Source organism: Phenylobacterium sp., from assembly GCF_036563385.1.
Lineage (GTDB): Bacteria > Pseudomonadota > Alphaproteobacteria > Caulobacterales > Caulobacteraceae > Phenylobacterium.
In genome coordinates, this window is the sequence record NZ_DATCML010000001.1 from 114,638 (window position 1) to 165,559 (window position 50,922).

Below are 50,922 nucleotides of genomic sequence, written 5' to 3' on the forward strand. Positions count from 1 at the left end.
GACCGCGAGGAGTGGTTCATGACGCCCCAGACCGTGAACGCGCTCTTCGCGCCGTCGCAGAACTCGATCATCTTTCCCGCGGCCATCCTCGAGCCGACCTTCTTCGATCCGGCGGCCGACCCGGCGGTGAACTATGGGGCCATTGGCGGGGTGATCGGCCACGAGGTGAGCCACGGCTTCGACGACCTGGGCGCCCAGTTCGACGAGCAGGGCAACCTGAAGAACTGGTGGACGGCGCAGGACATGGCCCAGTTCAAGGCGCGCACGAAGAAGCTCGCCCAGCAGTACAGCGCCTACCAGGTGTTTCCGGACCTCAACCTCAACGGCGAGCAGGTGCTGGGCGAGAACATCGCCGACGTGGCCGGCCTGGCCGCGGCTTACGACGCCTGGAAGCTTTCGCTCGGCGGGCGTGAGCCGCCGGTGCTGGACGGCTTCACCGGCGACCAGCGGTTCTACCTCGGCTGGGCGCAGAACTACCGGTCCAAGTTCCGCGAGGCGGCCCTGCGTCGCGCGGTGGTCACCGGCGTCCACTCGCCGGGCAAGTGGCGGGCCTACACCGTCCGCAACCAGGACCCCTGGTACGGGGCCTTCCAGGTGCAGCCGGGGCAGAAGCTGTACCTCGCGCCGGCGGAGCGGGTGCGCATCTGGTAGCCGTCGTCCGCATCGACGATCCCGACGACCCGCGCATTGAGCCCTACCGCTCGGTGCGCGAGCGGGACCTGGTCGGCCGCGAAGGGCTGTTCGTGGCCGAGGGGCGGGTGGTGCTGGAAAAGGCGGTGGCCGCCGGACGTCACCCGCTGGTTTCGGTGCTGGTGGCCGACAGCCGGCGGGGCGCGCTGGGCGAGGCGCTGGCCGGCCTGCCGCCGGACGTGCCGGTCTACGTCGCCGCCCAGCGGGTGATGGACGCCATCGTGGGCTTCCCGATCCATCGCGGGATCCTGGCGCTCGGGCGCCGCTCCGAGCCGACCGCCGCCGAGCTGCTGGCCGGCCTGCCGGGCCAGGCGCTGGTCGTGGCGCTGTCCGCCATCGCCAACCATGACAACATGGGCGGCCTGTTCCGCAACGCCGCCGCCTTCGGCGCCGACGCGGTCATCCTGGACGCGGCCTGTTGTGATCCGCTCTACCGCAAGGCCATCCGCGTCTCGGTTGGCGCGGCCCTGACCACGCCGTTCGCGCGCCTCTCCCCGGGCGAGGACCTGGTCGAGACCCTGACCGCCGCCGGGCTCGAGGTGATCGCGCTGTCCCCGCGGGGCGAGCTGGAGATCGCCGAGCTCTCGCCGGGACCCCGAACCGCGGCGCTCTTCGGCGCCGAGGGACCGGGCCTCGCCCCGGAGGTGCTCAGCCGCGCCCGCACCGTCCGCATCGCCATGGCCGGCGGCTTCGACAGCCTGAACGTGGCGACCACGAGCGGCATCGTCTTGCATCGGCTGGCTGCGACAGCCCGCCGCACCCCGCCCACCGAAAGCCCGCCTTAACCCCGTCGGCGCAAGCTCGCCGGCGAGTTGGGGTGATGAACACGATGAACCGAGGAGCCTTCGCGGCCGACCCATCCGGGCCGGTCTTCGACCGCGCGCTGCGCCTCGCCCGGGCCCTCTTAGGTGACGTCGACGCCCAGATCGCCGTGCTCGGCCCCGACGGTCGCTGGCGCGCCCACGACCCTGGCTGCCCCATCCCCCCCGACCTCTCGGCCAGCCGCAAGGTGGTCGAAGCCGGCCAGGTGCTGTGGATCGGCGACGGGTGCGCGGCCTGCGAGCTGTGCGCCACCGCCGCCGGCTGCGCGCCCCATACCCGGTTCTACGCCGGCGCGCCGGTTCGCCTGGCCGACGGGACCATCCCCGCCGTCCTGTCCGTCGCCGGCCTCGCCTCCCGCGAGTACGACGCCGAGGCCGCCGGCCGCCTGCAGGACCTCGCCGACTTCGTCGCCGACGAGTGGAGCCGCGCGCAGGCCCGCGCCGATCACGAAGCCTCCGCCCGCGAGCGCGACGTCGCCCGTACCGCGTTGGCCGGGATCGTGAACACCGCGCCGATCCCCCTCGTCATCGTCGACCGGGAATTCCGGGTGCTGGGCGCGAGTCCCCGCTGGAAGGAGATCCGCGCCGGCGGCGCCGACGTTCGGGGCCGCAACCTGCTGGACATCGCCCCGGAAGTGTTCGGTCGCTTCCGCCCCGCCCTCGACCGCTGCCTCACAGGCGAGACCGTCTCGGTCGACCGCCTCGCCGTGCCCTCAGCTGGCAGCGAGGTGGAGTGGGTCCAGGCCGTCGTCGCGCCCTGGCGCGACGCCGACGGCGAGGTGGGCGGCCTGATCATCACGTCCCACGACATTACCGCCGTGGTTCGCGCGCTCGAGCAGGCGGAGCGGTCGGAGGAACGGCTTCGGCTCGCCCTCGAAATCGCCGACATCCATGTCTTCGAGATGGACTATGTGCGCCAGGAGCTGATCAAGGCCGGCGCCGAGGACACCTTCTTCGAGCAGCCGAAGACCTACGTCGACATGCTCCACCCCTGGGACACCATCGACCCCCGGGACCGGCCGCGCGTCCAGGAGGCCTGGACCCGGTTTGTCGAGGGCGGCGAGCTTTACCAGCCGGAGTACCGCGTCGCCCGTAGCGACGGCCGTGAGGTCTGGGCCGCCGGTACGGTGCGGCTGATCCACGACGAGGAGGGCAGGCCCGTCCGGCTCGTGGGCGCGATCCAGAACATAACCGCCCGGAAGTCGCAGGAATGCGCGCTGGTGCGGGCGAAGGAGGAGGCCGAGGCCGCCAATCGGGCGAAGAGCGCCTTCCTGGCCACCATGTCCCACGAAATCCGCACGCCGCTGAACGGTGTGCTGGGGATGGCCCAGGCGATGGCCTCCGGCGAGCTGTCGCCGCCGCAGCGCGAGCGCCTGGAGGTCATCCACCAGTCGGGCGAGGCCCTGCTTGCGATCCTCAATGACGTGCTCGATCTCTCGAAGATCGAGGCCGGCAAGCTGGAGCTGGAGCAGACCGAGTTCGATCTCGCGGACCTGGCGCGTGGCGCCCACGCCACCTTCGGCGCGGTGGCCGAGGCCAAGGACCTGCTGTTCGAGCTGAAGATCCAGCCCGCAGCGCGAGGGGCCTACCTCGGCGACTCCGTGCGGGTGCGCCAGATCCTCTACAACCTGGTCTCCAACGCCCTGAAGTTCACCGACCGAGGCGGTGTCCGGGTGTCCGTCGGGCGAAGCGCCGGGATGCTGAAGATGACGGTGACGGATACCGGCATCGGCATCGCCGCCGACAAGCTCGCGAGCCTGTTCAACAAGTTCGAACAGGCCGACGCGTCGACCACGCGCCGCTACGGCGGCACGGGTCTGGGGCTGGCCATCTGCCGGGACCTGACCGAGCTGATGGGCGGGACGATCGCGGTGAAAAGCCGGCCGGGGCGGGGGACCACCTTCAGCGTCGCGCTGCCGCTGCCCAAAGTGATCGCTTCCGCGGCGCCGGCGCGAGCGCCGGTCGAGGCCCAGCCGATCGCGCTGGATGATCGGCCGCTGAGAATTCTGGCGGCGGAGGACAACGCCACCAACCAGCTCGTCCTGAAGACCCTGCTGGGGCAGCTCGGCCTGGAGCCTGTCATCGTCGCTAACGGCAGGGAGGCGGTGGAAGCCTGGGGGCGCGAGGCCTGGGATCTGATACTGATGGACGTCCAGATGCCTGAGATGGATGGACCCAGCGCCACAGCGGTCATCCGCACCCAGGAGGCGCTGGAGGGCCGACCCCGGACGCCGATCGTGGCGCTGACCGCCAACACGATGAGCCACCATGTGGCTGAGTACTTGGCCGCGGGCATGGACGGTTTCATCGCCAAGCCGATTGAGGCCGCCAAGCTGATCGCCGCCCTGTCGGAGGCGCTGAACGGCGGCGACGGCCAGGCGGCGGCGGACGCCGCCTAGGCGGCGAGAAGACGCCCTCCCGCCGGGGTGTGTGCGCCGGCAGGAGGGCTCGCGCCGCCGAGCGGGTCAGGCGGCCTGGCGGTCGGCCTTCGCCGGGACGTTGCGAGCGACGAAGCCGGCAAATGACTCGCCCACGGTGCGGAGGAAGTCGGTCGTCGCCTCGCTGACCAGGGCGCCGGATTCGTCGAACAAAGACAACGAGTTGGCGATGTAGACCTCCGGCTGGCCGAGCACCGGCATGTTGAAGAAGCTGAGCATCTGACGCAGGTGGTGGTTCGCGCCGAAGCCGCCGAGGCCGCCGGCGGAGGTGGAGACGATCAGGGCCGGCTTGTCGGTCCACACCGCCTTGCCCCAGGGGCGCGAGCCCACGTCGACGGCGTTCTTCAGGAAGCCGGGGACCGAGCGGTTGTATTCGGGCGTGACGAACAGCACGGCGTCGGCGCCGGCCACCTCGCCGCGGAAGCGGGTCCAGGCCTCGGGCGGCGCGTCGGTCTCCAGGTCGGGGTCGTAGTGCGGCAGGTCGCCGATCTCGACGAAGCGGAAGGCGAGCTGGGCGGGGGCCAGGTCAGCGATCGCCTGGGCGATCTTGCGGCTGGCGGAGTCCTTGCGGAGCGAGCCCACCAGGACCGCGACGGTATGGGATTGCGACATGATCTGGGTTCCAGTTCGGTCAGGGGTTGCCTGGGTAAGGGGTCCGGCGCGGGAGGGTTGCGCCGGTGTGACGGGAAGATGGGTCACGCCTTCAGCGTTGATAATCCGGCTCGGATGCATAAGTTTGCTGCCGGAGAGGAAACAATCGCATGGACCGGTTCGACGAGATCGAGGCGTTCGCCGCGGTGGCTGACGCGCGCAGCTTCACCCAGGGCGCGCGGCGGCTGGGGGTCTCCAGCGCCCAGGCGTCGAAGCTGGTCGCCCGGCTGGAGAACCGGCTGGGCGCGCGGCTGCTGAACCGCACCACGCGCGACGTGTCGCTGACCGACACCGGCCGGGCTTACCTGGAGCGGGCGCGGCGGCTGATCGAGGACTACCAGGCCCTGGAGGGCTCGGTGCGGGACCAGGACGGCTGCCCGCGGGGCACGCTGAAGATCTCGGCGCCGGTGTCGTTCGGCGCAAGCCAGCTGACCCCGGCGCTGCTGGATTTCGCGCGGGCGCACCCGGAGGTGGCGCTGGACGTGTCGTCCACCGACCGGATGGTCAACCTGGTGGAGGAGGGCTTCGACGTGGCCGTCCGTATCGGGGCGCTGAGCGACAGCTCGCTGGTGGCCCGCAAGCTGGCGGCGGTGCGGATGGTGACCTGCGCCTCGCCCGAGTACCTGGCGCGGGCCGGCACGCCGCAGGCGCTCGAAGACCTGGCCGAGCACGAGGCGATCATCGACACCAACGCCCGCGACCCGATGGTCTGGCGCTTCGGCCCCCACAGCGAGCGGCGCGACGTGCGGGTCAACGGGCGGCTGAGCTTCTCAGGGGCGGACGCCTGCGTGGCCGCCGCCCGGCAGGGCTTCGGCATCACCCGAACGCCGGCCTTTGCGGCGGCCGAGGACCTGCGGGCCGGGCGGCTGCAGCCGGTGCTGTGCGCGTTCGAGCCCGAGCTGATCCACGTGCACGCGGTCTACCCGCACGGCCGGCACCTGGCGCCCAAGGTGCGATTCTTCGTCGATTTCCTCGCCAAGCGCTACGCCGGCGAGCCGGAGTGGCACCAGGGCTGGGGCTCGAAGCACCCGGTGAAGGCGGTTCTCGCGGAGGCCTAGCCGAACGCGCTCAGGGCGCCGCCGGACCGAGGTAGTCCGGCCCGTACACGGCTTCGCGGATGTCGTGGTGCAGGCGGCCTTCGAAGGGCGTCTTCTGCACGAAGAAGACCGCGGTCAGCCGGTTCGCCGGATCCACCCAGAAGAGGGTGGAGGCCGCCCCGTCCCAGAAGAATTCGCCAGTCGCGCCGCGGTTCTCGGCGGAGTCCTTAGGCGGGCCGGTGCGCACGGCGAAGTTCAGGCCGAAGCCGACGTTCCCCTTCGACGGCAGCCAGATGCGCTCGGTCACCGCCGGGTCGAGGTGATCGCTGGCCATCAGGCGGACGGTGGAGGGCTTCAGGATCCGCGCGCCGTCCAGCTGGCCGCCGTTCAGCAGCATGCGGGCGAAGCGCATGTAGTCGTCGACAGAGGAGACCAGGCCGGCGCCTCCCATGGTGAGCCGCCGCGGCCGGAAGTTCATGGCCAGGGTCTGCTCGTCGGGCTGGCGGGCGAGCTTGCCGTCCGCGCCGACCACATAGGTGGCGGCGAAGCGGGCGAGGCGGTCCTGCGGCTGGGTCCAGCCGGTGTCGGTCATGCGCAGCGGCGCAAGGATGTGCTCGCGCACGTACGCCTCGAACGGCTGGCCGGTGAGGGTCTCGACCAGCAGGGCCTGAACGTCGACTGAGACCGAGTAGCTCCACTCCGCCCCCGGGTCGAAGTGCAGGGGCACGCGGGCCAGGCGGCGGCCCATCTCGGGGAGGTCGTTGGAAAGGGCCAGGGGATCCAGCCGCCTGAACTCCGCGTCCGGGGCGTCTGCGCGCATCCCGTAGGAGAGACCGGCGGTGTGGCGCATCAGGTCCCTGATGGTCATCGGCCGGGACGGCGGCCGGGTGAGCGGACGTCCCGCGGTGTCGGTTCCGACCTGAACCCGCGCCTCGCCGAAGTCGGGCAGGTACTGCGCCACCGGATCGTCGAGGCGGAAACGGCCCTGTTCCCAGAGCTGCATCAGGGCGACGCCGGTCACCGGCTTGGTCATCGACCAGATCTGGACGAGCGTGTCGCGGCGCATGGACCGGCGGGCCTCGCGGTCGGCGAAGCCGGCGGCGCCGAAGTAGCGCTCGCGACCGTCCTGCCAGACCAGGGCCGATACGCCCGCGGCGCGGCCGGCGGAGACCATCTGCTGAAGGGCGGCGTCCATCCGCCCCTTGTCGATCCGCACCGGCTGGGCGGCGGCGGCCCCCGCAGCCATCCAGAGGGCGGCGACCAGCGCCGACAGCAGCCTCAGCATCGCGACCTCCGATAGCGCTCACACCGGCGGCAGTGTCGACGCACGCCGTCGCCTTGGCCAGCCCGGCGGCGTGATGCGGCGTGGGAGATCATTGTTCAGTTGGCCGATCGGCGCCATGCTGCCGGAAAACCAGAACAACACCCAGGGAAGGACGCGCTCATGGCCGCCGACGGGAACATCACCAAGGACATCGTCTACGACGCGGTGGCGCCGGACGACTTCGAGAGCATGCTGGAGCTGGACCGCTACAACGCGCGCTCCACCGCCTTCGACAAGATCATCTCGGCGACCCACGACCATTTCTGGGATCCGCTGGACAAGAAGTACATCGACTTCGACCAGCCCTGGGACATGGAGAACGAGGCGCTCCTCCCCGACGACCAGATCATGAGCCTTGGCGTGCCCTATGTGCGCGAGCACCTCGAGGCCACGGGGCAGAAGGCCAAGTTCATCAACGAGATGACGCTGTGGCAGTTCTCCTCGATCCTGCACGGGGAGCAGGGGGCGCTGAACCTCTCGGCCAGCCTCTGCCACGTGCTGAAGGACCAGGGCGCGCAGGAGTATGCGGCCAACCAGACCCGTGAGGAGGCCCGCCACGTCACCGCCTTCGCCAAGTACATCAAGGCCCGCTGGGGCCGCCCGCGGCCGTGCGGCACGGTCCTGCAGCAGCTGCTGGTGGACATCATCTCGGCGCCGGAGGTCTACAAGAAGATCATCGGCATGCAGATGCTGGTGGAGGGCCTGGCGATGGGCGCCTTCGCCACCGGCTTCAAGTACAACCGCGACCCGCTGGCCCGGCAGCTGTTCCAGCTGGTGATGACCGACGAGGCCTTCCACCACAAGTTCGGGAAGATCTGGGCGGACCGGACGATCCCGAAGCTGTCCGAGGAGGAACGCAACACGGTCGAGGACTGGGCGGCGCACTGCTTCCAGGGGCTGCTCTTCAACATGGGCAACCCGGTGCAGCAGGCGCAGGTCTACCGCGACTTCGGCATGGACCCCGAGCGGGTGCTGGCCGGGGTGCGCGAGATCATCCAGAACGACGACGCCCGCCGCGAGCGGCTGAAGAGCCAGACCAACATCTTCCGGGTGCTCATCAAGACCCTGCTGAACGCGGGCCTGATCACCGACCGCACCAAGGCCTTCTACGGCACCTACGTCGACATGGACGAGCTGAAGACCGAGGGCGACAAGATGGTCGGCGACGACATCGCCGAGGAGGGGATCAAGTACCTCCAGGAGATCAACTTCAAGGACCGCGCGGCCGCGCCGGTGACGATCGCCGCGGAGTAGGGGTAGGCCATTCTCCTTCTCCCCTGGCGGGAGAAGGCGCTCGCCCGAAGGGTGACGGATGAGGGGTCGCGCGGGAGATCGTGCGGCCCTTCTTCTTTGCCCCATATCCGCTCATCCCGGCGAAAGCCGGGATCTAAGCGGGGTGGGGACAGCGCGTGACTCAGCTTGGGCCCCGGCTTTCGCCGGGGTGAGCGAAGGGTGGGGAGTTCGGGGTTTCCTCCTCTCCCGCGCCGGAGGCGGGGTGAGGGGCGGCTGGGATCTGTCCGCCTGTTCCGTGGCCTGCCCGCGGGCCCTTGTTTCCACCGCTCATCCCGGCGGAGGCCGGGATCCAAGCGGCCTTTGGGCGAGATCTGACTCAGCTTGGGCCCCGGCTTTCGCCGGGGTGAGCGGAGGGGAGGGGCTTTCTTCCTCTCCCGCGCCGGAGGCGGGGGAGAGGGCAGGGTGAGGGGCGGCTGGGACCTGTCCGTCTTTCCCGCGGGCCGCCCGAGGGCCCTCGGGGTCGCATCCGGCGCAGAACCGCTTCACGAGCCGGCCCTCACCCTACCCTCTCCCGCGGGGCGGGAGAGGGGGCGCGTTCCCACTGCGCGCCGCGACGAACGCCCGGACCCAAGCGGCGTTGGGACAACATCTGACTCAGCTTGGGCCCCGCCTTTCGCCGGGGTGAGCGGAGTGTGGTGGGCAGGGAGGTTCTTCTCCTCTCCCGCGCCGGAGGCGGGGGAGAGGGCAGGGTGAGGGGCGGCTGGGACCTCTCCGTCTCTCCCGCGGGCGGCCCGAGGGCCCTCGGGGTGGCGTCCGGCGCAGAACCGCTTCACGAGCCGGCCCCTCACCCTACCCTCTCCCGCGGGGCGGGAGAGGGGGCGCGTTCCCACCGCGTGTCCCGGCGGACTCAGCTTGGGCCCCGGCTTTCGCCGGGGTGAGCGGAAGGGGGGCTAGGCGGCGTCGCGGGCGGCGGCGAGTTGGTCGCGCAGGAGGTTGAGGGCGGTTTCCAGGGCCTGGAGGCGGACCTGGGCGCGGCCGACGTCGCCGTAGCGCATCTCGCGGTGGACGGTGGGGCCGCCCTTGCGGGCGCAGGCGAAGTGGACGAGGCCCGCAGGCTGGCCCGGCCCGCCTTCGGCGAAGCCGGTGATCGAGACGGCCACATGGGCGTGGCTGTGGGCGATAGCCCCCTCCGCCATGGCGCGCGCCGAGCGCTCCGAGACCGCCCCGTCGTTGTCGAGCACCTCCATGGGGACGCCCAGCATCTCGTGCTTGGCTTCGTTGGTGTAGGTGACGAAACCACGCTCAAAGGCGTGGGACTGGCCGGGGATGTCGGTGAGCAGCGAGGCCAGCAGGCCGCCGGTGCAGGACTCGGCGGCCGCCAGCATCAGGTCATGCTCGCACGCCGTGGCGAGCACGCGCTTGGCGAGTTCGTCCACATGCGTGGGGACGGCAGGATCGAGGGCTTCGGCCATTCGCGCCTAGTGCATGGCGCGGCTTCCGCCGCCCATCCGACCCATCAGCTCTTCCTTGCGGGCGAGGATGCGCTCGCCGACGGCCTTGGTGTCCATTTCGGACTTCTGGCACTCGGGGAAGTATTCCTTCTCTTCCTCCTCGACGTGGTGCTCGACCATCTCCTGCAGCACCTTGACCTTGGCGTCGTAATAGTCGTCGGAGGGCTGCATGCCTTCCAGCTGGGCGATCAGGTCCTTGGCCGACTGGTGCTCGACCTCGGCCTCGTTGACCGTGTCCTGCTCCTTCACGAACTCGCGGGATTCCGGATAGAAGATCTCTTCCTCGACCTGTGTGTGGACCTTCAGCTCAAGGGCGATCTGCTGGAAGATCTCCTGCTTGCGGGCGTCGTCTTCCTTGGCCTGCTCGTACTGCTTGAACAGGCGCTCGACCTCGCGGTGGTCGCGCTTCAGCACGGCGACGGCGTCGTTGCCGCGGGCGACGGGCGTCGAGGACTTCTTCGCCGCCGACTTGGTCTTCGACGACGAGGACGCGGACTTCTTGGCGGTCGAACTCTTGTTGGTCGTACCGGTGGTGGCCATGGATCCCTCCTTGGGCGCTCGGTCGCCGAGCTTCCGCCTGCCTGAACCCCTCGGAAAAGGCGCGGTTCCTCTTGCAATTGATGGGGGGAGCGGTTCGTAAGGACGAATGAGCCGGGGGCCGACAGTGACGGTGGCAGGCGCGGGGGCGCTAGGGCTGAGCGCGGCGCTCGCCCTGGCGGACGCGGGTTGCGTGGTCACGGTGTTCGACCCTGCGCCCCCGCTGGCCAACGCATCCGGCGTGGCGGCCGGCATGCTGGCGCCCGTGTTCGAAGCCGTGCTGGACGAGGTCGCCCGGCCGGACTTGGACCTGCTGATGGCGGCGCGGGACCTCTGGCCCGGCCTGGAGGCGCGCGCGGGCGTGCGGCTCGACCGCGCCGGCGCGGTCGCGGTGGGCGCGCCGCGGTGGCTGGGCGAGGTGCAGGCGCAGATCGTTCGCCTCGGGCTGCACGCCACCGAGCTGCCGCGGGCGACCCTGGACGAGGTGGCGGCCGGGCTCTCGCCGGTGTTCGACCGGGCGCTTTGGACCCGCGAGGATTGGCGGCTGGAGGCGGAGACGGCGCTGGCCGCGCTGCGGGCCGCCTGCGCCGCCGCGGGCGTGGCGTTCCGGGACGAGCCGGCCCGCGGCGCCATGGGGGCCGAACGGCTTGTGGTGGCCACCGGCGCCGCCCAGGACCTGACGGAGTTGGCGCCCGAGCTGGCGGCGCTGACGCCGATCAAGGGCCACATCGCCAGGCTTGCCGGCGCCCCGCCGCCCGCCATGACGGTGCGCGGGGAGGGGGTCTATGTGACCGCCGGGGCCGCGGGCGTGGTGGTGGGCGCCACCATGGAAGCCGGGGTCGCCGATCCTGCGCCGGATCCAGCGCAGGCCGAACCGCTGCTGGCGCGCGGCGTGAAGCTGTTTCCCGACCTGAAGGGCCGACCTCATCAACTGGGCGCCGGGGTCCGGGCGGCGACGCCCGACGGCCTGCCGCTGGTGGGCTTCAGCCGAGCGCCGGGCGTGGTCCTGGCCGTCGGCGCCCGGCGAAACGGCTGGCTGCTCGCGCCGCTGGTGGGCCGGATCGTGGCGGCTTGCGTGACTGAGCGGGAGCCCGGCCCCTATGCCGCCCGCCTCGCGCCGGGGCGGTTCGCAGGGGAGGCGTCATGAACGGCTTCTGGTTCACCGACGAGCAGGCGGCGATCCGCGAGAGCGTGCTGCGGCTTTGCGCACGTTTCGACGCCGAGTACTGGCGACGGACGGACGAGACGGGCGAGTTCCCGGAAGCCTTCGTGGCGGCCATGGCCGAGGCCGGCTGGCTCGGGGCGGCGATGCCGCAGGCGCTGGGCGGCTCGGGCCTGGGGCTGACCGAGGCGGCGATCGCCATGCAGGCCGTCGCCGAGAGCGGGGCGGGCTTTTCCGGCGCCAGCGCCCTGCACCTGAACATCTTCGGCCCCATGCCGCTGGCCAAGTTCGGCAACGACGAGCAGAAGCGGAAGCTGATCCCGCGGCTGATCTCGGGCGAGGACAAGCTGTGCATCGGGATCACCGAGCCGGACGCGGGGCTCGACACCACCAGCCTGACCACCCGGGCCGAGCGGACCAACGACGGCTGGGTGATTTCCGGCCGCAAGGTGTGGACGACCTCGGCCCAGCGGGCGAACAAGATCCTGATCGTGGCGCGCACCACGCCGCGCGGCCAGGTGGCCAAGTCCACCCAGGGCATCAGCCTGTTCTACGCCGACTTCGACCGCACGAAGATCCAGGCCACCCCGATCCCGAAGATGGGCCGCAAGGCGGTGGAGTCGAACTCCGTGTTCATCGACGGCCTGCACGTGCCGGCCGACGCCCTGGTGGGCGAGGAGGGGCGGGGCTTCTACTACCTGCTGGAGGGGCTGAACCCGGAGCGGGTGCTGTTCGCCGCCGAGTCGGTGGGCCTGGGGCGCGCGGCCCTGCAACGGGCGGCGCAGTACGCCAAGGAGCGGGTGGTGTTCGGCCGCCCGATCGGCCAGAACCAAGGGGTGGCGCACCCGCTGGCCAAGGCCTGGGCCGAACTCGAGGCGGCCAACCTGATGGCCTTCAAGGCGGCCGCCCTCTACGACGCCGGCCGCGAGTGCGGGGCCGAGGCCAACGCCGCCAAATATCTCGGGGGCGAGGCGGGCTTCCACGCGTGCGAGGCGGCCGTCCTCGCCCACGGGGGCATGGGCTATGCCAAGGAATTCGACGTAGAGCGCTACTTCCGCGAATCCATGATCGCCCGCCTCGCCCCGATCAGCCGGGAGATGGTGTTCAACTTCCTCTCCGAGCGGGTGCTGGGGCTGCCGCGCAGCTACTGAGCTAGTCCGGCAGGCGGAAGGCGATCGGGATCGACACCTGGGCGCCATCCACCGGCTGGCCGTCCACCGTCAGCGGGCTCATCCGGAAGAAGCGGGCGAGCTTGAGCGCCGCCTCCCCGAAGCCGACGTTGGCGGGCGTTTCGGAGGTCACACGGCAGGCGGTGACGCCGCCGTTCGCCTGGACGGTGCAGCTCATCACGGCCCGTCCCTCCACCTCCATCCGGGCGGCGCGCTCGGGATAGTAGCGGGCGAGCTCGCCGGCGCCGGGCTTGCGGAGCCAGTTGGGATGAGTGACGTCGGCCATGCGCGGCGGGTCGGGCTGGGCCGGGGGCGTCACCACCTGCGGCGGGCCCGGGTCGGCGGTCGGCTGCGGCGGATCGATGATCAGCGGCGGCGTCGGCGTGGGACCGGTGGTCGGCGCCGACTGGTGGACCCGGATCGGAGGCCTGGGCTGCGGCGGGGTCTGCGGCGGGGGCGGCGGCGGCTTGGGCGGGGTCCAGATGTCGATCGTCACCGGCGGCGGGTCCTCGATGATGCCCGGCGCCGGGGCAACGAATTTCATGTATGCAACATATCCGCCCACCACGACGTGCACGCCCACCGAAACGGCGATGGCGGCGGTGAGGTGCTTCGGGCGGCCCGTCCCTCGAGAGTCGAAGGTGAGCGGGACGTACTGACGGGCGATCACGGCGTCTCCTCCTTTATCTTGCAACAATGAAACATTGTTGCAAACGAGAGAGAACTCCTGATCCGGAGCGGCGTCAACGCCGAGCTTGCGGCTGACGTTGTAAGAAAAGCCCGCTCGCCAGGACTAACCTCACGAAGCTGAGGTGGGCCGGGGCATGAGGCTGGATCGAGCAAGGCAGGATGCGAGCTACCGGGCTGCGGCGGCCGAGTTCGGTGCGGCTATCTCCCGGCTCGCCCGCGGGTACGAAGCCGACCCTGAGCTGAGGGCGGATCTGGTGCAGGAGATCCATCTGGCGCTGTGGCGCAGCCTCGCGGCGTTCGACGGGCGGTGCGCCTTGGCAACCTGGGTCTATCGGGTCGCGCACAACACGGCGGCCTCGCACGTGGCGCGGCGGACGAAGGCGGAGCGCCTGGCCTCGCTCGAGGCGCTGGAGCAGCTGCAGGACGACGACGATCCCGAGGCCGTGGTGGACAGTCGGCGCCGCCTGGAGCGGCTGACGGCGCTGGTCGGCGCGCTGGCCCCGGCCGACCGGCAGGTGGTGCTGCTCTACCTCGAGGACATGGACGCCGCCGCGATCGGCGAGATCACCGGCCTCTCCGCCGGCGCGGTGGCCGTGAAGATCCACCGGCTGAAGCGGCTGCTGAGCCGGCGCTTCCAAGAAGGAGACCTCCATGGGCGATGAGGCGGAGGCGCTGAAGGCGCTTTGGCGCGCGCAAGAGAAGGAGACTGACCCGGTGACCCTGGACGCCATCCATGCCCGCGAGACCCTCTTCGTCCGACGAGCCCGGCGGGGGCAGGCCGCCGGGCTGTTCGTGGCGGCGGTGAACGCCGCCAGCTTCACGGCGATCGCCTGGCTGAGCGCCGACCCGTTGTTGCGCGGCGGCGCTCTGGTCGTCGTGGCGGGCTGTGTCTGGACGGCTTGGCGCCTGGGCCTGATGGCCAGGCGCCGGGCTCCCGCCGACGCCGGGGCCATTGCCCTCGTCGACCATCAACGGGCGGAACTCATCCGGCGGCGGCAGAGCTTCGCGGCCCTGATGCTCACCGCCGGGCCCATGCTGGCCGGCCTGGCCGTCATGCTGCTGGCGCTGGCGCGGCGTGGGGGCGCTGCGAATGCGACCGCCCTTGGCGGCGCCCTGCTCCTATGGCTCGCAGGCGCGTGGCTGGCCGCCCGCCGCCACGGGGCGCGGGTGCAGCGGCAGATCGACGCCCTGGATCGCGAAGCCGCCCGCTAGGCGGGGTGGCCCAGCATGGTTAGCGGCGCGTTAACCATGCTGGGCCACGACTGGACCATGGCGATCGAGGGAATCCGTGGGGTTGTCGAAGGCGCGATCCAGCGCGCGGCGCGCGCGACGGGCGTGGACTTCTCGTTCCTGGTGCGCACGGCCAACCGCGAGAGCGGCTTCAATCCGCACGCCAAGGCCTCCAGCTCCTCGGCCGCGGGGCTGTTCCAGTTCGTGGAGCAGACCTGGCTGCAGACGCTGAAGAGCCACGGCTCGAAGCACGGCTACGCGCGCTACGCCGACCTGATCAGCCGCAGCGCGGACGGCAAGTACCACGTCACCGGGGCCGAGGCGCGGCGGGCGGTGATGGACCTGCGGCTCGACCCGCACGCCGCCTCGCTGATGGCCGGCGAACTGGCCTCGGACCATGCGGCCTATCTGAAGGGGCGGGTGGGGCGGGACCCGACCGCCGGGGAGCTCTATGCGGCGCACTTCCTGGGGCCGCAGGGCTCGGCCAAGCTGATCCAAGCCATGGAGCGGCGGCCGGAGGTCAGCGCCGCCAGCCTGTTCCCGGACGCGGCGCGGGCCAACAAGGCGATCTTCTACCGCGACGGGCGGGCCGCCTCGGTGGCCGAGGTCTACGCCAATCTGACCCGCACGGGGGGCGCAGGGCCCGGCGCGCCGGCCCGCGAGGCGGTGGCGGCCCCGGAGGAGGTCGGCTTCGTGCAGTACGCCTCCGCGCGGCGCGACGACCGCATCCGCCAGCAGGAGGCGCTGGTGGCGCTGATCCTGCGGGGGTCGCAGCCGGCGGACCAGCTGGGCGTCGGCTCGCGGCTGACCGGCTCGATCTTCACCACGGAGATGCTGAAGCTGCTGTCGGACGCGCGCGAGGAGAGCTGAGCGGCGGGGCTGATTTCCTCTCCCGCTCACGCCCTTCCTCTTCCTCGTCATCCTGGGCCTTGTGCCTAGGATCCATGGGGCCGGTGCGTGGGCGCTGGACAGGGCGCTTCGACCTCGCGGCCCGTCTCCTTTCGCCGTCGAGCAGCCGAGGAATGGATCCTAGGCACAAGGCCTAGGATGACGATCGAGGTTGAGCGGGAGAGGAAGGGCTGCTCAGGCGGCGGCGCCGGCGGCGAGCAGGGCCTCGATCTCGGCCTCGGCGTAGCCGATCTCGGCCAGGACCTCGCGGGTGTGCTGGCCGAGCGCCGGGCTGGGCGGGCGGACGCCCACGTCCACGCCCGGAAAGACGGCGGGGGCGGCCGGCTGGGGGTAGGTCCCGCCTTCGCCGTCCTCCACCTGCAGGATGGCGCCGGCCGCGGCGACCTGGGGATCGGCGACCACTTCGGCGGGGGTCTGGACACGCGCCCAGACGAGGTCGGCCGCGTCGAGCCTGCGGGCGATCTCGTCCATCGGCAGGGCCGCGAAGGCCTGGTCGAACTCGGCGGTGATCGCCGCGGCGTTCTCCCGGCGCAAGCGGCCGGTGTTGGCGCGAGGGTCGTCGATCAGGTCCGGCCGGCCGGCGGCCTGGCAGAAGGCCTCCCAGCCGCCGGAGCCGCCGCGGGGATTGTGCACGAACCAGTGGCCGTCGGCGCTACGGAAGACGTTGGCCAGCGGGTTCATGGGCTGGCTGCGGGGCTTCAGGGAGGCGAGGCGGCCGTACTTCATCTGGATGGCGAGGTCGGAGGACAGGGCGTAGACGCCGGTGGCCAGCAGCGAGGTCTGCACGAGCCGGCCCTTGCCCGTGCGCTCGCGCTCGTAGAGGGCCGCCAGGATGGCCGAGACGGTGGCCAGGGAGGTGGTGTGGTCGCCGACCCCGGTGCGCAGCATGAAGGGCTCGGCGCCCTTGGGCGGGATCATGTTGGCGACGCCGGCGCGCGCCCAGAAGGCGGTGACGTCGAAGCCGGGCTTGTGGGCGTCGGGCCCCTCGAGCCCGTAGCCGGTGATCACCGCGTAGACGAGGCGGGGGTTGAGCGCCAGCAGGGCCTTGTCGTCGAGGCCGGCGCGGCGCAGCGAGGCGGGTCGCACGTTGGTCAGGAAGACGTCGGCGCTGGCGGCCAGGCGGGCGAGCGCCTCGCGCCCCTCCGGCTTGGCGATGTCGAGGACGACGCCGCGCTTGCCGCGGTTGTCGAGGTCGAACACCGGGTTGCCGGACAGCTGGCTCTTGGTGTCGGCCAGGGTGTGGCGCATGGCGTCGCCGCCGGGACGCTCCACCTTGACCACGTCGGCGCCCCAGTCGCAGAGGATGCCGGCCGCGCCGGGGCCTGCGATGTAGGCGGAGAAATCGACGACCTTCAGGCCTTGCAGCAGCACGGCGTCCCCCAAGCGTCTTGTTGGTTTGCGGCCACTCTAGAACAGCTGGCGGTTTACGCCACGGCGGGGCGGTTCGCGACGCTCGGCCGCGGGGGCGGGGTTCATCAACAGATTCGGCCGGCAAGATCTCGTTAAGCATGGCCATGGCAGGCTCGACTCGTGGGACTCCGATGGTCTCACAGGGCGGGGAATTCCGGGGGCCATGGCGACGACGCGTGCCGCGTTGACGGAGGAGGACATCCGCACGCTGGTCCGTGGGGCGACGCCCGACGAACGGGCGGCGGCGGCGCACAAGCTGTGCCGCAACATCGAACGCCTGCCGCTGACCGATGACGACCGCGCCCTGGCCGCCGAGATCCTGCGGATCATGGCCTCGGACGCCGCCGAGCTGGTGCGCCGGGCGCTGGCCGCCACCCTGAAGGACTCGCCGCTGGTGCCGCGCGACGTGGCGCTCAGGCTGGCCCGCGACGTCGAGACGGTCGCCCTGCCGCTGCTGAACTTCTCGCCGGCCTTCACCGACGACGACCTGGCCGAGATCGTGCGGCTGGGCGGGCCGGTGCGCCAGCTGGCCATCGCCAAGCGGCCGAAGCTGTCGCGAAAGGTCACCGACGCGCTGGCCGAGCACGGCGGGGAGCGGGCGGTGGCGGCTGCCTGCGGCAACGACAAGGCCGACTTCGCCGAGACCTCCCTGCAGCGGGTGATCGAGCGGTTCGAGCATTCCGAGAAGGTGCTGGCGGCGGTGGCCTTCCGGCAGGTGCTGCCGCTGTCGGTGACCGAGCGGCTGATCGACCTGGTGAGCGAGCAGGTGCGCGACCACCTGGTCAGCCACCACGCCCTGTCGCCGCAGACCGCGCTGGAGATCGCCCTGGGCTCGGCCGAGCGGGCGACGGTGGACCTGGTGGACCAGGCCGGGCGAGCCGCCGACGTGAAGGGCTTCGTGGCCCACCTGAACAGCGCCGGCCGCCTGACGCCGTCGCTGCTGCTGCGCGGCCTGGCCCAGGGGCACATGACCTTCTTCGAATGGGGCGTGGCGGAGCTGGCCGGAGTGCCGCACCATCGGACCTGGCTGATGATCCACGACGCCGGGCCCCTGGGGCTGCGGGCGATCTACGAGCGCGCCGGCCTGCCGGCGCGGCTGTTCCCGGCGTTTCGGGCGGCGGTGGACACCTTCCACTCCATGGAGTTCGACGGCGGGGCCCGCGATCGCGAGCGGTTTCAGGAGCGGATGATGCAGCGGTTCCTCACCCAGCCGCTGGCGGCCGCGCGCGAGGACGTGGACTACCTGATCGACAAGATGGACCGCCTGTCGCGCTCGGCCCGCAAGGACGCGGTGCGCGAGACGGCCTGACGGCTGACGTCGCGTCCGCCTTGCGGCGGCCCCGCGGCCGTCCCAAGCTGGCGGAATGTCCGACGCCGAGATCAAGCCCGCCGCCACCATCCTGCTGCTGCGCGACCAGCCCGCCTTCGAGGTGCTGATGGTGCGCCGGCACCACCAGATCGACTTCGCCTCGGGCGCGCTGGTGTTCCCCGGCGGCAAGAGCCACGCGGGCGACCACGACCCGGCCTGGGCGGACCATGTGGTCGGCTGGGACAAGCATGACGCCGAGCAGCGGGCGCTGCGCATCGCCGCCATCCGCGAGGTGTTCGAAGAGGCCGGGATCCTGCTGGCCAGCCGCCGCAACGGAGAGCCGATCGGTGGAGAGGCCTGCCCGATGGAGGTCCGCGAGGCGGTGGACGCCGGCCGCACCCCGTTCCTGGACGTGGTGTGCGACCTGGACGCCCGGCTGGAGCTGGACTCGCTGACGGTGTTCGCCCGCTGGATCACCCCGCCGCTGACGCCCAAGCGGTTCGACACCTGGTTCTATGCGGTGCGGGCGCCGGACGACCAGGTGGCCGCCTGCGACGGGCGTGAGACGGTGGACGCCGAGTGGATCCCGCCCGGGGAGGCGCTCCGGCTGGGCGAACTGGGCGAGCGCAAGGTGATCTTCCCCACGCGCATGAACCTGAAGCTGCTGGCCGAGGCGCAAAGCGCGGCGGACGCGGTCGCGCGGGCCAAGGCGCGGACCCTGGTGACCGTCCAGCCCCAGGTGCAGAAGCGGGAGGGCGGCAGCGTCCTGGTGCTGCCGCCGGACGCCGGCTACGGCGTGGTCGAGGAACCCCTCGAACGGGTGATGTAGCCTAGGCCCCGGCCTCGCTGACGGCGGCTTCGAGCTCCTTCACCAGGACAGCGCCCACCGGGTGGGTGTCGTCCTTGATGTCGTCGCGGACCGCGGCCTTGATGGCGTTGATGTGGGCGTCGACCAGCGGCATGGGCGCGGCGGTGCGCTTGGCCTTGTCGTCGGTCAGGCGGCACAGCGAACCGGCGATGCGGGTGATGATCGGGAAGCCGTAGGTCGCCCCCAGGCCCTTGAGGTCGTGGGCCCGCAGGTAGAGCGACTCCATGGTCTCGGCGGTGGCGCCCACCGCGCGCACCTGCTGGCGGGCGGCCTCCAGCTTGTCGATCTCGTCCTGCAGCCACTGGGCGAAGTTGCCCGACAGGCTCTTGAGCGCCGCCTCGGCCTTGGCGATCGCCGCCGGATCGATGGCGCCCAGACGGCCCAGACCGCCGCCCACCTTGGCTCCGAGCTTGTTGGGCACCTGAATCATCTGCCCCGTGTTCTGCTGGCTCACGCGGTAGCCTCCTGCACTCGGGACCAACCTTAGGTGGAAGCCGTTAAAAAATGGCTGTGGCGCCGCCGCCGCCGTTCTCAGGCCGAAAACTGCTCCGCCAGCACCCGCTCTTCGAGGCTGCGGCCGGCGTCGAAGAGCATGGTCATGCTGACCTCCCGGTCCTCGCAGACAGCGACTTCGCAGACGTCCCGGACCTCGTAATTGTCCGCCACGGCGCTCACCGGGCGCTTGTCAGCCTCGAGCACCTCGAAGCGGACATGGGCGGTGTGGGAGAGCAGGGCGCCGCGCCAACGGCGCGGGCGAAAGGCGCTGATGGGCGTCAGCGCCAGAACGCGGGCGTCGAGGGGCACGATGGGGCCGTGGGCCGAGAGGTTGTAGGCGGTCGAACCCGCCGGGGTCGCCACCAGGGCGCCGTCGCAGGACAGCTCCGGCAGCCGCACCTTGCCGTCCACCGAGATGCGCAGCTTGGCGGTCTGGCGGGTCTGGCGCAGCAGGGAGACCTCGTTGATCGCCAACGCCTGGTGCTTCTGACCGTCGACGCCGACGGCGTTCATGCGCAGGGGGTGGATGATGGCCGTCTCGGCGGCGTTGATCCGCTCCAGCAGCCCGTCCTCGCTGTACTCGTTCATCAGGAAGCCGACAGAGCCGCGATTCATGCCGTAGATCGGCTTGCCGGTCTCCATGTGCCGGTGGAGCGTCTCGAGCATGAAGCCGTCGCCGCCAAGGGCGACAATCACCTGAGCCTCGGCCTCGGCCGCCTCGCCATAGCGTCGGGCGAGCGCGGCGCGGGCGTCCTGGGCTTCAGGCCGGTCGCTGGCTGTGAAGGCCAGTCGGGTCACCATGGGCTGGGCGTTGAACATCGGCGGCCAGAAGCGGCCAATGGCGGCCGCTTGTCAAACCTGACCTAGCGGGCGCCCACCGCCTGCCGGAAGGCGGCGCCGGCCACCGTCTGAGGCACCGGCCCGAGCACGCCGGCCGGGCGCGCCGCGCCGCCCCCGGAGGGCCGCCCGTTGTTCAGGCGACGGACCATGTCGAGGATGGTGGGATAGACGCTGCGGTCGATGCCGACCGCCGCGCAGGCCAGCGACAGCAGCTCGGGCCGGTCCGAATCCAGGGCGCGTCGGATGTGGTCCGCTTCGAACCCGCCGAGCTGGGCCAGGGCGGTGGCGAAGAGGCTGAGCCGGCCTTCGCGCAAGGCGCGGACCAGGTAGCCGGGCCTGAGCTGGCCGGCGGCGTGCAGCTTGTCGATGAGCTTGCGCTCCATCTCCTCGCGCTCGCCCTCCCGGGCGACGATCACCAGGCCCTCGGCCTCGGGCGGGGCGTTGCCGTGGGCGTCGCGGATCGCGTCGGCGATGGCCTGATCCAGGCTGGCGGTGTCGAGGCGGAAGCGGTCCGCCAGCGCGCCGCGCAGGGACTGACCCACCCAGACGTAGAGCTGCATGGCGAGGTCGGCGGTGAGCCGGGGATGCCGCGACAGGGGGGTGCGCAGGGCTGCGACCTTGCGGGCCGCGGCCACCAGCTGGCGCATGTCCTCGTCGGAGAGGTCCGCGGTGGGATTGTTGGCGAGCGCGGTGAGCACCGCGGGCTCGGCCTGCCGCAGGATGGCGGCGACCACCACGCCGCCGAGCTGCGGTCGGCGGGCCACCTCGATCTGGTGCTCGATCGTGGCTTCGACCAGCAGGCGGACGAGGTCGTGGTCCTTCAGCACCGGGCTTCCGGCGATCACCGGACGGGCGATCTCGATCTCGTCGAGCGCCAGGACATTGATCAGGGCGGGCGGGGCCCAGTCCGCCCGGGCAAGGCGCTCGGAGAGGCGGCGGCGTATGTCGCGCTCGGCCTCGACCACAAGGTTCATGAAGATCGACGACAGCAGCCCCTGGACCGCGGGCTCGGCGCGGCTCTGCGGCGCGCCGCCGGCGTCGCACAGGTCCACAATGCCCAGCAGCAACCGTTCGCGGTCGCCAGGCGCACGACTCTTCGCCAGCTCTAGCAGGCTGGCGCTGCTCAGGGCGACACCCAAGCCACTAACCCCCATCCCCGGGACCGTTCTGGTCCCTCAAATCCGAATCTCCTCTGTGCGGATGAAAACATGCTTAAAGGGTCGCCGACCAACCAAGGGGAGAGGACGCGCCGAATGGCCGAACCGCTGATCCTGGCGCTCGACCAGGGGACCACCAGCACCCGCGCCATCCTGTTCGACCGCAGCGGCCAGGCCCTGGCCGAAGCCGGTCGCCCGCTGCAGCAGCACTATCCGGCCGACGGCTGGGTGGAGCACGACGCCGAGGAGATCTTCCGCGCCTGCGTCGAGGTGCTGGACGAAGCGGTGCGCAAGGCTGCCCGGTCGATGGACGAGGTGGCGGCGATCGGCATCACCAACCAGCGCGAGACGGTTGTGGTGTGGGAGAAGGCCACCGGCCGCCCGATCCACAAGGCCATCGTCTGGCAGGACCGGCGCACGGCGCCCCTCTGCGAAGAGCTTCGAGAGCAGGGGCGGGAGGGGGAGGTGACGCAGATCACCGGCCTGCTGCTCGACCCCTACTTCTCGGGGACCAAGGTGCGCTGGCTGCTGGACACGGTGGAGGGCGCCCGCGCCGCCGCGGTGCGCGGCGAGCTGCTGGCGGGGACGATCGACAGCTGGGTGATCTGGAAGCTGACGGGCGGGAAGGTGCACGCCACGGACGCCACCAACGCCTCGCGGACCCTGCTCTACGACATCCGCAAGGGCGCCTGGTCGCCCAGCATGGGCGAGATGCTGGACGTGCCGCTCGCCCTGATGCCGCAGGTGCGCGACTGCGCCGGGGACTTCGGCCAGACGGAGCCGGGCCTGTTCGGCCGAGCCATCCCGATCCGCGGCGTGGCCGGCGACCAGCAGGCGGCGCTGATGGGCCAGGGCTGCATCCGCCCGGGCGAGATGAAGGCCACCTACGGCACCGGCTGCTTCATGCTGGTCAACACCGGCGAGGCGGCCCCGGTCTCCCGCGCCCGGCTGCTGACCACGGTGGCCGCGCAGGTGAACGGGCGCACGACCTTTGCCCTGGAGGGCGCGATCTTCATCGCCGGCGCGGCGGTGCAGTGGGTGAACGAGGGGCTGGGCGTCTCCGGCGGCCCCACGGCCGTGGAGAAGCTGGCCGCGGGCGCCCGAGAGGACCACGGGGTGGTGCTCGTGCCGGCCTTCACCGGGCTGGGCGCGCCCTGGTGGGACGCCAACGCCCGGGGCGCGATGTTCGGCCTGACGCGCGACGCGGGACTGTCGGAGATCGCCCAGGCCACGCTGGACGCCTCGGCCCTGCAGACCCGCGACCTGATCGAGGCCATGCGCTCGGACGCGCCGGAGGCGTTCCACGGCGGCGTGGAGCTGCGCATCGACGGCGGCATGTCGCGCAGCCTGTGGTTCAGCCAGCGCCTGGCCGACCTGACGGGCGTCAGCGTCTGCCGCGCCACCTATCAGGAGACCACGGCGCTGGGGGCGGCCCTGTTCGCAGGCCTGGGGGCGGGGCTCTATGGCTCGCTGGAGGACGCGGCGGCGGCGCGGCCGCCGACGGAGGGCTTCCAGCCCGCCATGGACACGCACCGGCGCGAAGCGGCCTACGCCCGCTGGCTGGACGCCGTGGAGCGGGTGCGCAGCTGATCGAGGTCCCGCCCGACATCGTGCGCAATGCGCGGGCGCTGGGCGGCGAGGCGGCGCGCTGGCTCGACGACTTGCCGAACCTGCTCGCCGAGCTGCGCTGCGAGTGGGGCTTCACCCTCGGTCGGCCCCTGTCCGGCGGCAACAGCGCCTTCGTGGCCGAGGTGACGACGGCGCAGGGCGAGCCGGCGGTGCTCAAGGCGGCCATCGCCGGCTACGAGCCGCTGGCGGGGGAGGCGCGCACGCTGGAGCTGGCGGGCGGGCGAGGCTATGCGCGCCTGCTGCGCTCCGACCTCCGGCGCGGGGTGCTGCTGATCGAGCGGCTGGGCGCGCCGGTCTCGTCCCGAGGGCTGAGCGTGGACCGCCAGATCGAGGTGCTCTGCGAAGCGCTGCGGCAGGCCTGGCGACCGCTGGAGGACCCGGGCGGCCTGCAGACGGGCGTCGACAAGGCCGACTGGCACGAAGCCTTCCTGCAGGAGAGCTGGGAGGCGCTCGGCCGTCCCTGCCCGGAATGGCTGGTGGCGCACGCGATCACCCTGTGCGGCCGGCGCCGGGCGGCGTACGCTCCGCAGGGCTCGCTGCTGCTGCACGGCGACCCGCACGAGGAGAACGCGCTGGCCGACCCGCTGCGGCCGGGCGCGTGGCGCTTCGTCGATCCCGACGGCCTGTTCGCCGAGCCCGCCTATGACCTGGCCGTGCTGATGCGGGGCTGGACGGAGGAGATCCTGGCCGGCGATCCGGTGGAGGCGGGGCGCGCCCGTTGCCGCCGCCTGGCGGAGCTGGCGGCGCAGCCCGCGGCGGCGATCTGGGAGTGGGGGATCATCGAGCGGGTGTCCACCGGGCTGCTGCTGATCAAGCTGGAGGCCCAAGCGCGCGGTTCGGCGATGCTGCAGGTGGCGCAAGCCTGGGCGGCCGCGGACGCTTGACGCCCCGCCTGCCGCGGAGGACTCTGGGTTCGAACAGACGTTAAAACGGGAGACGCCCCATGGCGGACGGATCGGTTGGCGGCGTGACCTCGCTGAAGGGCAAGGTGAGCGCCGAGGAGTGGAAGGCCCGCGTCGACCTGGCGGCCCTCTACCGGCTGGTGGCCCTGCACGGGTGGGACGACCTGATCTACACCCACATCTCGGCGCGGATCCCGGGGCCGGAACACCATTTCCTGATCAACCCGTACGGGATGCTGTTCGAGGAGATCACCGCGTCCTCGCTGGTGAAGATCGATCTGGACGGCAACATCCTCCAGGAGACGCCCTACTTCATCAATCCGGCGGGCTTCACGATCCACTCGGCGATCCACAACGCCCGGGAAGACGCCCACTATGTGATGCACCTGCACTCGGACGACGGGGTGGCCGTGGCCGCCCAGTCCGAAGGCCTGCTGCCGCTGTCGCAGCACGCCCTGATCGTCCAGCCGCGGCTCGCCTACCACGACTACGAGGGCATCGCGCTGAACCTCGACGAGCGCGAGCGCCTGGTGGCCGACATCGGCGACAAGACGCTGATGCTGCTGCGCAATCACGGCACCCTGTCGGTGGGCGACACCGCCGCCAACTGCTGGATCGGCATGTACTATCTGGAACGCGCCTGCTCGATGCAGGTGAAGGCGCTGTCCGCCGGCCGCGACAGGGTGATGATGGCGCCGGAGGCCTCGCAACTGGAGGTCCGCAACCAGGTGGCGCGGGGCATCGGCGGCGGTCTCGCCTGGCCCGGCTGCCTGCGCAAACTGGACCGCGAACTACCCGGCTACGACGCCTAGCCAAGCAACAGAATTCACAAAAGAACGGGCGCCTCCACTTGAGGCGCCCGTCGCATTTCTGCGCCTGTTTCAGAACCGCAACGCAGAGCCATCCTTCTGTCACTGGACGGCGTGTATCGGGTCGCCCTAAGAGCCCCATGATTTCTCGGCCGGTCCGCCGGCGCCTGGGCCACGGAGCGTACAGGTCTTGTTGAGACGCCACTTCTTCCTCGTCGCCGCGATCGCCGTGCTCGCCGTCATGCTGGTGGTGGGGGGGATGAAGGTGCTGGGCCGCAAGGCCGAGGCTGGGCCGGCCGGCGGCCCCGGCGGAGGCGCGGCGGCGGCGAAGGGCGGTCCGGCCATGAAGGGCGGGCGGGGCGGCTTCGGCGGCCCGACGCAGGTCTCGGTGGCGACGGTGCAGCCCCGGGCCTTCGCCGACACCATCGAGGTGCTGGGCGTGGCCAAGGGCCGCCAGTCCGTGACCCTGACGGCGGCGACCACCCAGCTGGTGGAGCGCGTGCGCTTCACCGACGGCCAGGCGGTGAGGCGCGGCGAGGTGCTGGTGGAGCTGCGCGCAACCGAGCAGGACGCAGGGATCGCCCAGGCGGAGGCCCGGCTGGTGCAGGCCCGGCGCGCCTACGAGCGCTATCGAGAGCTCGGCCAACGGGGCTTCGCCTCCAAGGCCGCCATTGACCAGTACGAAGCCGCGTACCGGACGGCCCAGGCGGACCTCTCGGCCGCGCGGGCCCGGGAGGCCGACCGGGTGATCCGCGCGCCATTCTCCGGCGTGGTGGGCCTGTCGGACGTGACCCCCGGCGCCCTGGTGAACCCCGGCGCCCCGATCGTCACCCTGGACGATCTCTCAGCCATCCGAGTGGACTTCCAGGTGCCCGAACGCTTCCTGAGCCAGCTCTCCGCCGGCCAGACCATCCTGGCCACCGTGGACGCTTACGCCGGCGAGACCATCACCGGCCGTATCCAGCGGCTCGACACCCGGGTGGACGAGCGCACCCGGGCGATCACGGCACGCGCCGAGTTCCCCAATCCCGGGCAGCGCCTGAAGCCGGGCATGCTGGTGCGGGTGGGCGTCTCGCGCGGCCAGCGGCAGAACCTCAGCGCTCCGGAGTCGGCGGTGTCGGTGCAGGGCGACAACGCCTTCGTCTACGTCATCCGCCAGATGGGCGAACGGACGGTGGCCGAGCAGCGGCCGGTGCTCACCGGCGTGCGGCAGCAGGGCTTCGTGGAGATCCGCGACGGGGTGCAGCCGGGCGAACGGATCGTCGCCGACGGCCTCAACAAGATCCAGCCCGGCCAGCCGATCCGCATCGCCGGCGCGCGCGGGCCCGGCGGCCCGGGCGGCGCGCGTCCGCAGGGCGGGCGGCCAGGCATGGCGCCGGGGCAGGGAGCGCCGGCGCAGGCCGCGCGGTCGCCGGCATGATGCTGTCCGACATCTCGGTCCGCCGGCCGGTCTTCGCGGCGGTCGCCGCGATCATCCTGTGCGTGGTGGGCTTCGCCTCGTTCACGGCGTTGACCGTGCGCGAACTGCCCAGCGTGGACCCGCCGGTGGTCTCGGTGTCCACCACCTACCGCGGGGCCTCTGCGGAGGTGATCGAGGAGCGGATCACCGAGGTGATCGAGCGGCAGATCGCCGGCATCGAGGGCATCGACCGGATCAACTCGGCCTCACGCGACGGCTCTTCGCGGATCAGCATCTCGTTCAAGCTCGACCGGAACCTGGACGACGCAGCGAACGACGTGCGCGATGCGGTGAGCCGGGTGACCGCCCAGCTGCCGGAGCAGGCCGACCCGCCGCAGATCCAGAAGGCGAACGCCGACGCCTCGCCGATCATGTTCCTGAGCTTCACGTCGACGACGCTGAACCGGCTGCAGCTATCGGACTACGCCCAGCGCTACCTGGTGGAGCGGTTCTCCACCGTGCCGGGCGTGGCCAACGTCGGCGTCGGCGGGGCGCAGTTCTATTCCATGCGCATCTGGCTGGATCCCGACGCCATGGCGGCGCGCGGCATCGCCGTCGAGGACGTGGAGAGCGCGCTCAACGCGCAGAACCTGGAGCTGCCGGCCGGCTCGCTGGAGGCGCCCACCAAGGACTTCACCATCCGGGTGGCGCGCGGCTACTCGACGCCGGCCCAGTTCTCCCAGCTGCCCATCGTGCCGGCCAGGACCGCGACCCAGGCGCAGGCCTCGGCGGCGGTGGGCGGCACCGCCTCGGTGGCGGGCGCGCCCCAGGGCGTGATGCGCGACGTGACCACGCCCACGGCCGGCCAGAGCTACATCACCCGGCTGGGCGACATCGCCCGGGTCGAGGAGGGGCCGGACGAGCACCGCCGCAGCTTCCGCTCCAACGGACGCGACCAGGTGGGCATCGCCATCTTCCGCCAAAGCCTGGCCAACGACCTGGAGATCTCGGACGGCGTCCGCCAGATGATCACCGAGATCAAGCCGGGCCTGCCCAAGGGCACCGACCTGCAGGTGGCGGTGGACTACACCGAGTTCACCCGCCACGCGATCGAGGAGGTCTGGATCACCATGGCCATCGCGCTCGGCTGCGTGGCGCTGGTCAACTTCCTGTTCCTCGGCACCTGGCGGGCGGCGCTGATCCCCTCGATCGTCGCCCCAATCTGCATCCTGTCGACCTTCATCGTGCTGGCCCCGCTGGGCTTCTCGATCAACCTGCTGACCCTGCTGGCCCTGGTGCTGGCCATCGGCCTGGTGGTCGACGACGCGATCGTGGTGGTGGAAAACATCCAGCGTCGGATCGATGACGGCGAGCCGCCGATCGTGGCCGCCCAGCGCGGCGCGCGGCAGGTGTTCTTCGCCGTGGTGGCCACCACCATCGTGCTGATCTCGGTCTTCGCGCCGCTGATGTTCATGCCGGGCTTCACGGGGCGGCTGTTCGTGGAGCTGGCGGTGGCGGTCGCAGCGGCCGTGGCGTTCTCGGCCGTGCTCGCGCTGTCCCTGTCGCCGATGCTGGCGTCCAAGCTGCTGAAGCCGGCCAAGGGAGAGGGCTGGGTGGCCCAGCGCATCGACCACGCCATGGACCGGCTGCGGGGCTCGTACCATGCCTCTCTGGAGGCGGTGCTCGGCAAGCGGTCGGCGTCGATCACCGCCGGGGGTCTGGTGCTTGTGCTGGGCGCGCTCGCGGTGGTGGTGTTCAACGTGCTGCCCAAGGAGCTGACGCCGGAAGAGGACCGGCGGCGCGCCCAGGTGATGATCACCGGGCCCGAGGGCGCGGGCTACGACTACACCAAGCAGGCCGCCACCCAGCTGGAGCAGATCCTGCTGCGCTATGTGAAGGACGGCACGCTCGACCGGTATGTGCTGTCCATGCCGCGCTTCGGCGGGGCGAGCAGCTTCAACAGCGCCGGCGGCAACACCATGCTGTCCGAGGACGCCGACATCACCACCCAGGAGTTCGCGGCGCAGCTGAACCGCGAGCTCGCCAGCATCACCTCGGTGCGGGCCATCGTCTCGCCGGAAGGCGGGCTGCAGCGAGGCGGCCCGGGCGGGGGGGGCGGGGGCGGCGGCTCCAGCGTGCAGCTGATCGTCACCGGCAACGACTATCCCGAGATCGAGCGGGCGATCCGGCCGATCCTCACCGCGGCGGAGAGCAATCCGGGCCTGGCGCGGCCAAGGCTGGACTATGAGCCCACCAGCCCGCGGGTGGTGGTGGACATCGACCGGGACAAGGCCGCCGCGCTCGGCGTCTCGGCCCAGTCGGTGGGCCGGGCGCTGGAGACCATGTTCGGCTCGCGGCGGGTGACGACCTACATCAAGGCCGGCCAGGAATACGACGTGCTCCTCCAGACCGACCGCTCGCAGCGGCAGACGGAGGAGGACCTAAAGAACGTCTATGTGCGGGCGAGCTCCGGGGAGCCCATTCCGCTGTCCAGCCTGGTGTCCACGCGCGTGCGCGGGGATACGCCGGATCGCGCCCGGGTCGACCGCCTGCGTTCGATCACGCTCACCGCCCAGCTGAACCCCGGCTATTCCATGGGCGAGGCGATCGACTTCCTGAAGGCCGAGGCGGCCCGGCAGCCGGGCGGCCTGGGCGTCAAGTGGGGCGGCGGGGCCCGGGACTACCTGGAAAGCTCGGGCGCCGTCGGCGTGGCCTTCGGCATGGCGCTGTTGCTGGTCTTCCTGGTGCTGGCGGCGCAGTTCGAAAGCTGGATCCACCCCAGCGTGATCATGCTGACGGTGCCGGTGGCGGCGCTGGGCGGCCTCTTCGGCCTGCTGGTCGCCGACTCCTCGGTGAACACCTACAGCCAGATCGGGCTGATCATCCTGGTGGGGATCGCCGCCAAGAACGGCATCCTGATCGTCGAGTTCGCCAACCAGCTGCGTGATGAGGGCCTCTCGGTGCGCGAGGCGGTGATCGAGAGCGCCTCGCTGCGCCTGCGGCCGATCATCATGACCTCGATCTCGGCGGCGGCGGGCGCGATCCCGCTGATCGTCTGGGGCGGCATGGGCGGCGAGGCGCGCAAGACCATCGGGGTGACCATCTTCTTCGGGGCGATCTTCTCGACCATGGTCACGCTGTTCATCGTGCCCGTGTTCTACAACATGCTGGGCCGGTTCACCCGCTCGCCCCAGGCCACCGCACGGCGGATCGAGGCCTTCGAGGAGGCCGAGAAGTCGCGCGTGGCCAACGCCGCCGAATAGAAGACCGCCCGAAAGCAAAATGGCCTTCCCCGGCAGTCGGGGAAGGCCAGGATGCGGGACACGCCGGCGACGCGGGGGACGCGGCCTGGCGCGCTCCGCGCCGCCGCTTGGGGTTCGGGGCGCGGAGAGATGTCGACCGGACAGCAGGCTCGACCCGCCGAAGATGCGCCCGGCGGTTGTGCGCGTCAAGGTTGTCTAGGGCGAGAAGTCGCCTGGAGGGGGAGTGACCCGGCTCAGGGCTTGAAGCCGGTCTCCACCATGAGATAGCCGATCAGGTCGCGGCGGTCGTTGGCGTCCTTCAGGCCCGCGAAGGTCATCTTGGTGCCGGGCAGGTAGCCCTTCGGGTCCGCCAGCCACTGGTCGAGGTGCTGGGCGTCCCAGGTGATGTTCGCCTGCTTGATCGCGTCGGAATAGTTGTAGTTGGGCTTGGACGCCGCCTTCTGGCCGAAGACGCCGTGCAGGTTGGGGCCGGTCATGTTGGCGCCGCCCGGGGTGATCGTGTGGCACGAGCGGCAGAGCCCGAACTTGGCTTCCCCGTTGGCGAGGTCCGCCTGGTTGTAGGGGGCCGCGTAGGAGGCCAGCAGGGCCTTCTTCTCGGCCTCGCCCATGGCCGGCTGGGTGGCGGCCGAGGTTCCGGACGCAGCGGAGGCGGCCGCCTGGCTGTTCGACGCGTCCTGCCCGCTCTGCGACTGGCCGCAGGCGGACAGCGCGGCGGCCACGGCGGCGACGGCGAACACGGAACCCGGTTTGCGCATGGAGGTCTCCTCAGGACGAAAGGCGCGGCAAGCTAGCGCACGGCCAAGCCGATGCAAGCCGCAGGAACTCTGCTCCTAACGCCGCTTGCGCCGTTCCCGGTTCACCGCCTCGTCCAGCGCCTGCAGGAAGCGCGAGCGGGCCTGGCGGTCAAAGGGCTTGGGGCCGCCGGTCATCTCGCCCAGGCTGCGCAGGTGCTCGCCGATCGCCCGGCTCGCCAGGGCCTGGCCGATGGAGTCGGGCGTGAACTCGCGGCCGTTGGGCGCGATGGCGGAGCCGCCGGCCTTCAGCACCCGCTCGGCCAGCGGGATGTCGTTGGTGACCACGATGTCCCCCGGCTGGGTGCGCTCGGCGATCCAGTCGTCGGCCACGTCCGGGCCGGCGTCGACGATCATCCGCTCGATGCGCGGCGAGGCCGGGATCTGGATGAAGCTGTTGGAGACGACGGTGGTGGTCAGGCCGTAACGCGCCGCGACCTTGTAGACCTCGTCTTTCACCGGACAGGCGTCGGCGTCGATGAAGATGCGCATCCCCTGGCCGTAGACAGCGCGCCGCCCCGTTGCAAGCCGCAGGGACTCCGTTACCGATCCGCCCATGTCCAGCGCGCGCGAGTTCGAGCAGGCCTACGCCGCCCACGTGAAGGGCGACCTCGCCCGCGCCGAGCGGGGCTATCGCGCCATCCGCCTGTCGATGCCGTTCGAGGCCAACCACAACCTGGGTGTGGTCTATGTGCGGATGGGGCGCCTGGCCGAGGCGGAACAGGCGTTCCGCGCCGCCCTGGCCGCCGCGCCGGAGGCGGCGCAGCCCGCCTACGCCCTGGGCTCCCTGCTGCTGGCGGAGGGGCGCTGGGCGGAAGGCTGGCCGCTCTACGAGGCCCGACGCGGCGTGCCGGGCCTGACCCGCGCCGCGCCGGACGTGGGCTTTCCGGAGTGGCGGGGAGAGGAACTGGCCGGCAAGCGCCTGCTGGTGCTGGGCGAGCAGGGGCTGGGCGACAACCTGATGCTGGCCCGGTTCCTGCCGCAGCTGACCGCGCGCGGGGTGGAGGTGGTCTACGCCTGTCCGCGGCCGCTCTGGCCGGTGATGCAGGACCTGCGCGTCGCGCTGACGGACGACGAGTCGGGCGTGACCGCCGACGCCTGGACGCTGATGTTCTCGCTGCCGCTGCGGCTCGGCGTCACCCCGGCGACCCTGCCGCCGCCCGCCGCCCTGAGCGCGCCGGCGCCGCGGACCGGAGGCGGCGTGGGCGTGGTCCCGGCCGGCAATCCCGACCACAAGAACGACGCCGAGCGCTCGCTGGGCCCGCGAGAGGCGGCCCGCCTGCTGAAGCTCGGCCAGGACCTGCGTCCGGAGGCCACCGGCGCACGGGATTTCGGCGACACCGCCGCCATCGTGGCGGGGCTCGACCTGGTGATCACCGTGGACACCTCCGTGGCCCACCTGGCCGGAAGCCTGGGCAAGCCGGTGTGGATCCTGCTGCCGGCGCGCGAGACCGACTGGCGCTGGCTGCGGGAGCGCCAGGACAGCCCCTGGTATCCGTCGGCGCGGCTGTTCCGGCAGCGGGTTCCCGGCGACTGGACCGCCGTCTTCCGCCGCCTGGAGACCGAGCTGAAGCGGCTCGCCCCTGCGCCCTAGCCCGTCTGCCGTCGGCGCGTCATCGGCGCCCTGCGCCGCCGCGGGGCCATGAGGCGCGCCAGCATCCGGGAAGCTGGAACCGCCAGCACGTAGGGCGTCCACAGCGGAAGCAGGCCGTAAGGGTGCCCCAGCGGAACACGGCGGCGCAGCTTGGCCGCTCGCCGCACCTCCTGGCGCGCTTCGCTGGCGCTCAGCGGCGCAGGGTGACGGCTGATGAGCGGGTCTCGTGGGAAGTCCGGCATCCGCCTCCCCTAAGCCAGGGCCGAGCCGGCGTTCAATCGCGGCCCACCCAAAATGGGTAGATGCTGCCGCTTGTCGCAGGCCCCGAAGGGGTGGTGCCGGATGCAGGGCTCGAACCCGCGACCTTCGGTTTACAAAACCGCTGCTCTACCAGCTGAGCTAATCCGGCGCGCCGGGGCGCCGGCTTCCCTTACCGGCAAGGGCGCGGGGCGGGCAAGCGTCGCACGGCGATCACGGGATGGTCGGGTCGACGGCGGCGCGGGCTGCCGGGCGGCCCTGGAGGCGGGCGCGCCAGGCTGCCAGCGCCGGTGTCGGCGGCCGGTCTATGGGCGTGAGCAGCCAGCGCTGAAGGGAGAGGCCGAGCGGAATGTCGGCCAGCGTGAACGCCTCGCCCGCGACGTAGGCGCCCGTTCGGGCGAGACGATCCTCCAGGAGCAGCATCCGCTGGTTCCAGGCTTCGGCGCTGCGGGCGATGGCGGCCGGGTCGGCCATGGCGGCCGGGACCTTGCGCACCAGCGCCAGGAAGGCGCCGCCCCAGGCGGGGTTCAGCTCGCTCGCCTGCCAGTCCATCCACATCTCCACCTCGGCGCGGGCGAAGGGCTCGGACGGGAGCAGGTCGGTGCGGCCGGCCTTGCCGACCAGATAGCGGCAGATGGTGTTGCTCTCCCAGAGCACGCGGTCGCCGTCGAGGATGACCGGCACCTGGCCGTTGGGGTTCAGCGCCAGGAACTCGGGCGTGCGCGGGCTTCGCTCGCCGGCCCACTCGGGCTCGTGCTCGAAGGCGAGGCCCAGCTCGGCGGCGGTCCAGAGGACCTTGCGGACGTTGATCGAGCTGGTGCGCCCGAGGATGCGCAGGCCGGACATCTCAGACGAGCCCCGGCAGGTCGAGGCCGTGCTCGCGGGCGCAGGCGACGGCGTCCTCGTAGCCGGCGTCGGCGTGGCGCATGACGCCGCTGGCCGGGTCGTTCCACAGCACACGCGAGAGGCGGGCGGCGGCCTCGGGCGTGCCGTCGCAGACGATCACCATGCCGGCGTGCTGGGAGAAGCCCATGCCGACTCCGCCGCCATGGTGCAGCGAGACCCAGGTGGCGCCGGAGGCGCAGTTGAGCAGGGCGTTCAGCAGCGGCCAGTCGGATACGGCGTCGGAGCCGTCGCGCATGGCCTCGGTCTCCCGGTTGGGCGAGGCGACGGAGCCGGAATCCAGGTGGTCGCGGCCGATGACGACCGGCGCGGAGAGTTCGCCCTTCGCGACCATCTCGTTGAAGGCCAGGCCCAGGCGGTGGCGGTCGCCCAGGCCCACCCAGCAGATCCGCGCCGGCAGGCCCTGGAACTGGATCCGCGCCCCGGCCATGTCGAGCCAGTTGTGCAGGTGGGCGTTGTCGGGGATCAGTTCCTTCACCTTGGCGTCGGTCCTGCGGATGTCCTCGGGATCGCCGGAAAGCGCGGCCCAGCGGAACGGGCCGATCCCGCGGCAGAACAGCGGGCGGATGTAAGCCGGCACGAAGCCCGGGAAGTCGAAGGCGTTCCCGACGCCGGCCTCCTTGGCCATCTGACGGATGTTGTTGCCGTAATCGAAGGTGGGCGCGCCCATCGCCTGGAAGGCCAGCATGGCGCGCACATGCTCGGCCATGGACGCCTTGGCGGCGGCCTCCACCCCTTTGGGATCCGCCAGGCGGCGCTCGACCCACTCGTCGAGCGTCCAGCCCTTGGGCAGGTAGCCGTTCACCGGATCGTGCGCCGAGGTCTGGTCGGTCACCGCGTCGGGCCGGACGCCGCGGCGGACCAGCTCCGGATAGACGTCGGCGGCGTTGCCCAGCAGGCCCACCGAGATCGCGCGGCCCTCCGCCTTCGCCTGGTCGAGCATGGCGAGCGCCTCGTCCAGGTCCCGGGCCTGGACGTCCAGGTAGCGGGTCTTCAGCCGCATCTCGATGCGCGACGGCTGGCATTCCACGGCCAGGCACGAGGCACCCGCCATGGTGGCCGCCAGCGGCTGGGCGCCGCCCATGCCGCCCAACCCCGCCGTCAGGATCCAGCGGCCGGAAAGGTCGCCGCCATAGTGCTGGCGGCCCATCTCGACGAAGGTCTCGTAGGTGCCCTGAACGATCCCCTGGCTGCCGATGTAGATCCAGCTGCCGGCGGTCATCTGGCCGTACATCATGAGCCCCTTGCGATCGAGCTCGTGGAAATGGTCCCAGGTGGCCCAGTGGGGCACCAGGTTGGAGTTGGCGATCAGCACCCGGGGGGCGTCGGCGTGGGTGCGGAACACGCCCACAGGCTTGCCCGACTGGACGAGCAGGGTCTGGTCGGCTTCCAGGCGCTTCAGGGCTTCCACGATGCGGTCGAAGCTGGCCCAGTCGCGGGCCGCCCGACCGATGCCGCCATAGACCACCAGGTTGCCGGGGTCCTCCGCCACCTCGGGATCCAGGTTGTTCATCAGCATGCGAAGGGGCGCTTCGGTGAGCCAGCTCCTGGCGTTGAGCTGGTCGCCGCGCGGCGCGCGCACGGTGCGGATGTTGGGGATCACGGTCATGGGCGGTCTCGCTGGCGTTCGGCGAAGGCGATGCAGGCCTGCAGCGCGCGGCGCAGCGCGGCGCGGGTGGGTTCGGCCCGATGCGGGTCGAGCGGGGTCGGCCAATTGTCGGGGGTCGGCGGGGCCGGCTCGGCCATGTAGCTGCGGCAGGCGAGCTCCATCTGGATGGCGTGCACGCCCGCTCCCGGCTGGCCGTAATGGCGCGTGGTGTAGCCGCCGCGGAAGCGGCCGTTGACCACCCGGGTCAGCCCGGGAACGTCGCAAGCCGCTGCGACGGCGGCTTCCAGGGCAGGGTCGCAGGTCGCGCCATTGTTCGTGCCGATGTTGAAGTTGGGCAGCTCGCCGTCGAACAGCCGCGGGATCACCGAGCGGATGGCGTGGGCGTCGTACAGCACCACGTGCGGATGGACGGACCGCAGCCGGTCGACCTGCGCCTGCAGGGCGGCGTGGTAGGGCGCGAACCAGGTCTCGCGCCGGCGGGCGATCTCGGCGTCGTCCGGGCCGCAGCCCTCGCGGTAGAGCGGCTCGCCGTCGAAGGTGGTGGTGGGGCAGAGTTCGGTGGTCGCCTGGCCTGGGTAGAGAGAGGCGCCGGAGGGATCGCGGTTGGCGTCGATCACCGTGCGCGAGATGCGGGTGCGCACGACGGTGGCGCCGAGCTCCAGCGCGAAGTCGTAGAGGGACTCGATCCACCAGTCGGCGTCGCGACGGGCGAGCCACGTCGAGACAAGGGTCGCCTCGATCTCCGGCGGGATCTCGGTCCCAGTGTGCGGCATGCCGACGACGAGCGGGGCCTCGCCCCGGGTGACCTCCAGCCAGGCGAGATCGGTCATGCGGCGCCCCCCGCGACAGCGGGCAGGGGGATGGCGCCCACCGCGTGCAGCAGGGTCTCGGAGCGCACCAGGGCAAGCGCCGCCTGCAGGTCGGGCTCCATGTGGCGGTCGTCGTCCAGGTGGGCCACGCGGCCGCGCACGGCGGCGCGGACGGACTCCAACGCGGGGCTGGAGCTCAGCGGGGCGTGGAAATCGCAGCCCTGGGCCGCCGCCAGCAGCTCGATGGCCAGCACGCCCGCGAGGTTCTCGGCCATGGGCGCGAGCCGGCGCGCCCCGTGGGCGGCCATGGAGACGTGGTCCTCCTGGTTGGCGGAGGTGGGGATGGAGTCGACGCTGGCCGGATAGGCCTTCTGCTTGTTCTCGCTGACCAGGGCGGCGGCGGTGACCTGCGGGATCATGAAACCGGAGTTGAGGCCGGGCTTCGGGGTCAGGAAGGCCGGCAGGCCGGACAGCGCCGGGTCCACCAGCATGGCGATGCGGCGCTCGGCCAAAGACCCGATCTCGCAGAGCGCGAGCGCGATCATGTCGGCGGCGAAGGCCACCGGCTCGGCGTGGAAGTTGCCGCCGGACAGGGCGACGTCCTCGCCGGCGAAGATCAGCGGGTTGTCGGAGACGCCGTTGGCCTCCCGCTCCAGGGTGGCCGCGGCCTGGCGGAGCACGTCGAGGGCCGCGCCCATGACCTGCGGCTGGCAGCGCAGGCAGTAGGGGTCCTGGACCCGCTCGTCCTCCTTCAGGTGCGAGGCGCGGATGGCGGACCCCGCCATGAGTTCGCGCAGGGCCTGGGCGACCTCGATCTGGCCCGGCTGGCGGCGCAGGCGGTGAATCCGGTCGTCGAAGGGCGTGTCGGAGCCCTTGGCCGCCTCGGTGGCCAAGGCCCCGGTCAGGAGGGCGGTCTGCAGCAGCCGCTCGGCCTCGAAGAGGCCGGCGAGCGCATAGGCCGTGGAGAACTGGGTGCCGTTGATCAGCGCCAGGCCCTCCTTGGGGCCGAGGGTCAGGGGCGTGAGGCCTGCGCCTGCGAGCGCCTCAGCTGCGGCCCGGCGCTGGCCGCCAACGAACACGTCCCCGACGCCGATCATGGCGCAGGCCATGTGGGCCAGGGGGGCGAGGTCCCCGGAGGCCCCGACGGAGCCCTGCGCCGGGACGACAGGGGTGATCCCCTGGGCGAGCATCGCCTCGATCAGGCTGACGGTCTGGGGCTGCACCCCCGAGGCGCCCTGGGCGAGGCTGGCGAGCTTGAGGGCCATCATCAGCCGGACCACCGGCACGGGCGTCGGCTCTCCCACGCCCGCGGCATGGGAGAGGATGATGTTGCGCTGCAGGGCGGCGAGGTCGGCGGCCTCGATGCGGATGCTGGCCAGTTTCCCGAAGCCGGTGTTGATCCCATAGACGGGCTCACCGCGAGCCAGGATCCGGCCGATCGCCTCGGCGGAGCGATGGACAGCGGCCATGGCGCCTTCCGCCAACACGGGCGTGGCGCCCCGCCAGATGGCGCGCCAGTCGGCGAGCGGCGTCTCACCCGGTTGCATCGTGATCGTCACTCGCCCCTCCACACACGTGCATGGAGCGGGTTGAAGCCCATGCGGTAGACCAGCTCGGCCGGCTGTTCGATGTCCCAAATCGCCAGATCGCAGCGCTTGCCGGCCTCCAGGGAGCCCACGTCATCGGCTCGTCCCAGGGCGTGCGCGGCGTTCAGGGTCATTCCCCGAAGACACTCCTCGACCGTCAGCCGGAACAGGGTGGCGGCCATGTTCATCGCCAGCAGCGGCGAGGTGAGGGGCGAGGTGCCGGGATTGCAGTCGGTGGCCAGGGCGATCCGCACGCCGTGCGCCCGCAGCAGGTCCACCGGCGGGCGGCGCGTCTCACGTGTGAAGTAGAAGGCGCCCGGCAGCAGGACGGCGGCGACGCCGGCCTGGGCCATCGCCCGGACGCCGGCCTCGTCGGCGTGCTCGAGGTGATCGGCGGAGAGCGCGCCGAACCGGGCGGCCAAGGCCGCGCCGCCGAGGTCCGACAGCTGGTCGGCGTGCAGCTTGACCCGCAGGCCGTGGGCGGCCGCGGCCTCGAAGACGCGCGCCACCTCGTCCGGCGTGAAGGCGATGCCCTCGCAGAAGGCGTCGACGGCGTCCGCGAGGCGCCCGTGCGCCGCGGCGGGGATCATCTCGTCGGTCACGGTCCGCAGATACCCGGCGCGGTTCTCCCGCTGCTCCGGAGGCAGGGCGTGGGCGCCGAGCAGGGTGGTCGTGACGCTCACGGGCCGGACGTCCGCGAGCGAACGGGCCGCGCGCAACAGCTTCAGCTCGTCGGTCGCCGAGAGGCCGTAGCCCGACTTGATCTCCACCGTCGTGACGCCCTCGGCGATCAGGGCGTCGAGCCGCGGCAGGGACTGGGCGACCAACTCGGCCTCGTCGGCGGCGCGGGTGGCCGTCATGGTGGACAGGATGCCGCCGCCGGCGCGGGCGATCTCCTCGTAGGACGCGCCCGCCAGCCGCAGCTCGAACTCATGGGCGCGGTCGCCGGCGAACACCAGGTGGGTATGGGGGTCGATCAGGCCCGGCGTGATCCAGCGGCCGTCCAGGTCGATGATCTCGGCGGCGTCCAGGGCGAACGGGGCCTCGGCCGCCGGACCGGCGTAGACGATCCGGCCGTCGCGGGCCGCGATCAGGCCATCGTCCACCACGCCCAGACCCGGCCGGTCGGGGGCCAGGGTGGCGAGGCGCGCCTTCCGCCAGATCCGGTCGCAGCGCATGCGGGCTCCTGATAATGTCTAGACATAACCGGCCTGGCGAACGAGTGTCCAGCGGCGCGGCGGAGGTTGATGCGATGGGTGCGGACGCAGGCCTGTGGTTCCAGGGCGCGCTGCTGGCGGACGGCCCGGCGGCGCGCGTGCGGCTGGAGCTGGCGGGCGGGCGGATCGCGGCGGTTTCCGCGGGCGTGGAGCCGCAGCCGGGCGACTGGCGGGGCGGGTTCGCGGTCCCGGGTCTGGCCAACCTGCACAGCCACGCCTTCCAGCGGGCCATGGCCGGCCTGACCGAGGTGCGGGGTCCGGCGGACGACAGCTTCTGGACCTGGCGCGAGCTGATGTACCGCTTCCTGGAGCGGCTCGACCCGGACGCCATGGAGGCGATCGCCGCGCTGGCCTTCGTGGAGATGCTGGAGTCCGGCTTCACCCGCGTGGGCGAGTTCCACTACCTGCACCACGACCCCAAAGGCGCGGCCTATGACGATCCGGCCGAGATGGCCGTGCGCATCGCGGCGGCGGCCGAGGCGGTCGGCGTCGGGCTGACCCTGCTGCCGGTGTTCTACGCCCACGGCGGTTTCGGCGGCGCGCCCGCCACGGCCGGGCAGCGCCGGTTCCTGAGTTCGGTGGAGAGCTATGGCGCGCTGCTGGAGGGCAGCCGCCGCGCGGTGACCGGCGTCGCCGACGCCGTGGTGGGCGTCGCCCCGCACAGCCTGCGGGCGGTGGCGCCGGACGAACTCGCGGCGGTGGCGGCGCTGGCCGCAGGCGGACCGGTGCACATCCACGCCGCCGAGCAGGTGAAGGAGGTGGAGGACTGCGTCGCCTGGTCCGGCGCGCGACCGGTGGAGTGGCTGCTCGACAACGCCGCTTTGGACGAGCGCTGGTGCCTGGTGCACGCCACGCACCTGACGGACCTGGAGACCGGCCGCCTGGCGCGGTCGGGCGCCGTCGCGGGCCTGTGCCCGGTGACCGAGGCGAACCTTGGGGACGGCGTGTTCCCGGCGCGGGCTTATCTGGAGGCGGGCGGCGCGTTCGGCCTGGGGACGGATTCCAACATCCTGATCGATCCGGCGGGCGAACTTCGGGCGCTGGAGTACGGTCAGCGCCTGACGCGGCGGGCGCGCAACGTGCTGGCCGCTGGGGCGGGCCGCTCCACCGGCTGCGACCTGCTGGCGGGCGCCGTGCGGGGCGGGGCGCGGGCGCTGGGCGTCGCCGAGGCGGGGCTGAAGGCTGGCGCACCCGCCGACATCGTGGCGCTGGACGCCGACCATCCGACCCTGGCCGGGCACGGGGCGGCCTCGGCGGTGGACGCTTGGATCTTCGCCGGCGGGCGCGAGCTGGTCACCGACGTGTGGCGGGCGGGCCGGCGCCTGGTCTCGGGCGGGCGCCACCACGGCCGGGAGGCGGTGGTGCGGCGCTATCGCGCCGTGCTGCAGGGCCTGCTGGCGTGAGCGGGGCCACGCTGCACCAGCAGATCCGCGGCGACATCGAAGCGCAGATCCTGTCCGGCGCCTGGCGGCCGGGCGATCGGGTGCCGTCCGAGCACGAGCTGATGGCGGCCTACGGCTGCTCGCGGATGACGGTGAACAAGGCGATTTCGTCGCTCGCCGCGGCGGGCCTGGTGGTCCGCCGCCGCCGTGCGGGGACGGTGGTCGCCCGGCCGCACCTGCGCTCGGTGGTGCTGGAGATCGCCGACATCCAGGCCGAGGTCACCGCGCGCGGCCTCGACTATGCCTGGCGCCTGCTCGATCGCGGGCTGCGGGGGTCGAAACGCGGCGACGCGGCCGAGGCGGAGCTGGCCGGCGGCGGGCGGCTTCTGGCGCTGGAGGGGCTGCACCTGGCAGGCGGCGAGCCATTCGCCCTGGAGCGGCGGCTGATCAGCCTCGCGGCTGCGCCGGAAGCGGCGGAGGCCGACTTCGGGGCGAACTCCCCGGGAGCCTGGCTGCTGGCCCATGTGCCCTGGACGGAGGCCGAGCACCGGATCACCGCGGTGAACGCCACGCCCGCGGAGGCCGGACTGCTGCGCCTGCCGCCCGGCGCCGCCTGCCTGGTGCTGGAGCGCCGGACCTGGCGCGGCGCGCAGCGGGTGACGGACGTGCGGCAGGCCTTCCCCGGCGAGGCCTACGACCTCGTGGCGCGGTTCGCGCCGACACGCCCCTAGCCCACCGTCGGCCGACGTGCTTGCCTGAGGCGGCCCGAGGGAGGACAGCCGATGGACTTCGCAGACTACCGCCGCCACGACGCGGTGGGCCTCGCCGAGCTGGTGGCCCGACGCGAGGTCAGCGCCGGGGAGCTGCTGGACGCAGCGGTGGCGCGCAGCGCTGAGGTCAATCCCAGGATCAACGCGGTCACGCTTGACCTGAGCGCGCGGGCGAGGGCCGAGCCGCCGGCTACGTCCGGGCCGCTGGCCGGCGTGCCCTTCCTCCTGAAGGATCTCGGCGCGGCCCTGGAGGGCACGGTCACCAGCGGCGGCTCGCGCCTGTTCGCCGACGACGTGGCGAGCGCCGACAGCGCCCTGGTGCGGCTGTACCGGCAGGCGGGGCTGTCCATCTTCGGCAAGACCAACACGCCGGAGTTCGGCCTGTGGCCGTTCACCGAGGGCGACTACCTTGGAGTCTGCCGCAATCCCTGGGACCTGTCGCGCACGCCGGGCGGCTCGTCGGGCGGCGCCGCCGCGGCGGTGGCGGCCGGGATCGCGCCGGCGGCGCATGCCAGCGACGGCGGCGGCTCGATCCGCACCCCGGCCGCCTGCTGCGGCCTGTTCGGCCTGAAGCCGTCGCGCGGCCGGGTGTCCTTCGCGCCCGCCGGCGAAGGATGGGCGGGGGCCTCGGTGCAGCACGCCGTGACCCGCTCGGTGCGCGACAGCGCCGTGCTGCTGGACATCGCCTGTGCGCCCCAGACGGGCGACCCGTACTTCCTGCCGCCGCCGGAGCGGCCGTTCGCGGAAGAGGCGAGGCGGGAGCCGGGGTCGCTGCGCATCGGCTTCACCACGGCGGCCCTGCAGTCGCGGGCGCTCGATCCGGAGTGCGCCGCCGCGGTGGTCGACGCCGCCCGGCTTCTGGAGAGCCTGGGCCACCAGGTGGAGGAGGTCGAGGTCCCGGGCGACTTCGCCGCCATGCAGGCGGCCGCCGGCCTGGTGATCGCCGCCAGCGTCGCCGCCACCCTCGACGCCGAGGCGGCCCGCCGGGACCGCCCGGTCGCGGAGGGGGAGGTGGAGCCGCTCACCTTCCATACCTACCGACGTGGCCAGGGGGTGACGGCGTCGGCCTATGTCCAGGCGCTGCAGACCCTGCACGCCTTCGGGCGGGCGTGCTCGGCGTTGTGGGAGCGCTACGACGTGCTGCTGCTCTCGACCCTGGGCAGCCCGCCGGTCCCGGTCGGCCACATCCTCGAGAACACGGACCAGATCGCCGAGCGGCTCTTCGCCTTCATGCCCAACACCCAGGCCTTCAACAACACGGGCCAGCCGGCGATGACCGCGCCCCTGGCCTGGAGCGCCTCGGGCCTGCCGATCGGCCTGCAGTTCGTGGGCCGGATGGGCGAGGAGGCGACGCTGTTCCGGCTGGCCGGCCAACTGGAGCAGGCGCGGCCCTGGTTCGACCGGGTTCCTGAGCTCTAGGCGGGCCGCCGGCGCTGGACCAGCCAGACGGCCAGCACGCCGGTGGCGACCGCGCCGATCAGCAGGGTGGAGACGGCGTTGATCTCGGGGTTCACCCCCAGCCGCACCTGGCTGTAGAGCCGCATGGGCAGGGTGGTGGCGCCAGGCCCCGACGTGAAGCTGGCGATCACCAGGTCGTCGAGGGAGAGCGTGAAGGCGAGCATCCACGCGGCCGCCACCGCCGGGGCGATGTTCGGCAAGGTGACCTTCAGGAAGGCCTCGACGGGTCCGCAGCCCAGGTCCTGGGCGGCCTCCTCGAGGCTGCGGTCGAAGCCCTGCAGCCGGGCCTGGATCACCACCGTGGCGTAGCAGAGGGTGACGGTGGCGTGGCTGAGGGTCACCGTCCAGAAGCCGCGCGGCAGGCCCAGGCCCACGAACAGCAGCAGCAGCGACAGGCCCAGGATCACCTCGGGCAGGACGAGCGGGGCGTAGATCATGCCGGCGAACGGCAGCCGGCCGCGGAAGCGCCCGCCGCGCACCAGGGCCACGGCGGCCAGGGTCCCGAGCGCGGTGGCCAGGGTGGCCGAGATCAGCCCCACCCTGAGCGTCACCCAGACGGCGTCCAGCATCTGCGCGTTGCGGAACAGGCTGGCGTACCAGCGGGTGGAGAAGCCGCCCCAGACGGTCACCAGCCGACTGGCGTTGAACGAGTAGAGCACCAGCAGGGCGATCGGCGCGTAGAGGAAGGCCAGGCCCAGGCCCACGGCGGCCACGTTGAAGGCGCTGGGCCGCCTCACCGGACCACCTTCGCCTGCTGGCGCTGGAAGACGAGGATCGGGATCACCAGGGTGGCCAGCAGCACGATGGCCACGGCCGAGGCGGCGGGCCAGTCGCGGTTGGCGAAGAACTCCGTCCAGATGGTGCGGCCGAGCATCAGGGTCCCGGAGCCGCCCAGCAGGTCGGGGATCACGAACTCGCCGACCATGGGGATGAAGCAGAGCAGGGCGCCGGCGGCGACGCCGGGCAGCGACAGCGGGAAGGTCACCCGCCAGAAGGCGCCGGCCCGGCTGGCGCCGAGGTCCTGCGCCGCCTCTACGAGGCTGTCGTCCTGCTTCTCGAGCACCGCGTAGAGCGGCAGCACCATGAAGGGCAGGTAGGCGTAGACGAGGCCGACGATCACCGCCGCCTCGGTGTTCAGGAGGTTGAGGGCGGGCAGCCCCAGGGCGCCCAGGGCGGCGTTCAGCAGGCCCGCCGGCTTGAGGATGGCGATCCAGGCGTAGATGCGGATCAGGAAGCTGGTCCAGAACGGCAGGATCACCGCCATCACCAGGATCGACCGGGCCCTCGGGGGAAAGCGGCTCATGCCGTAGGCCATGGGATAGCCCACCAGCAGCAGGAGCGCCGTGGCGACGGCCGCCAGCCGCAGGCTGGAGGCGTAGGCGTCGAGGTAGAGCCGGTCGCGCCAGAGCCGGGCGTAGGTCTCGGGGTCGAGGGCCGCTGCGAAGGCGCGCAGGCCGTCCACGCCGTCCGTCCAGCGGAGGCGCGGCGCATAGGGCGGGATGGCGAGCGCCGTGTCGGACAGCGATAGCTTCGCCACCAGCAGGAACGGAAAGGCGAAGAACACCCCCAGCCAGAGGTAGGGCACGAGGGCGGCCAGCCCGGCGCGGGGGCGCCTCACGCGGTCAGCACCACGGCGGCGTCGGGGGCGAAGGTCAGCCAGACCTCGTCGCCCCAGCCCAGCGGCCGTTCGGCCATGCGGGTGGCGTTGGCCCGCGCCGCGCGGACCGTACGGCCGGGGGCGACCTCCACCACGTAGGTGGTCCAGTCGCCCAGGTAGCCGATGTCGACCACCTTGCCGGCCAGGCGGTTCCGGCCGGGGGCGGGCGGTTCGGCGTGCAGGACCATCTTCTCCGGCCGCACCGCGAGGCAGACCGCCAAGCCGTGCGCCAGGCCCTGGTCGGTCGCCGCGGCAAGCCCCCCCGGCGCGTCCGGGCAGGCGACGTACGCGGCCCCGTCGGCCTGCGCCTCCAGTCGCCCCTCGAACAGGTTCACCTCGCCGATGAAGCCGGCCACATAGCGGCTGGCGGGCGCTTCATAGATCTCGGCGGGGCGGCCGACCTGGACGATCCGCCCCTCGCGCATCACGGCGATCCGGTCGGCGACGACCATCGCCTCCTCCTGGTCGTGGGTGACGATCATGAAGGTCATGGCCAGGTCGTGCTGCAGCCGCATCAGCTCGAACTGGGTTTCGTCGCGCAGCTTCTTGTCGAGCGCGGCCAGGGGTTCATCGAGCAGGAGGATGCGGGGACGGGGGGCGATGGCCCGGGCGAGCGCCACCCGCTGCCGCTGGCCCCCCGACAGCTGGTCCGGCTTGCGGCCGCCCAGGCCCTCCAGCTTCACGAGCGCCAGCATCTCGTCGACGCGGGCGGCGATCTCACGGCGGGGCAGGCGCTGCTGCTTCAAGCCGAAGGCGATGTTCTGGGCCGCCGTCAGGTGCGGGAAGAGGGCGTAGGACTGGAACATCATGCTGGTCGGCCGCGCGTGCGGCGGCAGGCCGGCGATGTCGCGCGCCTCCAGCAGGATCCGGCCTTCGTCCGGCTGCTCGAAGCCCGCCAGCAGGCGCATCAGGGTGGTCTTGCCGCAGCCGGAGGGGCCGAGCAGGGCGAAGAACTCCCGCTCGTAGATCTCCAGGCTGACGCCGTCGACGGCCGCCACCTGGCCGAACCGCCGGGCGACGCCCTCGAAGCGCACCAGCGGCCGCGCCCCGGGATCGTCCCAGGGCGCGAAGGTCGAGCGGACGGCGCCGATGACCGGCCGGCCGCTCACCGCCCGGTCAGCACCCGGGTCCACTGGCGGTTCACCTCGCGCAGCAGGGCCTGGTCCTTGGTGGTGGTGACGAACAGCCGCTGGGCGATGGCCGGCGGCGGGTAGACGCCCGGATCATCGCGCACCTCGGCGTCGAGCAGCGGCGTCGCCTTGGCGTTGGCGTTGGCGTAGTGGGTGTAGTTGGACGCCCTGGCGATGATGTCGGGCCGCAGCATGAAGTCCAGGAAGCGGTAGGCGGCGGCGGGGTTCGGCGCGTCCGCGGGGATGGCGAAGACGTCGAACCAGACCTGCGTCCCTTCCTTGGGGATGGCGTAGGCCACCTTGACGCCGTTCTTGGCCTCCTCGGCGCGGTCGGCCGCCTGGAGCACGTCGCCGGAGTAGCCGATGGCCACGCAGATATCGCCGTTGGCGAGGGCGTCGATGTACTCCGAGGAGTGGAACTTGCGCACATAGGGCCGCACCTTGAGCAGCAGGTCGGTGGCGGCGGCGTAGTCGGCCGGGTTCGTGGAGTTGGGGTCCTTGCCCAGGTAGTGGAGGGCGACGGCGTACATGTCCTCCGAAGCGTCGAGGAAGTAGACGCCGCAGTCCTTCAGCTTGGCGAGGTTGGCCGGGTCGAGGACGGCGGCCCAGCTGTCCATGGCGACGCCGCGCCGCGCCACCGCGTCGGCGTTGTATCCGAGGCCGATGGTGCCCTGCATGTAGGGGACGGTGTGGGCCTGGCCCGGATCGAAGGGCTGCATGTGGCGCAGCGTCTCGGGCGAGAGGTTGGCGAGGCCGGGGAGGCGGGACTTGTCCAGCTTCTGGACGGCGCCGGCCTGCACGTAGCGCGGGACGTTGTGGTTCGAGGGGACCACCAGGTCGTAGCCGGTGTTCCCCTGCAGCACCTTGGTCTCGAGCACCTCGTTGGAATCGAAGGTGTCGTAGCGGACCTTGATCCCGGTCTCGCGGGTGAACTCGGCCAGCAGCTCGGGGTCGATGTAGTCGGACCAGTTGTAGATCCGCAGCTCGCCCGCGCCCTGGGCGCCCGCCTTGTCACCGCCGCCCTGGCCACAGGCGGCCAGCGCCAGCGCCGCGGCCGCGGCGCCCAGCGCCCTCATCCATCCACGCATCCGAGGTCCCCCTAGCCCGGCGGAAGGTTATAGGGCGCTCTGCTTGGCCCTCAATCCCGCAATGCGCCGGAGAGCCCCGCCATGAGCCCTGCTGTGACCCTGGTCGCGCCCGTGCTGCTTCTGGTGGCGTCGAACGTGTTCATGACGTTCGCCTGGTACGGGCACCTGAAGGTCGACAAGGGACCCCTGTGGGTCATCGTCCTGGCGAGCTGGGGCATCGCCTTCTTCGAGTACTGGCTGGCGGTCCCGGCCAACCGCATCGGGCGGCTGGCCTACGAGCCGGCCGAGCTGAAGGCGATGCAGGAGGTGATCACGCTTGCGGTGTTCGCCGTCTTCTCGGTCACCTTCCTGGGGGAGCGCCTGACGCTGAACCACGGCGTGGGCTTCGCCTTCATCGCGCTGGGCGCCTGGTTCGTGTTCAAGGGGCCGTTCTGACGCGTGCCCGTCAGCCGCCGGCGTTGTGCGCGGCGGCCGCGCGGATCAGCGCCTGGAAGGCGGCCGCATCCAGGGTTTCGCCCTCACGCACGTCGATGGCCCGGCGGGTGTTGCCCTGCAGGCTGGCATTGAACAGGCCCGTCGGGTCGGGCAGGGCGGCGCCCTTGGCGAAGGTCAGCTTGACGGCGGCCTTGTAGGTCTCGCCCGTGCAGATGATCCCCTCGCAGGCCCAGACCGGGCCGCCCCACTTCCACTCCTCGACGATGGGCGGCCCGGCGGCGCGGATCAGGTCGCGGAGCCGCCTGAGGGTCTCGCCGCGCCAGTCGCCGAGCTCCTGAATCTTCTCGTCGATCCGCTGCGACGGGGTCTCGCCTTCGCGCAGGCCGCTCATCGGCATCTGGCCACTCCGGGTTGCGCCATAGGCCGGTGAGCTTAGCCGCTGGACTGCGGTGCGTCAGCCCGGCCGGCGCCGGCCGCACGCGCGCCTTGCCAAGCCGGCGCGGGCAGGCCATCTGGCGCGGCCTGTAAGCCGCGCGCCTGCGGCCTAGATCCTGCGAAGAGCCATGTCCCGCATCCTGATCACGTCCGCGCTGCCCTACATCAACGGGATCAAGCACCTGGGGACGCTGGCGGGCTCGATGCTGCCGGCCGACGTCTACGCCCGCTTCCAGCGCGCCCGGGGCCGCGAGACGCTCTACATCTGCGCCACCGACGAGCACGGCACGCCCACCGAGCTGGCCGCCGCCGAGCTCGGCCAGGATCCGGCCACCTTCTGCGCCGAGCAGCACCGCATCCAGCACGACCTTGGCCGCCGGTTCGGCCTGTCCTGGGACCACTTCGGCCGCTCTTCGTCTCCGCAGAACCACCGGCTGACCCAGCGCTTCGCCCAGACCCTCTGGGAGGCGGGCTTCATCGAGGAGCGGGTCACCCAGCAGGTCTATTCCAACGCCGACAAGCGCTTCCTGCCCGACCGCTATGTGATCGGCACTTGCCCGCACTGCGGTTACCAGGCGGCGCGCGGCGACCAGTGCGAGAACTGCACCCGCGTGCTGGACCCTGCCGACCTCCTGAAGCCGCGCTCGGCCGTGTCGGGCTCGGAGGACATCGAGATCCGCGGCTCCAAGCACCTGTTCCTGCGCCAGAGCCTGTTCGCGCCCAAGCTGCGCGCCTGGATCGAGGGCAAGCGCTCGAGCTGGCCGCTGCTGGTGACCTCCATCGCGCTGAAGTGGCTGGACGAGGGCCTGCAGGACCGCGGCATCACCCGCGACCTGGAGTGGGGCGTGCCGGTGAACGCCATGGACTGGGGGCCCAACCCCGAAGGCCAGCTGCCGGACGCGGCGGGGCTCGCCGGCAAGGTGTTCTACGTCTGGTTCGACGCGCCGATCGAGTACATCGGGGCCACCTGGGAGTGGGCCGCGTCCCGCGCCAAGGAACAGGGCCGCGAAGTGGACGACGCCGAGTGGGAGCGCTGGTGGCGGCTGCCGGCCGCGCAGGACGTCACCTATGTGGAGTTCATGGGCAAGGACAACGTGCCCTTCCACACCGTGGGCTTCCCCTGCACCCTGTTCGGGGTCAACGAGCGGCTCGAGGCGGACGGGACCTTCCGGCCCGCCGAGAACGCCCCCTGGAAGCTGGTCGACCAGCTGAAGGGCTTCAACTGGCTGGACTACTACGGCGGCAAGTTCTCCACGTCGCAGAAGCGCGGCGTGTTCATGGACCACGCCTTGGAGCTGCTGCCCGCCGACTACTGGCGCTGGTGGGTGACCGCCAACACCCCGGAAACCTCGGACTCGACCTTCACCTGGGAGCAGTTCCGCGACCAGGTGAACGCCGACCTGGCCGACGTGCTGGGGAACTTCGTCAACCGCATCTGCAAGTTCACCGAGAGCCGCTTCGAGGGCGTGGTCCCGGAGGGCGGTGAGCCCGGACCGCTGGAGGCGAGGCTCGAGGACGAGGTGCTCAGCAAGCTGCGCGAGCTGACGGGCTTCATGGAGGACCGCGAGTTCCGCAAGTCGGCCACGGCGCTGCGCCAGCTGTGGGTGCTGGGCAACCAGTACCTGACAGAGGCCGCGCCCTGGACGGCCATCAAGACCGACCGCGACCGGGCCGCCGTGGCGGTGCGCTACGGGCTGAACCTGGTGGCGCTGTTCGCCAAGGTGTCGGAGCCGTTCATCCCCTTCGCCGCGGAGAAGATCGCCCTTGGGGTGGGCGAGAGCTTCCCCGGCCGCTGGCCGAGCTTGGACGGGGACGGGCTGTTGCGCGCCCTGGAGCCCGGCCGGAAGATCACGGCCCCTGAGGTGCTGTTCCGAAAGATCGAGGACGCCCAGGTCGCCGAATGGCGCGAGCGCTTCGGCGGGCCGGAGGCGGCCTAGGGCCCGTCCGCCCGGAAACCCGGTTCCATCACACCGCTCCTCCCGGCGAAAGCCGGGACCCAAGCTGAGGCCGGCGCGCTTCGCGCAGAACCAGGGACGCACACAGACCCACACAGATGATGGGGGCTCCGGCCCGTCGGGCTTCGAGGGCTGGCCGCGCCCGGCGAATGGCGACGCCGGGAGCGGAGTGGCGACCCCATGGCCGCTCGCGCCGCCCGTCTGTGTGGGTCTGCGGTTTCCCTTGGCAGCTTGGGTCCCGGCTTTCGCCGGGATGAGTGGAAGGGATCAGTGCGCGCGGTGCCTGGCTTCCTCGGCGGGGCCGATGTCCATGAAGTCGGGGACGGCGGCGTTGTAGGCCGGGGTCCTGCCGAGGTCGACGACCACGGTGCGGTGGCCCTCCCACATCATGTGCAGGGCCACATAGAGCACGATCAGCAGGCCGACGTAGCCGATCCAGCGGTACTTGTGCAGCAGCTTGGCGATCCAGGTCGCCGCGACGCCCATCAGCGCAATCGACAGCAGCAGGCCGAACACCAGGATGCCCGGGTGCTCGCGCGCCGCGCCGGCCACAGCCAGCACGTTGTCCAGCGACATGGAGACGTCGGCGATCAGGATCTGCAGGAAGGCGTCCTTGAACGTCTTCGGCGCACGCTTGGCCACGGCCGCCTGGGGCTCGGTGGTCGGGTCCGCATCCAGCACCGCCTCGGCGGCGGCCTCTTCGGGCTCGGCCTGGTGGTGCAGCTCGCGCCACATTTTCCAGCAGACCCAGAGCAGCAGCAGGCCGCCGGCGAACAGCAGCCCAACGATGCCGAGCAATTGGGTGGTGATCAGCGCAAAGCCGATCCGCATCACCACCGCCGCGATCAGGCCGTAGAGAATGGCCTTCTTGCGCTGCTCCTGCGGCAGGCCGCCGGCGGCCAGCCCCACGGCGACGGCGTTGTCGCCTGCGAGCACGAGGTCGATCATCAAGACCTGGAGGAGGGCGGACAGGGCGCCGGGGCTGAACAGCTCTTCGAACATTCGGCCTCAATGCGTCAGCGCGCGCCGCGCTGCAACCGTTCAGGTGCGGGGTCTTGACGCCTCGTAGAGCGCCACGGCCGCTGCGGCCGACACGTTCAGGCTCTCGAACCCGCCGGGCATGGGAATTCGCGCGAGCACCTCGCAATGCTCCGACACCAGCCGGCGCAGGCCCTCGCCCTCGGATCCAAGCACCAGGACAGTGGGCGTCCCATCGAGCGCGTCGTGCAGGTCGGTGTCGGTGTGGCCCGTGAGGCCGACCGCGCGCCATCCGAGATCGGACAGTTCCTCCAGGGCCCGCGAAAGGTTGACGACGCGGGCGACAGGCACGCGCTCGACCGCGCCGGCGGCCGCCTTGGCAAGCGCCCCCGTGAAACGGGGCGCGTGGCGGTCCTGCAGGATGACGCCGACCGCGCCGAAGGCTGCGGCCGAGCGCAGGATCGCCCCGACGTTCTGCGGGTCGGTCACCTGGTCCAGCATGAGGAGCACGGCGCCGGGCGTGGCCTGGAAGTCCGCCAGGTCCGCGGGCTCCGGCGGCGGGCTGCGCAGCGCCACGCCCTGGTGCACGGCGCCTTGCGGCAGGTTCTGGGCGATCAGCTGGTTGTCGGCGGTCTCGAGCGCCGCGAGGCGGCCGAATCGCTGCTCGATCTGGCGCGCGCGCTCGGTGGTGGCGAGCAGCCTGAGCGGCTCGCCGCGGGCCGGGTTGGCCAGCGCCGCCTCCACCGCGTGCCAGCCCCAGATCCAGTCGTCGGAGGCCGCTTCGGAACGCCGATGGAAGCGCTGCTGGGGCGGCCGTTTTTTCCCTTTGCGGGCGTCGTTGCGTTCGGGATGCGAGGCCACTATAAGACGCCCTCCAAATCGGGACCCCCGGCGGAAAGCCGCCGTCGAGCACCGTGCGTCCGCGCTCTTAAGCGCCTCGCAGGCTCTCGCGGAAGGCTTTTGTTGAGGCGACCGAAGTGGCTCCGAGCGCGCTGGGGGAATGTCCCGAGTGGCAAAGGGGGCGGACTGTAAATCCGCTGCTGTAATGGCTTCGTAGGTTCGAGTCCTACTTCCCCCACCACGCGCCGGACCAGACGAGGAGAGTTTGGGCGACCCCGCTCAGTCCTTGGCGGGTATAGCACAATGGTAGTGCAGCAGCCTTCCAAGCTGAGGATGCGGGTTCGATTCCCGCTACCCGCTCCAAAGTTTCCATTCCAGTTGAACAACGCCCGGCAGGATCCTGATGGCCAAAGAGAAATTCGAACGTAATAAGCCGCACTGCAACATCGGCACGATCGGCCACGTCGACCACGGCAAGACGACGCTGACGGCGGCGATCACGATGACGCTGGCGAAGTCGGGCGGCGCGACGGCGAAGAAGTAC

Annotated in this window: 47 protein-coding genes and 3 tRNA genes (1 of these 50 running past the window's edge); 26 read left to right on the plus strand and 24 right to left on the minus strand. The window is 71.7% G+C overall.

The annotated features are described in order from the left end of the window. The 3 genes in view from VIL67_RS00480 to VIL67_RS00490 are tightly spaced (at most 53 nt apart) and all read left to right on the plus strand, a layout consistent with a single transcriptional unit that may run on beyond the window. Window positions 1–651 carry the end of a M13 family metallopeptidase gene (locus VIL67_RS00480; protein ID WP_332046879.1) on the plus strand. The gene continues 1,461 nt to the left of window position 1, outside the view, so the window shows 651 of its 2,112 coding nt (coding positions 1,462–2,112); its start codon lies off the left edge, out of view; its stop codon occupies window positions 649–651. A 53-nt stretch (window positions 652–704) separates the two neighbouring features. After that, window positions 705–1,475: a TrmH family RNA methyltransferase gene (locus tag VIL67_RS00485; protein WP_332046880.1), complete on the plus strand. Its 771-nt coding sequence runs from the start codon at window positions 705–707 to the stop codon at window positions 1,473–1,475. 44 nt (window positions 1,476–1,519) lie between these two features. Beyond that, the gene (locus VIL67_RS00490) at window positions 1,520–3,910 is read left to right on the plus strand and encodes an ATP-binding protein (protein WP_332046881.1); all 2,391 of its coding nucleotides are present in this window, start codon (window positions 1,520–1,522) and stop codon (window positions 3,908–3,910) included. Window positions 3,911–3,976: 66 nt separating this feature from the next. On the opposite strand, the gene VIL67_RS00495 is transcribed toward VIL67_RS00490, so the two are convergent. After that, on the minus strand, window positions 3,977–4,561 hold the full coding sequence (locus tag VIL67_RS00495; RefSeq protein ID WP_332046882.1) for an NADPH-dependent FMN reductase: 585 nt from the start codon (window positions 4,559–4,561) through the stop codon (window positions 3,977–3,979). 149 nt (window positions 4,562–4,710) lie between these two features. Here VIL67_RS00495 and VIL67_RS00500 point away from each other — a divergent pair, with 149 nt between their 5' ends. After that, the gene (locus VIL67_RS00500; protein WP_332046883.1) at window positions 4,711–5,658 is read left to right on the plus strand and encodes a LysR family transcriptional regulator; all 948 of its coding nucleotides are present in this window, start codon (window positions 4,711–4,713) and stop codon (window positions 5,656–5,658) included. A 10-nt stretch (window positions 5,659–5,668) separates the two neighbouring features. Here the strand turns inward: VIL67_RS00500 and VIL67_RS00505 are convergent, their stop codons facing one another. Next, the gene (locus VIL67_RS00505) at window positions 5,669–6,922 is read right to left on the minus strand and encodes a serine hydrolase domain-containing protein (RefSeq protein ID WP_332046884.1); all 1,254 of its coding nucleotides are present in this window, start codon (window positions 6,920–6,922) and stop codon (window positions 5,669–5,671) included. Window positions 6,923–7,081: 159 nt separating this feature from the next. Between VIL67_RS00505 and VIL67_RS00510 the strand changes: the two genes are divergently transcribed. After that, entirely contained in the window at window positions 7,082–8,215 is a 1,134-nt protein-coding gene (locus VIL67_RS00510) for a ferritin-like domain-containing protein (protein ID WP_332046885.1), read from the plus strand. A 929-nt stretch (window positions 8,216–9,144) separates the two neighbouring features. Here VIL67_RS00510 and VIL67_RS00515 read toward each other — a convergent pair. Both VIL67_RS00515 and VIL67_RS00520 read right to left on the minus strand, forming a co-directional pair. Then, window positions 9,145–9,666: a CinA family protein gene (locus tag VIL67_RS00515; RefSeq protein ID WP_332046886.1), complete on the minus strand. Its 522-nt coding sequence runs from the start codon at window positions 9,664–9,666 to the stop codon at window positions 9,145–9,147. A 6-nt stretch (window positions 9,667–9,672) separates the two neighbouring features. Beyond that, window positions 9,673–10,245, minus strand: coding sequence for a hemerythrin domain-containing protein (locus VIL67_RS00520; RefSeq protein WP_332046887.1), 573 nt, complete (start codon window positions 10,243–10,245; stop codon window positions 9,673–9,675). A 106-nt stretch (window positions 10,246–10,351) separates the two neighbouring features. Here VIL67_RS00520 and VIL67_RS00525 point away from each other — a divergent pair, with 106 nt between their 5' ends. Next, window positions 10,352–11,389 carry an NAD(P)/FAD-dependent oxidoreductase gene (locus tag VIL67_RS00525; RefSeq protein ID WP_332046888.1) on the plus strand — a complete coding sequence of 346 codons (1,038 nt, stop codon included), beginning with the start codon at window positions 10,352–10,354 and terminating at the stop codon, window positions 11,387–11,389. Further along, on the plus strand, window positions 11,386–12,555 hold the full coding sequence (locus VIL67_RS00530) for an acyl-CoA dehydrogenase family protein (protein ID WP_332046889.1): 1,170 nt from the start codon (window positions 11,386–11,388) through the stop codon (window positions 12,553–12,555). Before VIL67_RS00525 ends, VIL67_RS00530 begins: the two co-directional genes overlap by 4 nt. Before the next feature lies 1 nt (window position 12,556). On the opposite strand, the gene VIL67_RS00535 is transcribed toward VIL67_RS00530, so the two are convergent. After that, window positions 12,557–13,243: an energy transducer TonB family protein gene (locus VIL67_RS00535; RefSeq protein WP_332046890.1), complete on the minus strand. Its 687-nt coding sequence runs from the start codon at window positions 13,241–13,243 to the stop codon at window positions 12,557–12,559. 154 nt (window positions 13,244–13,397) lie between these two features. On the opposite strand from VIL67_RS00535, the gene VIL67_RS00540 reads away from it, so the two are divergent. Genes VIL67_RS00540 through VIL67_RS00550 form a run of 3 tightly spaced genes read left to right on the plus strand, consistent with a single transcriptional unit; the run spans window position 13,398 to window position 15,363 of the window. Further along, complete coding sequence (locus tag VIL67_RS00540; protein WP_332046891.1) at window positions 13,398–13,925, plus strand: RNA polymerase sigma factor; 528 nt, start codon at window positions 13,398–13,400, stop codon at window positions 13,923–13,925. Further along, a complete protein-coding gene (locus VIL67_RS00545; protein ID WP_332046892.1) occupies window positions 13,915–14,475 on the plus strand; it encodes a hypothetical protein in 561 nt (186 codons plus the stop codon). Before VIL67_RS00540 ends, VIL67_RS00545 begins: the two co-directional genes overlap by 11 nt. Before the next feature lie 36 nt (window positions 14,476–14,511). Then, window positions 14,512–15,363, plus strand: a complete 852-nt coding sequence (locus VIL67_RS00550; protein WP_332046893.1) for a transglycosylase SLT domain-containing protein — start codon at window positions 14,512–14,514, stop codon at window positions 15,361–15,363. Between the two features lie 213 nt (window positions 15,364–15,576). On the opposite strand, the gene VIL67_RS00555 is transcribed toward VIL67_RS00550, so the two are convergent. Then, the gene (locus VIL67_RS00555; protein ID WP_332046894.1) at window positions 15,577–16,773 is read right to left on the minus strand and encodes a CaiB/BaiF CoA transferase family protein; all 1,197 of its coding nucleotides are present in this window, start codon (window positions 16,771–16,773) and stop codon (window positions 15,577–15,579) included. A gap of 202 nt (window positions 16,774–16,975) precedes the next feature. On the opposite strand from VIL67_RS00555, the gene spbR reads away from it, so the two are divergent. Together spbR and VIL67_RS00565 are read left to right on the plus strand one after the other, a co-directional pair. Further along, complete coding sequence (spbR, locus tag VIL67_RS00560) at window positions 16,976–18,121, plus strand: SpbR family protein (protein WP_332046895.1); 1,146 nt, start codon at window positions 16,976–16,978, stop codon at window positions 18,119–18,121. A 55-nt stretch (window positions 18,122–18,176) separates the two neighbouring features. After that, window positions 18,177–18,950, plus strand: a complete 774-nt coding sequence (locus tag VIL67_RS00565) for an NUDIX hydrolase (protein WP_332046896.1) — start codon at window positions 18,177–18,179, stop codon at window positions 18,948–18,950. A gap of 1 nt (window position 18,951) precedes the next feature. Here VIL67_RS00565 and VIL67_RS00570 read toward each other — a convergent pair whose 3' ends face one another. The 3 genes from VIL67_RS00570 to VIL67_RS00580 all read right to left on the minus strand — a co-directional run bounded on the left by VIL67_RS00570 (window position 18,952) and on the right by VIL67_RS00580 (window position 21,478). Beyond that, a complete protein-coding gene (locus tag VIL67_RS00570) occupies window positions 18,952–19,419 on the minus strand; it encodes an Hpt domain-containing protein (protein ID WP_414696149.1) in 468 nt (155 codons plus the stop codon). Between the two features lie 101 nt (window positions 19,420–19,520). Further along, window positions 19,521–20,303: an NAD kinase gene (locus tag VIL67_RS00575; protein WP_332046898.1), complete on the minus strand. Its 783-nt coding sequence runs from the start codon at window positions 20,301–20,303 to the stop codon at window positions 19,521–19,523. A 44-nt stretch (window positions 20,304–20,347) separates the two neighbouring features. After that, window positions 20,348–21,478, minus strand: coding sequence for a DUF2336 domain-containing protein (locus VIL67_RS00580; RefSeq protein WP_414696143.1), 1,131 nt, complete (start codon window positions 21,476–21,478; stop codon window positions 20,348–20,350). 99 nt (window positions 21,479–21,577) lie between these two features. Here VIL67_RS00580 and glpK point away from each other — a divergent pair, with 99 nt between their 5' ends. The 5 genes from glpK (at window position 21,578) to VIL67_RS00605 (ending at window position 29,483) form a co-directional block, all read left to right on the plus strand. Further along, window positions 21,578–23,071: a glycerol kinase GlpK gene (gene glpK / locus VIL67_RS00585; protein ID WP_332046900.1), complete on the plus strand. Its 1,494-nt coding sequence runs from the start codon at window positions 21,578–21,580 to the stop codon at window positions 23,069–23,071. Between the two features lie 20 nt (window positions 23,072–23,091). Further along, entirely contained in the window at window positions 23,092–23,994 is a 903-nt protein-coding gene (locus tag VIL67_RS00590; RefSeq protein ID WP_332046901.1) for an aminoglycoside phosphotransferase family protein, read from the plus strand. A 59-nt stretch (window positions 23,995–24,053) separates the two neighbouring features. Then, on the plus strand, window positions 24,054–24,824 hold the full coding sequence (locus VIL67_RS00595) for a class II aldolase/adducin family protein (RefSeq protein WP_332046902.1): 771 nt from the start codon (window positions 24,054–24,056) through the stop codon (window positions 24,822–24,824). Window positions 24,825–25,011: 187 nt separating this feature from the next. Beyond that, complete coding sequence (locus tag VIL67_RS00600; RefSeq protein WP_332046903.1) at window positions 25,012–26,241, plus strand: efflux RND transporter periplasmic adaptor subunit; 1,230 nt, start codon at window positions 25,012–25,014, stop codon at window positions 26,239–26,241. Continuing rightward, window positions 26,241–29,483, plus strand: a complete 3,243-nt coding sequence (locus tag VIL67_RS00605) for an efflux RND transporter permease subunit (protein ID WP_332046924.1) — start codon at window positions 26,241–26,243, stop codon at window positions 29,481–29,483. The genes VIL67_RS00600 and VIL67_RS00605 overlap by 1 nt, the downstream gene beginning before the upstream one ends. A 233-nt stretch (window positions 29,484–29,716) precedes the next feature. Here the strand turns inward: VIL67_RS00605 and VIL67_RS00610 are convergent, their stop codons facing one another. Together VIL67_RS00610 and VIL67_RS00615 are read right to left on the minus strand one after the other, a co-directional pair. Next, a complete protein-coding gene (locus VIL67_RS00610; RefSeq protein ID WP_332046904.1) occupies window positions 29,717–30,238 on the minus strand; it encodes a c-type cytochrome in 522 nt (173 codons plus the stop codon). 75 nt (window positions 30,239–30,313) lie between these two features. Next, a complete protein-coding gene (locus VIL67_RS00615; protein WP_332046905.1) occupies window positions 30,314–30,766 on the minus strand; it encodes a YaiI/YqxD family protein in 453 nt (150 codons plus the stop codon). Window positions 30,767–30,830: 64 nt separating this feature from the next. Here VIL67_RS00615 and VIL67_RS00620 point away from each other — a divergent pair, with 64 nt between their 5' ends. Next, window positions 30,831–31,868 (plus strand): hypothetical protein, encoded by a 1,038-nt coding sequence (locus tag VIL67_RS00620; RefSeq protein WP_332046906.1) that lies wholly within the window; start codon window positions 30,831–30,833, stop codon window positions 31,866–31,868. A 333-nt stretch (window positions 31,869–32,201) separates the two neighbouring features. On the opposite strand, the gene VIL67_RS00625 is transcribed toward VIL67_RS00620, so the two are convergent. From VIL67_RS00625 to hutI, 6 genes are all read right to left on the minus strand, one after another. After that, a tRNA-Thr gene (locus tag VIL67_RS00625) sits at window positions 32,202–32,277 on the minus strand. A gap of 62 nt (window positions 32,278–32,339) precedes the next feature. Beyond that, entirely contained in the window at window positions 32,340–32,972 is a 633-nt protein-coding gene (locus tag VIL67_RS00630) for a glutathione S-transferase family protein (RefSeq protein WP_332046907.1), read from the minus strand. Between the two features lies 1 nt (window position 32,973). After that, window positions 32,974–34,638 (minus strand): urocanate hydratase, encoded by a 1,665-nt coding sequence (hutU, locus tag VIL67_RS00635; RefSeq protein ID WP_332046908.1) that lies wholly within the window; start codon window positions 34,636–34,638, stop codon window positions 32,974–32,976. Continuing rightward, window positions 34,635–35,468, minus strand: coding sequence for an N-formylglutamate deformylase (gene hutG / locus VIL67_RS00640; protein WP_332046909.1), 834 nt, complete (start codon window positions 35,466–35,468; stop codon window positions 34,635–34,637). Before hutG ends, hutU begins: the two co-directional genes overlap by 4 nt. Further along, window positions 35,465–36,994: a histidine ammonia-lyase gene (gene hutH, locus VIL67_RS00645; protein ID WP_414696150.1), complete on the minus strand. Its 1,530-nt coding sequence runs from the start codon at window positions 36,992–36,994 to the stop codon at window positions 35,465–35,467. The genes hutG and hutH overlap by 4 nt, the downstream gene beginning before the upstream one ends. Window positions 36,995–37,002: 8 nt before the next feature. After that, on the minus strand, window positions 37,003–38,211 hold the full coding sequence (gene hutI, locus VIL67_RS00650) for an imidazolonepropionase (protein WP_332046911.1): 1,209 nt from the start codon (window positions 38,209–38,211) through the stop codon (window positions 37,003–37,005). A gap of 74 nt (window positions 38,212–38,285) precedes the next feature. Here hutI and VIL67_RS00655 point away from each other — a divergent pair, with 74 nt between their 5' ends. The 3 genes from VIL67_RS00655 to VIL67_RS00665 are packed head-to-tail and all read left to right on the plus strand — an operon-like array spanning window position 38,286 to window position 41,821. Next, a complete protein-coding gene (locus tag VIL67_RS00655; protein ID WP_332046912.1) occupies window positions 38,286–39,653 on the plus strand; it encodes a formimidoylglutamate deiminase in 1,368 nt (455 codons plus the stop codon). Then, window positions 39,650–40,363: a histidine utilization repressor gene (hutC, locus tag VIL67_RS00660; protein WP_332046913.1), complete on the plus strand. Its 714-nt coding sequence runs from the start codon at window positions 39,650–39,652 to the stop codon at window positions 40,361–40,363. The genes VIL67_RS00655 and hutC overlap by 4 nt, the downstream gene beginning before the upstream one ends. A gap of 51 nt (window positions 40,364–40,414) precedes the next feature. Continuing rightward, entirely contained in the window at window positions 40,415–41,821 is a 1,407-nt protein-coding gene (locus tag VIL67_RS00665) for an amidase (protein ID WP_332046914.1), read from the plus strand. Here VIL67_RS00665 and VIL67_RS00670 read toward each other — a convergent pair. Genes VIL67_RS00670 through VIL67_RS00685 form a run of 4 tightly spaced genes read right to left on the minus strand, consistent with a single transcriptional unit; the run spans window position 41,818 to window position 45,735 of the window. Then, complete coding sequence (locus VIL67_RS00670; protein ID WP_332046915.1) at window positions 41,818–42,597, minus strand: ABC transporter permease; 780 nt, start codon at window positions 42,595–42,597, stop codon at window positions 41,818–41,820. The genes VIL67_RS00665 and VIL67_RS00670 overlap by 4 nt on opposite strands. Further along, window positions 42,594–43,478 carry an ABC transporter permease gene (locus VIL67_RS00675; protein WP_332046916.1) on the minus strand — a complete coding sequence of 295 codons (885 nt, stop codon included), beginning with the start codon at window positions 43,476–43,478 and terminating at the stop codon, window positions 42,594–42,596. The genes VIL67_RS00670 and VIL67_RS00675 overlap by 4 nt, the downstream gene beginning before the upstream one ends. Beyond that, a complete protein-coding gene (locus tag VIL67_RS00680; RefSeq protein ID WP_414696147.1) occupies window positions 43,475–44,650 on the minus strand; it encodes an ABC transporter ATP-binding protein in 1,176 nt (391 codons plus the stop codon). The genes VIL67_RS00675 and VIL67_RS00680 overlap by 4 nt, the downstream gene beginning before the upstream one ends. Then, complete coding sequence (locus VIL67_RS00685; protein ID WP_332046917.1) at window positions 44,623–45,735, minus strand: polyamine ABC transporter substrate-binding protein; 1,113 nt, start codon at window positions 45,733–45,735, stop codon at window positions 44,623–44,625. The genes VIL67_RS00680 and VIL67_RS00685 overlap by 28 nt, the downstream gene beginning before the upstream one ends. Before the next feature lie 81 nt (window positions 45,736–45,816). Between VIL67_RS00685 and VIL67_RS00690 the strand changes: the two genes are divergently transcribed. Next, window positions 45,817–46,170: a DMT family protein gene (locus tag VIL67_RS00690; RefSeq protein WP_332046918.1), complete on the plus strand. Its 354-nt coding sequence runs from the start codon at window positions 45,817–45,819 to the stop codon at window positions 46,168–46,170. A 10-nt stretch (window positions 46,171–46,180) separates the two neighbouring features. On the opposite strand, the gene VIL67_RS00695 is transcribed toward VIL67_RS00690, so the two are convergent. Then, entirely contained in the window at window positions 46,181–46,567 is a 387-nt protein-coding gene (locus VIL67_RS00695; protein ID WP_332046919.1) for a DUF1801 domain-containing protein, read from the minus strand. A gap of 166 nt (window positions 46,568–46,733) precedes the next feature. Here VIL67_RS00695 and metG point away from each other — a divergent pair, with 166 nt between their 5' ends. After that, window positions 46,734–48,542 (plus strand): methionine--tRNA ligase, encoded by a 1,809-nt coding sequence (gene metG / locus VIL67_RS00700; protein ID WP_332046920.1) that lies wholly within the window; start codon window positions 46,734–46,736, stop codon window positions 48,540–48,542. A gap of 285 nt (window positions 48,543–48,827) precedes the next feature. Here metG and VIL67_RS00705 read toward each other — a convergent pair whose 3' ends face one another. Continuing rightward, window positions 48,828–49,562, minus strand: coding sequence for a TerC family protein (locus tag VIL67_RS00705; protein WP_332046921.1), 735 nt, complete (start codon window positions 49,560–49,562; stop codon window positions 48,828–48,830). Window positions 49,563–49,601: 39 nt separating this feature from the next. After that, on the minus strand, window positions 49,602–50,399 hold the full coding sequence (gene rlmB / locus VIL67_RS00710) for a 23S rRNA (guanosine(2251)-2'-O)-methyltransferase RlmB (RefSeq protein ID WP_332046922.1): 798 nt from the start codon (window positions 50,397–50,399) through the stop codon (window positions 49,602–49,604). 133 nt (window positions 50,400–50,532) lie between these two features. Between rlmB and VIL67_RS00715 the strand changes: the two genes are divergently transcribed. From VIL67_RS00715 to VIL67_RS00725, 3 genes are all read left to right on the plus strand, one after another. Beyond that, window positions 50,533–50,619, plus strand: a tRNA-Tyr gene (locus VIL67_RS00715). A 48-nt stretch (window positions 50,620–50,667) separates the two neighbouring features. Further along, window positions 50,668–50,741, plus strand: a tRNA-Gly gene (locus tag VIL67_RS00720). 40 nt (window positions 50,742–50,781) lie between these two features. Next, window positions 50,782–50,922: GTP-binding protein (locus tag VIL67_RS00725; protein ID WP_296514694.1), on the plus strand; the 141-nt coding region annotated here is incomplete at its 3' end.

What these genes read in the sequence shown, in the direction of transcription:
- VIL67_RS00490 (WP_332046881.1), top strand. Translation starts at nt 1,520, where the DNA reads ATGAACCGAGGAGCCTTCGCGGCCGACCCATCCGGGCCGGTCTTCGAC.
- VIL67_RS00495 (WP_332046882.1), bottom strand. Translation starts at nt 4,561, where the DNA reads ATGTCGCAATCCCATACCGTCGCGGTCCTGGTGGGCTCGCTCCGCAAG.
- VIL67_RS00500 (WP_332046883.1), top strand. Translation starts at nt 4,711, where the DNA reads ATGGACCGGTTCGACGAGATCGAGGCGTTCGCCGCGGTGGCTGACGCG.
- VIL67_RS00505 (WP_332046884.1), bottom strand. Translation starts at nt 6,922, where the DNA reads ATGCTGAGGCTGCTGTCGGCGCTGGTCGCCGCCCTCTGGATGGCTGCG.
- VIL67_RS00510 (WP_332046885.1), top strand. Translation starts at nt 7,082, where the DNA reads ATGGCCGCCGACGGGAACATCACCAAGGACATCGTCTACGACGCGGTG.
- VIL67_RS00515 (WP_332046886.1), bottom strand. Translation starts at nt 9,666, where the DNA reads ATGGCCGAAGCCCTCGATCCTGCCGTCCCCACGCATGTGGACGAACTC.
- VIL67_RS00520 (WP_332046887.1), bottom strand. Translation starts at nt 10,245, where the DNA reads ATGGCCACCACCGGTACGACCAACAAGAGTTCGACCGCCAAGAAGTCC.
- VIL67_RS00525 (WP_332046888.1), top strand. Translation starts at nt 10,352, where the DNA reads ATGAGCCGGGGGCCGACAGTGACGGTGGCAGGCGCGGGGGCGCTAGGG.
- VIL67_RS00530 (WP_332046889.1), top strand. Translation starts at nt 11,386, where the DNA reads ATGAACGGCTTCTGGTTCACCGACGAGCAGGCGGCGATCCGCGAGAGC.
- VIL67_RS00540 (WP_332046891.1), top strand. Translation starts at nt 13,398, where the DNA reads ATGAGGCTGGATCGAGCAAGGCAGGATGCGAGCTACCGGGCTGCGGCG.
- VIL67_RS00545 (WP_332046892.1), top strand. Translation starts at nt 13,915, where the DNA reads ATGGGCGATGAGGCGGAGGCGCTGAAGGCGCTTTGGCGCGCGCAAGAG.
- VIL67_RS00550 (WP_332046893.1), top strand. Translation starts at nt 14,512, where the DNA reads ATGCTGGGCCACGACTGGACCATGGCGATCGAGGGAATCCGTGGGGTT.
- spbR (WP_332046895.1), top strand. Translation starts at nt 16,976, where the DNA reads ATGGCGACGACGCGTGCCGCGTTGACGGAGGAGGACATCCGCACGCTG.
- VIL67_RS00565 (WP_332046896.1), top strand. Translation starts at nt 18,177, where the DNA reads ATGTCCGACGCCGAGATCAAGCCCGCCGCCACCATCCTGCTGCTGCGC.
- VIL67_RS00570 (WP_414696149.1), bottom strand. Translation starts at nt 19,419, where the DNA reads ATGATTCAGGTGCCCAACAAGCTCGGAGCCAAGGTGGGCGGCGGTCTG.
- VIL67_RS00575 (WP_332046898.1), bottom strand. Translation starts at nt 20,303, where the DNA reads ATGTTCAACGCCCAGCCCATGGTGACCCGACTGGCCTTCACAGCCAGC.
- VIL67_RS00580 (WP_414696143.1), bottom strand. Translation starts at nt 21,478, where the DNA reads ATGGGGGTTAGTGGCTTGGGTGTCGCCCTGAGCAGCGCCAGCCTGCTA.
- glpK (WP_332046900.1), top strand. Translation starts at nt 21,578, where the DNA reads ATGGCCGAACCGCTGATCCTGGCGCTCGACCAGGGGACCACCAGCACC.
- VIL67_RS00595 (WP_332046902.1), top strand. Translation starts at nt 24,054, where the DNA reads ATGGCGGACGGATCGGTTGGCGGCGTGACCTCGCTGAAGGGCAAGGTG.
- VIL67_RS00605 (WP_332046924.1), top strand. Translation starts at nt 26,241, where the DNA reads ATGCTGTCCGACATCTCGGTCCGCCGGCCGGTCTTCGCGGCGGTCGCC.
- VIL67_RS00610 (WP_332046904.1), bottom strand. Translation starts at nt 30,238, where the DNA reads ATGCGCAAACCGGGTTCCGTGTTCGCCGTCGCCGCCGTGGCCGCCGCG.
- VIL67_RS00615 (WP_332046905.1), bottom strand. Translation starts at nt 30,766, where the DNA reads ATGCGCATCTTCATCGACGCCGACGCCTGTCCGGTGAAAGACGAGGTC.
- VIL67_RS00620 (WP_332046906.1), top strand. Translation starts at nt 30,831, where the DNA reads ATGTCCAGCGCGCGCGAGTTCGAGCAGGCCTACGCCGCCCACGTGAAG.
- VIL67_RS00630 (WP_332046907.1), bottom strand. Translation starts at nt 32,972, where the DNA reads ATGTCCGGCCTGCGCATCCTCGGGCGCACCAGCTCGATCAACGTCCGC.
- hutU (WP_332046908.1), bottom strand. Translation starts at nt 34,638, where the DNA reads ATGACCGTGATCCCCAACATCCGCACCGTGCGCGCGCCGCGCGGCGAC.
- hutG (WP_332046909.1), bottom strand. Translation starts at nt 35,468, where the DNA reads ATGACCGATCTCGCCTGGCTGGAGGTCACCCGGGGCGAGGCCCCGCTC.
- hutH (WP_414696150.1), bottom strand. Translation starts at nt 36,994, where the DNA reads ATGCAACCGGGTGAGACGCCGCTCGCCGACTGGCGCGCCATCTGGCGG.
- hutI (WP_332046911.1), bottom strand. Translation starts at nt 38,211, where the DNA reads ATGCGCTGCGACCGGATCTGGCGGAAGGCGCGCCTCGCCACCCTGGCC.
- VIL67_RS00655 (WP_332046912.1), top strand. Translation starts at nt 38,286, where the DNA reads ATGGGTGCGGACGCAGGCCTGTGGTTCCAGGGCGCGCTGCTGGCGGAC.
- VIL67_RS00665 (WP_332046914.1), top strand. Translation starts at nt 40,415, where the DNA reads ATGGACTTCGCAGACTACCGCCGCCACGACGCGGTGGGCCTCGCCGAG.
- VIL67_RS00685 (WP_332046917.1), bottom strand. Translation starts at nt 45,735, where the DNA reads ATGCGTGGATGGATGAGGGCGCTGGGCGCCGCGGCCGCGGCGCTGGCG.
- VIL67_RS00690 (WP_332046918.1), top strand. Translation starts at nt 45,817, where the DNA reads ATGAGCCCTGCTGTGACCCTGGTCGCGCCCGTGCTGCTTCTGGTGGCG.
- VIL67_RS00695 (WP_332046919.1), bottom strand. Translation starts at nt 46,567, where the DNA reads ATGCCGATGAGCGGCCTGCGCGAAGGCGAGACCCCGTCGCAGCGGATC.
- metG (WP_332046920.1), top strand. Translation starts at nt 46,734, where the DNA reads ATGTCCCGCATCCTGATCACGTCCGCGCTGCCCTACATCAACGGGATC.
- VIL67_RS00705 (WP_332046921.1), bottom strand. Translation starts at nt 49,562, where the DNA reads ATGTTCGAAGAGCTGTTCAGCCCCGGCGCCCTGTCCGCCCTCCTCCAG.